Here is a 54,815-nt window from a genome sequence, read left to right as displayed (position 1 = left end):
ATCGGGCGCGTCATCGACTCGCGTCATCCGGATTTCGCAGTCGACGACGAGGTATTTGGAATGTTCGGGGTACAGCGTTACACGGTTTCCGACGGCGGCGGCGTGACATCGGTCGACACCACACTCGCGCCCGCTCCGGTGCACCTCGGCGCACTCGGCATCAGCGGGCTGACGGCCTACTTCGGCCTACTCGACGTGGGGCGCCCGGAGCCGGGGCAGACCGTCGTCGTCTCCGGTGCGGCCGGTTCAGTGGGGAGCATCGCCGGTCAGATTGCACGGATCAGCGGATGCCGGGTGGTCGGCATCGCCGGTGGCGAGGAGAAATGCCGCTGGCTGGTGCAAGATCTCGGTTTCGACGCGGCCATCGACTACAAAGCCGGCGATCTGCGCAAACAGCTAAAGTCCCACGCCCCCAACGGCATCGACGTCTTCTTCGACAATGTCGGGGGAGAGGTGCTGGAGGCTGCGCTGTCGCGGTTGGCGCGCGGCGCGCGCGTCGTGCTATGCGGGGCCGTTTCGCAGTACAACGCCGCCGGCGAGTTGCGCGGGCTGGGCAACTACATGCAGCTGCTGGTGGCACGGGCATCGATGACGGGCTTCGTGGTCTTCGACTACGCTGACCGATATGCCGAAGCCGTTGTGCAGCTGGCAGATTGGCTGCACAGTGGTGGGTTGCGTTCACGTGAGCAAGTCATCCACGGCGGCATCGGCGACTTTCCCGAGGCCTTGTTGGCATTGTTTCGCGGTGACAACACCGGCAAACTGGTTCTGGCGCTCGACAGCGATTCCTAACGCTCCGATTTCGCCAACGCATCCCAGATTCGTTGTGTCTCAAGGCCGACAAACCGGTGATGGGTCTGCTGGAAGTTGCGTCCGCCCCGATTGAACGTCGCCACGACGGCCGCGGGCACATTCGGTTCGAGGAGGGGCTCCAATAGCCAGTCGCAGGGCCGCACGTGAACCAGATCCACCGTCTCAGCGGCGCCATCGGAGTCATAGAAGTACGGTCCCGCGATCCGTCCCAGCCAAAACAGCCCGTCGGAGTCGCGGGTCCACACGAACGACCCGTCTGCCGCCTCGATGAAGCGGGCAACCCGGCGGTTCAGCCGATCCTCCTCGCCGGGTCCGCGGACCAGCCGGCCGAATCCGCACAGGCCGAGCCGGCGGGCGCGTTCGATGGTCGCCGCGGTGTCGATGTCGTCGCTGCGGGATCGCATCGGCGCGCGGTAGACGTCGGTCATGCTACGACGGCGTCCGTTTGTGGGTGGGCTCCAATCCGGTCTTCGTGTCGAGATACTGCAACAGGTCGTGGGCCGCCAGCTCGACGTCCTTGTGCCGCCACTCGGACGCCCGGTAGACACAGGCGATCAACCCGCTGCGGTGGACGCGTCGAAAGTCTCCGTACACAAAGGCATACCGACCCTTTGTCTCCTCCGCCGCACCCTCGGTCAGCCCGAGATGCCACTCGCTGTACTCGTGCCACGAGTGCGATTTGAGGTAGGTGTTTTGTGCGGCGGCACGCGGTTGTGCCGCGCCCCAGTCGCTGTCGAGGACGTATTGCCGGGCGTCTATGAGTTTGCGTGCCTTCGCCAGCGCGGCTTCGTTCGGCACGTAGTTGGCCATAGGGATGATTGTCCCGCCGCGGCCGCCGGTTCACACCGACGGGTGGTGGGTATCAGGTGTGGTGTGGATATCGTCGGTTCTATCGCGCATACCGGTCAGCGGCTGATCTCTATCTATCGGCGGACCGGAGCCGATATGCCGTTCGCGGATCCGCTGCCCTCGCACGGCACCGAGATGGAGGGCTGGTTCTGGCGGCTCTCCGACCCGCTCGAGGGGCGGGTGGTGGTCGCCCTATGCAGCGCGAACCGACACCCCGACGGCGACTGGTCGACTGCCGCGATTGCTCTGCATCCTGGCGGATTGGTGCGTTCGGCCGCAATCGACGGTGTCAGCGCTGATCGAGACCGCTTCTCGGTAAAGGCGCTCGCGGGGTCAGACCTGGTCGATGCCGACCGCGATCAGCTCAGGATGGTTCTCGGTGACATCGAGGTGAACCTCAAACTCACACATGAACGGCAGTGGCCCAAAGCCTTTGGCGGTGGCGGCGTGTTCTCGTCGGTACCATTCCTGAATCAATACTGGCATCCGTACCGCCTGGGCGGTAAGGCGTCTGGAACGGCGACCTTCAGCGACCAAACTTGGACATTCACCGACGCCACCTTGTACTGCGAACGCAACTGGGGCGCAGGGTTTCCGCTTCGCTGGTGGTGGGGTCAGGCCCACGACTTCGGCGGATCCGACGTGTGCGTGGCCTTCTCGGGGGGCCTGCTTGAGTTGGGGCCGCTGAAGCGGGACGTCGCCGGAGTTGTTGTGCGACTGGGAAATCGGGTGCTGCGGATCACCGCGCCCGCGTTGGTCTCGTCCACTTGCGACGGGCAGCGATGGCACATCGATGCGCGCAGTGCGCGTTATCGGGTCGAGCTGGACGGAAGCGGTGTCGGCGCCGGGCCGCACGTGCTTCCGGTACCGCTGCCGGCCGAGCGCCGCAACATCGACACCGACTACGAATACTTGGCCGGCACCCTGCGCTGCCGGATCCGTGAATGGGGCCGCACCATCTTCGACGGCACGTCGGAGCTGGCCGGTTTGGAGATCGGCAGTCGACCGGCCTAGATTTCGCCGTATAGTCGATCTATTCAGCCGCAGGCGCGAGCCGGCGATGTTGGCAAGGATGGAGCAGGATGCACACGGCACCCGCAGGTAGATCCCGCGTGATGCGTTGCAGCGCGGGTCTTCTCGTCGGAATGCTCACCTTCGGACTAGCCGCTTGCACAGAGCCGACCATGACGTCGACCGTGGCACCGTCTCCGGTAGCGACCACGCTTCCGAAGCAGCCGGCGCTGGCATCGGACCCGGCGTTGCTCGGCGCCGATCTGGCCGCTGACGAGCAGACGCTACGCGACCCAGCCGCGTCGGAAGGCGCACTGGTGTCGGCGGCGCTCCGCCAGCAGGCGGCGTACCGCGCAATCGGACGTCACCCCGATTGGGAGGCGACCGTACGAGGGAAAATCCCGGCGTCGCTCGTCGGAACCTACGACCACAATATCGATGCGCGTCGGCATCTCACCGCGCTCAACGGGGGAGAGGCGAAAGACACGCTGCCTGCCTGGCGCATCGACCCGCCGGCGGCGGCCGACGTGCTGTTGGGCCTCTACCACGAAGCGGAGGGGGCGACCGGTGTCGGCTGGAACTACCTGGCGGCGATCAACCTGGTCGAGACCGGCTTCGGCCGCATCCAGGGGCTGAGCACCGCCGGGGCGCAGGGTCCGATGCAATTCCTGCCCTCGACCTGGGCCGCCTACGGCAACGGTGGCGACATCAACTCGCCCCACGACAGCATCATGGCGGCCGGTCGCTTCCTGGTCGCCAACGGCTTCGCCAACGACCGCGACCACGCCATCTTCGGGTACAACCACTCGGGCCAGTACGTCGGCGCGATCAATGACTACGCCGCGGCGCTGGCAAACGATCCCGGGGCCTTCGCCGGCTACTACCGATGGGATATCTACTACCTCACGACGTCGGGTGACATCCTCTTGCCAGTCGGGTACGCCCAGTCCCAACGGATACCCGTAGCCGAGTACCTGGCGAGTCACCCGCAGTAAAGCCCTTGTCAACGCGAAGCCATCTGTGCACCATCGATCCGGCCAATAGGGTCGACAGCGGGTAGCCTCCAACGCGATGGTGGGGACGCGATGAGTGCGGGTCTGTTCGGCCTCCTGGACGATATTGCGGTTCTCGTGCGACTGGCCGCCGCCAGCGGTCGCGCGACCGCCAAGGCTGCGGGAGTTGTCATCGACGACACCGCGGTGACGCCGCAATACATCCATGGGATCGCGGCCGACCGCGAGTTGCCCATGATCAAGCGCATCGCGATGGGGTCGCTGCGCAACAAGATCGTGGTGATCCTGCCCGTCGCCATGCTGCTCAGTCAGTTGGCGCCGATGCTGCTGCACCCCATCCTGATGCTCGGCGCCACTTATCTGTGTTATGAAGCCGCAGAAAAGCTGTGGGACAGCATCCGCGGCCACGAGCACGAGGCGGCGCCGGTCAACGAGGACGCCATGGTGGCCGGGGCGATCCGGACCGACCTGATCCTGTCGGCCGAGATCATGGTGATCGCGCTCAACGAGGTGACCGGCCAGGCATTCCTGCCGCGGCTCATCATCCTCATCGTCGTTGCTTTGGTCCTCACCGCCGTGGTGTATGGCGTCGTTGCCATCGTCGTCAAGATGGATGACGTCGGCTTGAGCCTCACTCAGACCACGTCCCGAATCGGGCAGAAGGTTGGTCGGGTCCTGGTCGCCGGCATGCCGAGAGTGCTGACAACGCTTTCGGCGGTCGGCACGCTGGCCATGCTCTGGGTGGGCGGACACATATTGCTGACGGGGGCCAACCGCCTCGGCTGGCATACCCCGTACGGCTTGCTTCACCAGCTCGACCAACAGATTCACCACGCCATCCCAGCGGTAGGTGGCGTGGTGTCCTGGTTGGTCGACACCGGAGTGTCCGCCGTGATCGGATTGGTCGTCGGCGTCGTGGCGGTCGCACTCATGCATCTGGTGGTATTGGTGCGCCGACGTATTTCCTCCCGATAGGCGCAGCGGGGCAACGAAGGAGTACTGAATGAAACTCGCCTTCGCCCTGCCGCACACGGTGCGCCTCAAGGCGCTCACCCAGCCGTGGGAAGTCAACGTCACCGGAGCGGACCAGACCCGTCTGGTCAAGCAGGCCGAAGCAATGGGCTACGACATGATCGCGATTCCTGAGCATTTCGTGATCCCCGACGAACACGTCGAACTTTCCGGTCCGCACTACCTGCAGTCGACGATCGCCCAGGCCTACATCGCCGGGGCCACCGAGAAGATCCGGCTCAACTCGTGCGTCACCATCCTGCCGCTGCAGCATCCGATCGTGCTGGCAAAGACGCTGGCCACCGGCGATTGGATGAGCGGCGGACGCATGATGGTCACTTTCGGGGTCGGGTGGCTCAAGCGCGAGTTCAACCTTCTCGGGGTGCCCTTTGACCGGCGCGGCCGGATCGCCGACGAATACCTCGCGGCGATCATCGAACTGTGGACCAGCGAGTCACCTCGTTTCGAGGGCCGCTACGTGTCATTCCACGATGTGGCCTTCGAACCGAAACCGGTTCAGAAACCGCATCTTCCAGTCTGGATCGGAGGCGACGCAGACGCCGCACTCAAACGCGCCGCCAAATTCGCCTCCGGTTGGTGGCCGTTTCTCACTCCGCCGGACCAGATCGCCGAACGCCTCGAGTTCATTAAGAGCCAACCCGGCTACGACGGGCGCCCGTTCGAAGTCATGCACGGAATGGCCACCAGACGCGTCGGCGCGGGACATCGCGTCCAGGACAATCCCGACGCGCGTCCGAGCATGAGCGCGACGGAGATCGTCGATCACCTGAGCTGGCTCGCCGAGCAGGGGGTGACCTTCAGTTCGGTGCCCGTGCCCCCGGTGAGGGGGGTCGACGAGTACCTCGACTACGCCCAATGGGTGATCGAGGAGATCAAGCCCAAGGTGCCCTAGCGGCGGGCATCAGACGAAGTCCGAGCCGCCGTCGACGTTCACCGTTGCGCCGGTGACATAGCCGTTGCGGTGGGATGCCAGATATGCGGTGATGGAAGCGATCTCTTCGGGGAGCCCGGCCCGGCCGAGATCGCATGGCTGGTGGAAGTACTTGTCAATCCAGGTCATGACGTCAGTCGGGTTGGTGGCATCGAGGCCGTCGGCGGCGAGGACATCCTTGAGTTGTTCGGTGAAGCTGGCCGTCACGATGGTGCCCGGACACACGCAATTCACCAGAATGCCGTCCTTGGCAAGGCTTTTCGACAAGTTCTTGGTGACGCTGGACAGCGCCGCCTTCGATGCCGTATAGGCGACGATCCGCGGATTCTGACGCTGAATCGAGTGCGCGGAAAGAGTTACGATGCGGGCCCACTCAGCGGCGCGCAGCAGCGGCAACGCGGCGCGAATCGAGCGGACGCCCGACATGGTTCCGAGGGTGAACGTGGCATCCCAGTCCGCGTCGTCCATCTCCTCGAAATACCCATCGCCCGGGCCGATGGTGTGGACCAGGCTGTTGAGCTGTCCCCAGCGCTCGGAGACGGTGGCGAACGCGGCGGTGATGGATGCCGGATCGGTCATGTCCACGCTGATTCCCACGGCGTCCGGAGCACCGGCCTCCCGAAGTTTTGCTACTGCGGCGTCAAGCCCCGCCCGGTCTCGGGCCATCACGGCCACACCGGCTCCTTCAGCTGCCAGGGTTTCCGCGATAGCCAGTCCCATGCCCTTGCTGCCGCCGGTGACAACGGCTTTCGATCCGGCAAGTCCCAAGTCCATCGTGTCTCCTTGTGATCAGTGCTGCGCAACCAGTTGTGCGATCGCTTCGGGAGCCACGCCCAGTCCGCGCAGGCAGAAACGAAGCGTACGTCGACGAACGTCCGCGCGTTCGCAATCCCCTGTGGCCCAATGCCGTTCAGTGCCCGCCCACACCACACCTTGAATCGACTGTGCCTCAGCGACCGGATCGATGTCGTGAAATACCCCCTGCGCCACACCACGCCGAAGTTGTTCGACGAGGGGCTCGAGCATCTGGGCGTATGCGGGCGCAACCAGCTCGGGAGAGGCGAACATCTGCGACTGCGCCTCCAGCGACAGGTGCCGTAGACCGGATTTGGTGTTCTCGTCGAATGCCAGGTCGAGTCGTCCGTCGATCCAGGCGGCGACAGCCTCGACCGGATTCGATGCTCGTGCCATTCGTCTTCGCAGCCTTAGCATTTCACCGCGTGACATCTCCAGAAACACCGCGGCTACCAGCTCGTCTTTCGATTCGAAGTGGCGGTAGAAGGCCCGGGTGCTCAGCTGCGCGCGCTCCAGGACCGTAGCTATGCTGAGCCCTCGAACCCCCTGCTCTCGAACGGATTTCGCGGCGGCGGTCAGGATGGCGCGACGCACGTCGGGGTCAGCGGCAAGCTTGTTGCGTCGCCGTGTTGCCGGCCGCGTCACGCGCGCCACGCTCACGTTGCCTCCGGGGTACGGCAGTCAGGGAACGCATTATCTGAGAACAACGTTTTCATTTAACGCTGAATCACTATCGCTGCCAACTGTCTAGGTTGTCAAGCTGGATGTGTCAGTAGCCGCGTTGCGGGCAGTAGGACTTAATGGAGATGTTCAGGTAGTCATCGGCGTGGTTTGCCAGGTCGGGATTGGCCGCGCGAAACGCATCCGCTTCAGCCTGTCTGGTGACCCCTCGACTCAGGTCCAGGCAAACCTGCTTACCGTTGGCGACGGCGGCATCGGGATTACGGAACGTGATGCCCTTTTCGTTGAGCGCCTGGATGTATTTGTGGTCCTGATCGGGTGTGGATGTGATTGAGGTGGTAACGCCGCCCGCGGTTGCCGAAGCCGGCGGTTCGGATCCCGCAGGTGCGGTTGAAGTCGCACCTTGCGACGGCGCTGCCTTGGTAGGAGTATTCCCCGACGTCAACGCCCAGCGGCCCAGCACAATTGCCCCTGCCAGCACCAGACACGCCGCAACCAGCAAGCCGGCGATGCGTAACGTCGCGCTCCATGACTGGCCTTCAACCTTGCTCTGGGGTTGGTCGACCCGGACATCACCGCCGCCGCGGCCGCCGTCGTCGCCGAGGACATCCGGGCTCGACCAGGCGAGCTCGACCTTGTCGGTCGGTCTGGTGTTCGGCATGGCAGTGGTCTCGCCACCGCCGACCGGGGCGGCCCTCGTCTGACCACTATCTAAAGAGGCGGCGACCGTAGGGTCGGAAGGCCGCCGGTCCCGCTTGGCCATGCAGGCCATGCTAGCCGCCCCACCCCCAAGTCCGCGCCTACCGCGTCAAGTCAGGTAGCGGTTGCGCCATCGGGCGAAACGATTCGTCGGCAACTGAATCGCGGCCATCACCGAGCTCATCGACGACGCCACCGACTTCGCATGCGCCTTGGGCTCGGCGGTGGGAACCGCGGGGGCATCGCCCTCCCACCACGTCGGCTCCAACAACGCCGATGTCACCGGGATCGCCCTGTCGACGCTATTGCGCCCCCACTTGCACGCGCGGTCGATGGCCGCGACCGAGGGCGCCAGGTTGATCGGTGAGAGCGTCGGCTGGAACCGCACGAGGTGATCGGCGTAGGGCGCGTTGCGCAGCATCTGCAACTGGATCGCCTGCAGGATCGGGGCCAGCCACAGGTGCCGCGAGTCCCATTGCGGATGGAAGCAGTCGAACGCCAGATAGCACGCGTTGCGGGTGCCGAGCTTTCCTTCGCGCACTCGCTTCCACGCCAGCTCTACGGGGACGTTGCTCGCCGCGCCGCCGTCGACGAGAGCTGCGACGTCTTTTTCATCGCATAGCTCGTCGAGGATCGGGAGCATGTCGGGGTCGCTGGTCTCGTGGTGCAGCACGCCGGGGATAGCCGACGAAAACGACGCCGCGTCAATGACATTGAGGTCGCGGGCCGGGTCGTCTCCGCTAACGACGATCGGCTTGACGACCCGCAGGTCGATGAAGGCCGACACTTGCCACATGCGGGCTCCCACCCGCGGGCCGATTCCGATCGGGATGAAGGGCAGCGACCGTCCCTGCAGCGCCGCCAGTTCAGGATGCCGAAACTTGGACGGCAGCGCCGCATAAGGCTGCTTGCGCACTCCGGCGACAACGACGTCGAACGGGATCGCCAGGTCCGACATCCGCATCAGCTCGCCGTCCTCACGGCTGAGCAGGGCGCGGGCGAACTGGTCGAAGCGCAACGCGAAGAGACCGGCCAGACCGTGGCGGCGGCGCATCCGCTCAGGTCCGAGGATTGCGCGGTACGACACCGACTTGGCCCAGTCGACGTACTCCTCGATCGGCACCGGGAGGGTGCGAGCCACCAGGCTGCCCATGATCGACCCGAACGACGAGCCGATCATGTAATCGGGCAGCTCGCCGGCCTCGAGCAGGCGCTGCATGCCGCCGATGTAGACGAAACCCGCGCCCCCACCGCCGCCGAGCACCGTGACGAGCTTCTTGTAGCCGACCTCTGCGTCGAGTTCGGCGGGGGAGAAGTCACTGCCGTGGCGCTCGATGAGGACCTGCCGCTGGTCCTCCTGATCGTCGACCAAGCCGGCCAGCACCTCGCGTGCGGTCGTCAGGGCGGTGACCGGGTCAACTTCCTCGCGCAGCGGTCCATAGAGCGCGTCGGTGACTCTGGATCGCCACGGTGCCACTTCGGCGCCGACGGCGATGTCCCCTCGCCCGCGGCTCCCGCCCGGACCGGCGGCGCCCGGCTCGAAGTCGTCGAGTCTGACGAAGTTGAGGATGTAGCGCAGCTTGCGCAGCTCTTCGCTGCTCAACACATCCGGGTTGGACAGGTGCAGCCGGATGAGCCGGTTCTCCATCCGCTGCAGCAACAGGGCGGGCTCGGCATCCGGCAGGTCGACCGTCTCCAGCCCCGCATCGGTATCGGAGGCCTCGTCCTCGATTTCCTCGATCACGTCGAGCTCGGGACCGCGCCGGCTCAAACGGCTGCGCAGCGCGCCGACGAACGGGATCTCCATGAGGACCAACCCTCTCATGTCGGCGTAGCCTCAACGGATGGCCCAAGGCACGATGGCTCTGTTTCAGCGCGCGGTGAATCACCCGGTCAGCGTCGGTGCGCTGATCGAAGTGGGGATATGGCTCGCGATTCCGTACTTGTGCATCGGCGTGGCGTGGACTGTGGTGCACCCCGCGCAAACTCAACAGATTCAGACACGACTCGAACAGATATCGCCGGCAGGAGCTGACATCGGGGCGTTCGGGTTGATGACGGCATTCTGGCCGGCGTCGTTGCAGATCGCGAATGCGTGCCCGGCCCGCTGATTGGGCGGGCTAGGCTGCGCCCATGTCGATAGATCGTGCCGCGCTTCTGGCGGGCAGTATCCGGCTTGCGTCGGGCATCTCGTTTCTCGTCGACCCCGTTCGCGCCAACCGGCTCTGGGGCGCAGACTCCGAAGAGTCGTCACCGACGGCGCGACTGCTGCTGCGGTCGATGGGCTACCGCGACGCATTGATCGGCGCGCTGCTCGCGGGGGCGGGGCTGCGCGGCAGGAACACCCGCGGCTGGTTTCTGGCGTCCGCCGGCGCCGACGCGTCCGACCTGCTCGGCGGGATGAGCGTGCACGACGAGATGAAGCGCTCCCAACAGATCATCGGCCTGGGCGGCGCCGTCGTCGGCATCGGCGTCGGGCTCTGGGGAGCGGCTCGCCGGGGCACGCGGGCCGATCAGGTCGATACGAGCGCGCAGTAGCGGCGTTCGGTCTCGCATCTCGGTGCACAGTTGAGCCCTAGGGTTAGCGGCACGGACTTGCGCTGACGAGAGGAGCGAGCATGCGTTTCGGTGTTTTGACGTTTATCACCGACGAGGGCATTGGTCCGGTCGACCTGGGAGCGGCACTGGAGGAGCGCGGATTCGAGTCGCTGTTCGTCGCCGAGCACACCCACATCCCGGTCGATAGGAAGACGCCGTATCCGAGTGGTGGCCCGATTCCCCGGAAGTATTACCGACCGCTCGACCCGTTCGTGGCGTTGACCGCGGCGGCGGTTGCCACCGAGAAGCTGGTTCTTGGCACCGGTATAGCTCTGGTTCCGCAACGCGACCCGATCGTGACGGCCAAAGAGGTTGCGTCGTTGGATCTCGTGTCGCAGGGGCGATTTCGCTTCGGCGTCGGTGTGGGTTGGCTACGCGAAGAGATCGCCAACCACGGTGTCGATCCCGCGGTGCGCGGACGGGTGACCGATGAGCGGCTGGACGCGATGATCGCGATATGGACGCAAGAGGAGGCCGAATTCCATGGAAAATACCTGGATTTCGATCCGATCCACTGCTGGCCTAAGCCGGTGACAACACCATTTCCGCCGCTCTATGTCGGTGGGGGGCCGACCAGCTTCAAGCGCATCGCCCGGCTGAATGCAGGGTGGATCGCGATCACCCCGTTGCCAGAACTCCTGTCGGGTCCGCTCGAAGAGCTGCGTGCGATCGCAGGCGGCGACGTGCCCGTGACAGTGTGCCAGTGGGGTGAGGAGCAGACGGCGAAAGCCGTTGCGGGCTATCAAGATCTAGGAGTAGAGCGGGTCTTGTTGGACCTACCGACCGAGCCTCGTGACCAGACGCTTCGACGCCTGGATGAACTGGCCACCGACCTCGCGCAGCTGCGGTAGAGCCTTCAACGGCGCATCGCGTCTACCGTCCACCTGGGGAGAAAGGGTGCACGCGTGAGGAAGTGATCGCTCTGGCCGATCTTGCGCAACAGCATCTGTGTGCGCAGGATGCAGCATCCCATGCGCACCATGGCGAAGATCTCATACCAGCCGAGATCGGTGAGACTCCGCCCAATCATCTTCTCGTACCGTCGGATAACGCCCTCGCGAGTGTCAAAGCCGGGCAACTCGGGGTCCAGATCCAGGCCGTTGACCTCCAGCATCTGGCGGCGGGTCGCCAGCCACCAGCCAAAGTCGGTCTCGGCCGGACATACACAGGCCTGCTCCCAGTCCAGTGCTCCGACGAGCTGGCCGGAGTCGTCGAAGATCGCGTTCGACAGCCGCGCGTCGTTCCAGCAGACCGCCAAGGGGACGGCTGCTTCTGGTTGTTGACGGATCAGCCAGTTGAATGCCTCGGTCATCAGGTCGGGAACCTGATTGTCGGTTCCCCACTGCACATAATCGCGCCACCATGCCAATTCGGCCGCGACCCCCACCCCGCCCGGCCGTTCCAGCCAGGTGGCCTCGCCGACTGGAACGCGCTGCAGACCGGCCAGCGTTTCCAGGAACGAGTCGTGGGCGCGCCGCTGCACATCAGGACCCGCATCGTGCAACCACCCCCGCGACGCGTACGACGTGTCGGACGGCGTGTGACCGGGGATTCGTGGCATTACCAAAAACCTTGAGCCAATCCACGATTCGTCGGGTTCGTAGTGAATCGGCGATGGAGTCGCAATCCCGTGCTCGTGCAGCAGGTTCTGCGTTCGGGTCTGGGCGTCCAGGTCATAGCGCGGGAAGATTCCACCACCCGCGGGCGGGATCCGCACCACGCAGTCCCTGACGCCTTTGGCATCCTCATCCGTCTCGGCGATTTCGGCGGTGAATTTTAGGCTTTCGCTCGACCACCCTGCGGCCCGATTCGCCGCGCGCAGATCCGACACCACGGTCCTGCGCCCGAACTTGTGCTCGAACCACGACTCGAGTCGTGGTCGGGTGGCGGCCAGATCGCGTTGCACGAGGGCGATGCCAGCCATGCCAGGTAGATTTACATAGGCCACGTCAAATGTAAAGTGTTAGTTGTTTACGTCTGGCCAGCGCCATGTAATACGCTCCTTGGGTGAGCGGTCCCCTGACGTTTGGCGACATCGAGGACGCAAGTCTGCCATTGGCGGTTCTTGTCCACGGCTTCCCTGCCACGCCGAACACCTGGCGATACCTGGGGCCCGATCTCGCCTCCCGCGGCTACCGCGTCGTTGCGCCGTGGCTACCGGGGTACGACGCCCCCGTGCCAACACCCGTCAGCGTGGGCACCTACGTGCGCCACGTCCTCGACGTCCGTCGGACCTATCGGGCCGACGAGCGGGCAATACTTGTCGGGCACGATTGGGGGGCCAACGCCGGATACGGAGTCGTCGCCACCGACCCGACGGCTTTTCGCCGGTTCGTCGCACTGGCCGTTCCGCCGATCGCGGCGCTGAGCGCCGGCATGTTCACCTATGCCCAGCTCAAGCGCTCGTTCTATATCTGGTTCATCCAGCAAGTCGGCCTGGCCGAATCCGCACTCCTGGCGCCGGGCTTCTGGGAGCGGCTGTGGAGGGACTGGTCACCCGGCCACGATCCCCGCGATGACGTGGCTGACCTGCGTCGATATGTGACAGCGGACAATATCGCCAGCGTCGTCTGCCCCTACCGGGCGTCCTTCAACCCAGAGTTCGCCGATCCGGATGCGCAGGACGAGGCCGCGGCGACGACGCAGCCGTCACCGGTACCGACGCTGTACTTGCACGGCGCCGACGACGGAGCCATCGGTGCCGACGTGCTCGGTGATATCGTCGCTTACCTGCCCGCGGCCGGATCGGCTTTCGAAATCGTCGACGGCGCAGGGCATTTCCTGCATCTCGAGCAGCCCGATCTCGTCGCTGCCCGGATCGCGGCCTGGTTGGACGGCTAGACGGCGGTAGATGCGCGCAGGCGCCTGCGGGACGTGTCGAGACCGGCGGCGTGGCGCAGCTCGGCCAGGAACCGGTCGGCACTACCGCCACCAATCATGTAGTGGCAGAAGGCGATCCGTACCACCGCCCCGGCCGCAATGTCATTGGTGTCGGTGCCGATGATGCGGGCGATGCGCTCCTGCATGATCGGCAGCACCCGCTTCATCTGGAACAGGACGTGGTCGGGCTCGGTGTCGGCAAGCGAGCCCAGCGAATACCTGCTATGGAAATCGACGATGAACTGCAGGGCGGCGTCGAGCCGGTCGGCGCCGCTCAACCCGGCGATGGCGGCGGCGATGCCGGCGTCGAAATTGTCCTGCTCGTAGAGACCGAACGCCTCCAGCAGCCCTTCTTTCGAGCCGAAGTAGCGGTACAGCGTCGGACGCGAGACCTTGGCCTCGGCGGCTACGTCGGACAGTTGCAGCTTGCGGCGACCATTGCGGGCGAGCACGACGAACGTCGCGGCCAGGATCCGCCGCCTCGTCGATGATTCGGCCGTGACGACCGAACGAGAAGCCACATCGCGTACTTTACATCTAGACGGTCAAATGTCACACTTGCGCTACCGTGGGCTCGGCCCGCGACACGGCCGTCGCGAGAGGTAGTGACCGATGACCAACCTCGTGGTCCGCAAGATCCCCTGGGAATTCGACGGGGACGTACCGTTCCTGTGGCAGCCCGCCAACCCGTGCTTCAGCATGTTCTGCAATGTCTTTACGTTCGTCGCCGTCCCGTTCGAGCGGTACATCGTCAGCGCCGTTCGCCAGGCAGGCGATCTGCTGCGCGACGACCCGGAAGTCGCTTCGGAAGTCGAGGCGTTCCTACGGCAGGAGGCTCAGCATGCCGCAGCGCATCGCAAACACATGCTGGCCCTGGTCCAGCGGTATCCGGAGTTGGAGCGGTGTTACCAAGATGCCGTTCAGGCCTACGACGACCTCATCGACGAGCAGCCGATCGAGTTCCACGTGTCCTATATCGCCAACCTGGAGGCGACCTTCACGCCGCTGTTCAAAGTCATTCTGGATCACCGTGATTCGCTTTTCGGTGGGGCAGATCGCCGCGTTGCGTCACTGATGATGTGGCACTTATACCCAGCATCAGCGGTCCACTCCCCGACTTATGCTCCGCCGGTTGTCGAGGAGATCGAGCACCGCAGCTCCGGTTTGACCCTGAACCGGCACGTTGTTCCAGACCCTTGGTATCGCGTCAAGCAGATTCGCCGGACATTCCGGCACGTCGGCAAGCTGACGCAGTCGGTGGCCAAGACCATCGACGAGATCGTTCCGTTCGAAGACCGCGGCGTGTGCGCGCAGGAACTGATGTCCAACACACTGCTGCTCGGCGAGTTCGCGTACCGCTTGCCCGGCGGACGTCGTCGGCGGCGCGATCTCGGTCCGCCGACCTTGTTCCAGTCGGTACCCACGAGCCGGTTGGCCAAGATGATCTGGCGGCTGGTGCTCTCCCAGACCCCGCATCATGATCCGAAAACACAACCACTGCCGGAATGGGCGGATACCTGGATGCGCGAATACGATCGCGGAACCGACATGACCGAGTTCGCCGGAGCCTCCCCATCTGCAGAAAGGTAACCGCATTGCAGTCAACGAATTACGGCTCACTGGTTCCCGAGGACGAACTACTGACCCATCAGATCGTGGATACCTTTGCGACGGTGAGTCAATCGGATCCCTCGTGGACAGAAAAGATTTGGACGACGGCACACGCGCGGGACAACTCACTGCAGGTGGTACTGGGGATCGGCAAGTACACCAACCGCGGCGTATTCGACGGAGCGGCCGGCGTGTGTCGCGGAACAGAGCAATGGACCGTCCGGGCGGGGCGGCGGCTGTCGTCGGATCCGGCGGGCACCGACGCCGGGCCCATTCACTACCGCGTCGTCGAACCGCTGCGCGCAGTCCGGGTGAGCCTTGACGCGACCGAACACGCTCCGATCGCGTTCGACGTCGTGTTGCGCGGTAGCTTCGACGCCGCGCTGGAAGACCCGTGGCCGGACCGCAGCCCGGACGGATACCGAGTCACCCACAATGTGTTGCGCTACCACCAGATTGGCGTCGCATCAGGCTGGGTCCAGGTCGAAGGCGTACGGACCGCGATCGAGGACGACCAATGGATTTCGATCCGCGACCATTCGTGGGGGCTGCGGCCGGGTGTCGGCAAGCCCATCCCCGGCCTGCCGCGCAGCAGCCGGAAAATCAAGCAGATGTTCATGACGTGGCTGCCGATGACACTGACACGACCGGACGGGTCTGCCTATTCGCTGTTCGTCTTCTATCAAGAGGAACGTGGCGACGGGTTCGCCGAAATCCGTTGCCAGGCAGAACAACAGAACGCCGATGGCACTTCTGAACGGTTCGTGTCCGTCGAGCAGGACCTCTATTTCCGCGACGACAACCGCCGGTTCACCCACGGCACAATCACTCTGATCGATTCCGCCGGGTCGAAGCGTCCGCTGACCATCACCGCCGCCGGCCCGACCGGCTTCCACCTCGGCAGCGCCGGATACTACGGCTGGAACGACTGGGTTCTCGGCCAGTGGGTCGGCGAGTTGAAGGTGGAAGGCAACCACCTAACCGACTGCGACCACCCTGAGAATGCGCGAGAGTTGCACCAGCTCAGGGATCTTCTGGTTCGCGTGGAGGATCCAGTCGGGGGAGGCAGCGGGCTGGGCAATGCCGAAACCTTTGCCCTCGGAGCGTTTCCCGAGCGCGGTCTCACCCCGGAGAATTCGTTCCTGTAGTCGGATCAGGTGCCGCAGAAGGTTCGGTAGGTGCCGAAATCCTCCGGAGCAGGACTGGCGTACCGCTCCAGGTCCGGCCGCTCGTCGAAAGGCGCGGTGACGGCAGCGAGAAGCCCCTCAAGCGGATCGAGGTCCCCTGCCGTCGCAGCGGTCAACGCCTCCTCGACCAGATGGTTGCGCGGGATGTAGATCGGGTTGGTGCGGTCCATCAATTCGGGGTCCGGAGCCAGCGCTCGCCAGCGCGCCATCCAGTCGTCAAAACCGGCGATATCGATGAACAGTCCGCGCGAGGATTCGGCATGACCCCGCGCCGCTTGGCTGAGGTGGCGGAAAAACGAGGTGTAGTCAACGTGGCTGTCCTTCAGCAGGCCCAGTAACTCGTCGGCCAGCGGCGCGACGAATTCGGCGTCGACCTCGGCGGCCAAACCAAGTTTGGCGCGCATACCGGACACCCACACGGCGTCGTATCGGGCGCGGAAGACCCCGAACGACTCCTCTGCGAGTGCGATCGCTTCATCGACGTTGTCGGACAACAACGGAAGAAGCGTCTCAGCGAACCGAGCGAGGTTCCACCCAGCGATCACCGGCTGATTGCCGTAGGCGTAGCGCCCCCAATGGTCGATCGAACTGAAGACCGTGTCGGGGTCGTAGGCCTCAATGAAAGCGCAGGGCCCGTAATCGATGGTTTCGCCGGAGATAGTCATGTTGTCGGTGTTCATCACCCCATGGACGAACCCGTTCAGCATCCACTTCGCCACCAGCGATGCCTGGACGGCGACCACGGCTTCGAATAGCGAAAGGTAAGGGCGTTCGGCCTGCGCGGCAGCTGGGTGGTGGCGGGCGATGCAATGATCGGCCAGCCGTCGCAGCAGGTCGGCGTCGCCGGTAGAGGCGGCGTACTGAAAGCTTCCGACCCGCAGGTGACTGCTGGCGACCCGGACCAGCACGGCGCCGGGAAGCGGGGTCTCCCGCTCCACCGGGCGCCCGGTGCCCACTACGGCTAACGAGCGAGTCGTCGGCACACCGAGAGCGTGCATCGCCTCGCTGACGAGGTACTCGCGCAGCATCGGCCCCACTGCGGCGAAGCCGTCACCGCCGCGGGCGAACGGCGTGGCTCCGGAACCTTTGAGATGGATGTCCACCACCCGGCCGTCGGCGCCGGCGAGCTCGCCCAGCAGCAGTGCGCGCCCGTCGCCCAACCGCGGGACCCAGCCGCCGAACTGGTGCCCGGCATAGGCCTGCGCTACCGGAACTGCACCGTCGGGGACCAGGTTGCCCACCAGGAAACGCAGTCCGTCGGGGCTCCGCAACCAGGCACTGTCCAGGCCGAGCTCCGCGGCCAACGGCTCGTTGAGCGTGAGCAGCCGCGCTTCGGCAGTCGGTTCCGCTTGCCAGCGGACACCCAGCTCGGGCAATTCGCGGGAGAAGCGGTCCTGCAGCGCGATGGTTTGTTTCGAGGCCCTATCCGAAGTGACACTCACTTGACCCAGCCTACGTGGCCGAGGGAACCCTCGTTGGCTAGCCGATGGCTTGCTGGATCAGATCGCGGGCGCGGTCCAGCATCGACGCGAACGGTCCGACGACGAGATTCAACTTCGCCGATTCCACACCGGGATGCGGGCGGGTTGGCGCGATGGCCTCGGCTGCTCGCACTGCCGTTCCCAGCCGCTTGAGTTCGTCGGTGTCGAGTATCCGCTCCAGATAAGGAAATTCGTCACGCTCTTCTTGCTCGGCGTGCGCCAGCACCGCTTCACGCAGCCTGCCGAGCTCGTCGATGAATTCCTGTGTCGTGGTGTCGAGCTTCTCGATCTTCGACAGCTGCTCTTTCGCGCCGTGCTCTTCCTGAAGTCGCGCGTCGACGATCGCGTCGCCGGCATCGACCTCGCGGCGGACACGGGGATGCACCACCATTTCCTCGGCTGTCTCGTGCACAGCCAGCAGTTGGCGCAGTTCTACGAACGGCTTCTCACGCGCTTCGGGGTCGGACGCATGCAGTACTTCGTCGAACATGTCCTCGATGAGATTGTGCTGCGCCTTGAGGAACGCGATGACTTCGTCGGGTGATTCGATAATCATCTCGGCCACGCCGGGTACCTCCGGTGATTTGGGAATGCGGGCTGGGCTGTGCGCCGCTTGGTCAAGGCATACCCGGCAGACGAACAGCTAAACGCCCCGTGGCAGGGTCTTACACCCTGAGTCGCCGCAGCACTCGATGCGCCATACCGTTCGACGCGTCGACCGGCGGCTGTCGGTCCGCGTAGGGCCAAGGGCGGTGGCGTTCCGGAACCGACGCTGCCCGTTGTTGTTTGAGCTGCATGCGCAGATACTGGCGCAGCTCGTGCAATTCGGGGTCGGTCCACCGGTTTTCGGCCTCGGTGGGGTCGGCGGTGAGATCGTAGAGCTCCCACTGATCGTCGAGCGGATCGGTGCGGTAAGCCTCGCCGCCGATGCCGTTGGTGGCCAGGTGACGCACGCCTGGCTCGGTCCAGGTGGCCGGGTCGTCGAAGGTTCGCACCAGCTTCCACAAATGTCCGGCCCCGCCGGCAGCGTCGGTGTCGGCGACCGTGACCACCAGCCCCTCGAAGTTGGCGGCGACATGCGCGGGCACCTTGATCCGAAGTGGCGCAGGCGGATTCACGTCGCGGCCCAGTTGCCGCGCGAGTGCCGACGCGCCGGTGTCGCCTTCCAGCACGTTGTCGCGGGTCATCAGGTAGACGACCCGTGCCTCGTCGGCTGCCGCCCCATCCACCACGGGCATCAGGTCGCGACCGGGCAGCGGGTGAACCTCGGAGAACGACTCGGCGAGACTTGCGGCCACGACGTCTACCTCAATGCCGGCCGCACCGAGCAGCGTCGGCACCAGGTCGACATGCGACGTCGGCGCCGAGACCGTGCGTGCTTGCGTCGCGTTGGCGCCGGTACGGGCAATGACGAACGGCACCCGAGTGGCTTCGTCGTACAGGTTGAACCACTTCTGATGCAGCCCGCCGTGGGCCCCGAGCATCTCGCCATGATCGGAAGTGCGCACCAGCACGGCGCTCTCCGACCCGTCTTCGGTGACGGCCCGGCGTACCCGGTCGATCGGCCCGTCGACCTCCGCGTGCAGCCGGTAGTAGAGGTCGCGGTAGCGCTGCGCGTTGCGTCGGTAGGTGCGGCCGACCACCAGCGCCGGACCATATCCGGAGTAGTACGCCTCGCGGAAGGCGATCTGCGCGGCCGGTTTTGTCGACAGGTCTTCACCGGCGGTGGGCGCGGCAGGGACATGCGGCGGGTCCAGCGGGCTCGGCTGCAGCGGGTTGCGTCGCATCCACGCCGGGAAGAGCACGATGTCGTGCGGGTTCACGAAGCTGGCCACCAACAGAAATGGGCGCATCGCCGCGTCGTCACCGGCGCGACGCCGTGCATAGCGATCTTTCAGCCACGCGACAACACGGTCGGCGATCAGCGGGTCGCGCCGGAAACCGCTGTTGGCGTTGCCCGCACCGTGTGGTTCGGGGCCCACCCAACCCGAGAAGCCGTACGGGGCGAGGGGGTCGGCGTCGAGGTAGCGCTGTACGGCAGCCGGGTCGACGACACCGTCGTCGTCGTTGGTGGCCAGTGATCCACCCGTCGACGGGTCGTGCAGGTCGGCGTGCGAGATGTGCCACTTGCCGTCGTAGTGCGTGTCGTATCCTGCGGCGCGAAACCAGTTGCCCAACGTGGGCACCTCGCCGGCGCGCAGCCAGCGCAGCCGCGAATCGTCGAACCGCTTGCCGATGCCGTCGGTCTGGGTTACCCCATGCAGATCGGGATACTGGCCGGTGAAAATCGTTGGGCGGCTGGGTACGCACGCCAGCGAACCGGTGTAGTGCCGTTCGAAACGCACCCCGTGCTGGTCGAACCAGCGACGGCCGGTCAGGGTGCGCTGCCGCCAGGCCAGCACGTCGGCCGACTCGTAGGGCGGCACCGCCCGTTCCTCATCGGTCATCAGGATGACGATGTCGGGGCGGTCAGGCATGGGTGTTCTCCAATCGGTGTGCCAGTCCGTCGAGCAGCGCGTCGGATTGCTTGGCCATGGCGCATCCGACGATCCGTTCTGCCAGCCGGGCCAGTGGGCCGCCGCCGATCTCGATCGTGGTGGTCAAGGTCACCAGGGTGGTACTGGATGTCGGGCGCAACGTCCAGCGATTGCTGACCCTGCGCAACGCGGTGGGCAACCCCGTTATGGCGTAGGCCAGCGTCGAGGGCGGCTCGAATTGGGTGATGCGCTCCAGCAGCACGTTGCGGCGCACCTGCAGCCGCCGCGTCGTGCCCAGCGGTCCGCCGTCGGGGCCGTGGTTGGTCACGCACGAATGGTCGACATTGTCGGCCCAGGTACTCAGCGAACCGAAGTCGGCCAGGACATCCCAGATCGCCTGCGGCTGCGTCGCTATTGTCCGGCTGCGGCTGATGTCTGCCACTCCGTCATCCAACACCACGGCCCGGGGTCTTGCGTAGAGATTGCCGTCCTTGTATAGATCACCCAATGCATGAACAGGTCGACAGCAGCGCGGTGGATCCCGCCGACACAGGCTCACGCATCGATCCGGTCCTTGCCCGCAGTTGGTTGTTGGTCAACGGCGCGCATGCCGACCGGTTCGAATCGGCGGCGCACTCTCGCGCCGACATCGTGGTTCTGGACATCGAGGATGCCGTCGCGCCCAAAGGCAAGGACGGCGCGCGCGACAACGTCGTGCGTTGGCTGGGCGGCGACAACACCGACTGGGTTCGCATCAATGGCTTCGGTACTCCCTGGTGGGCGGACGATATCGCCGCGCTGGCCGCCAGCTCGGTCGGCGGGGTGATGCTGGCGATGGTCGAATCGGTGGACCATGTCACCGAGACGGCGAGACGACTGCCCAACGTGCCGATCGTGGCGTTGGTCGAAACGGCCCGCGGTCTGGAGCGCATCACCGAGATCGCCGCGGCCAAGGGCACCTTCCGGCTCGCCTTCGGAATCGGCGACTTCCGGCGGGACACCGGTTTGGGGGAAGACCCGGTGACGCTGGCTTATGCGCGGTCTCGCTTCACTATCGCCGCCAAGGCGGCCGGTCTGCCCAGCGCGATCGACGGGCCGACCATCGGCTCCAATGCACTGAAGCTCGTCGAGGCGACCGCTGTCTCCGTCGAGTTCGGCATGACCGGCAAGATCTGTCTGACGCCCGACCAGTGTTCGGTGGTCAATGAGGGTCTATCCCCTTCGCAGGACGAGATTGGTTGGGCTAAAGAGTTTTTCGCCGAGTTTGACCGCGACGGGGGAGAGATCCGCAATGGCTCCGACCTACCGCGCATTGCCCGGGCCACCAAGATCCTCGAGCTGGCCCGCGCCTATGGCATCGAAGCATCGGAGTTCGAGGACGAACCCGTTCACATGCCCGCGCCGTCGGACACGTATCACTACTGAACCGGCGGAGGCGCGCGTGCTGTCGGTGTTCTGGCCGAAGAACTAGCGGGACTATGATCCTCCGTAATAACGGAGGGCCAGGTCGGATGAGCACTGCGGCGGATTTTGAAGTCGACTTCCACTTCGACCCGATGTGCCCTTTCGCGTATCAAACGTCTTTGTGGATCCGCGACGTGCGTGAGCAACTTGGGATTGCAGTCAATTGGCGGTTTTTCAGTCTCGAGGAGATCAACCGCGAAGAGGGTAAGAAGCATCCGTGGGAGAGAGGGTGGTCCTACGGCTGGTCACTGATGCGAATCGGCGCGTTGTTGCGGCGCACCGACATGGCATTGCTGGACAAGTGGTATGCCGCGATCGGCCATGAGCTTCACGCGTTGGGCGGCAAGCCGCACGACCCTGTTGTGGCGCGGCGGCTGCTGAGCGACATCGGCGTCGATGAGGCGATTCTCGATGCGGCGCTAGGTGATCCGACGACGCATGACGAGATTCGCGCCGAGCACCAGCGAGTCGTCGACGCGGGCGGCTACGGTGTCCCGACGCTGTTTATGTCCGGACAATGCCTGTTCGGACCGGTATTGGTCGACCCGCCGACCGGTCCGGCTGCCCTGACGCTCTGGAATGTCGTCACGGGCATGGCCGAGCTGCCGCATGTCTACGAACTTCAGCGGCCGAAGTCTCCGGCCGACGCGGAGCTCATCGGCCGGCACCTGCGTCCATACCTCGATGGGCGCGATTGGGTCAGCATTAACCGCGGTGAGGTCGTCGACGTCGAACAGCTCACCGGCGGACGCGGTTCCGCACCGTCCTAGGCGGCGTGTCGGGCGATTGCGATGCCGACTCGGACTTCGAGGTCGCTGATGGTGATTGCCGGGCCCCGCGGCGGTGCCGCGGACTGGTACCGGTGATCGGTCGGAGTGGTGAATTCCGCTGTATGCGTGTGGTTTTCGTCGATGCTCGTATTGACTCGCCACCCGGCGGCTTCCTTGGCGTAGTTGCAGCGTTCGCACTTCCCGAGTCCGTTTTCCGCTGTGGTCTGTCCGCCTTTTGCCCAGGGCTGGGCGTGATCGCGGTGTCGGATCGGGGCATCGCAGTACGGAGTGCGGCAGCGCTGATCGCGCAGTCCGATGAACTCGGCGAGTCCGCGCGGAAACAGCCGCGCCCGCGACTCCATGGCCACCAGCGCCCCGCTGCGGGGATGGGCGTAGAGCCGGCGCAGCGTTGCCCGGGACCTTCGGTCGGCGCTGGCGGACGTCACCATTGTGCGGGCGACAGCCGCGGGTATCGGACCATAGCCGGGCAGGTCAGCCGGCGTGTTGTCCCCGCCCAACAGCGTCTCATCCGAGAAGACCAGGTTCACCGCAATCGGCACGGGTATGTCGGCGGGCACTCCGGAGATGCGCTCGATCAGGGTGTCGGCCATCACCTGTCCGCGCGAGCGCCCGTCGAACGTGGTGTCAGCGGCGCGACGCAGCGCGGCATAGACGCTCACGCCCTGAGCGACGGGAAGCAGGGCGGTCAGATAGGTCATGGTGTCGGGGGCGGGCCGGATGGTGACCGTGCGCTCGGTTTCGGCCTTGGCCGCCCGCTCGACCACGGCATGCGGGTCCAGTCGGTAGGCGATTGACTTGGCCGACGCGGCGATACGCGCATCACCCATCCCGTCCAGGTTCGCCGGGTCGCCACACAGCTCCGCGTCCAGGGTGCCGCGGTCTTCGACGTCCAAGCAGGCGCTCTCGCGGACGATCAGGGTGGCGCGCCACTCCGAGAGGACACCGGATTCCAGCGCACGCAGCGTGTGCGGCATCTCGTGCACCAACGCTTTGGCAAAGCCCAGATGCCGGCCTCCCCGGGCAGGGGAGTCGCGTCGCGCCAGCGCGATCTCACTGGCCACGCCGCGGCCGCGTCGGGCAGCGGGTACACCGGCGTCCGCCTCACGAGCTCGACGCGTGGTGTCCAGCAGGGCTGCAGCTCGAGCCTGGGTCGCGGCGGCCGCCGACTTGGCTTGCTCGAGCTCGGCGATGCGCTCGATCAACGCCGCTTCGTCAGCCGACGGGTCGATGTAAGTAAGTAGTTCGAACATATGTTCGACTATACACGAAATCGGCAACTTGGCGACTTGCGCAGTCAGCCCGCCTATGCAGAAGATTCATGAACTGAGCCCTCCCGCCAAGTGAGTATGGTTTTCCCTATGGCCGCGAAGCGCAAGATCCGAACCGCACGGATCTACGAGGACGTCAGTCCCGACGACGGTCAGCGCATCCTCGTCGATCGCATCTGGCCGCGCGGCATCCGCAAAGACGATCCGCGGGTGGGCATCTGGCTCAAAGACGTTGCGCCGTCGAAAGAACTGCGTGACTGGTACCACCACCAACCCGAACGGTTCGACGAGTTCGCGTCGCGCTACCAAGTGGAGCTGTCCGACAATCCCGCGTTCGAGGAACTGCGCAACCGCGCCAAGCGCGGCGTCGTCACCCTGGTCACTGCCACTCGCGACCTGGACGGCAGCCAAGCGGCGGTCTTGGCGAAACTCCTGAAAGGTCACTGACCGATGCGACTGGGATTGCACGCGTTGGGAATTGGCACCGGCGCCAACCGCGCGGTGATCGATGCCGTGGCGTCGGAGGCGGAGCGCCGCGGGTTCGCCACCCTGTGGGCAGGCGAACACGTCGTGATGGTAGACCAGTCCGAATCACGGCACCCCTACTCCGACGACGGCGTCATTGCTGTTCCAGCGCAAGCGGATTGGCTTGACCCGATGGTGGCACTGAGCTTTGCTGCTGCCGCCTCGTCCAGGATTGGCATCGCGACTGGCGTGCTCCTGCTGCCTGAGCACAACCCGGTCATAGCGGCCAAGCAGGCCGCGAGCCTGGACAAGTTGAGCGACGGGAGACTGACACTGGGCGTCGGGGTCGGTTGGTCTCGTGAGGAGTTCGAGGCGCTCGGCGTGCCGTTCGAGTATCGAGCGGCACGCACCGCCGAGTACGTTGCGGCGATGCGGACGTTGTGGCGCGACGACGTCGCTTCCTTCGACGGGAAGTTCGTCAAGTTCTCCTCGATTCGGGTAAACCCCAAGCCAATTCGTGATCGTCGCATCCCGATCGTGGTCGGCGGCAACAGTGATGCGGCGCTGCGGCGAGCAGCTGCGTGGGCCGATGGCTGGTACGGGTTCAATCTCGACGGCGTCGAAGCGGTGCGCGAGCGAGTGGGCAAGCTCGAGCAGCTGTGTGCCGAGTCCGGACGTGACCGCGCCGAGCTGCGGCTGTCCGTCGCGCTGCGCGATGCCCGAGTAGCTGACATAGGTGCTTTGGCCGAGTTGGGTGTGGACGAGTTGGTGGTGGTCGAGGCCCCGCCGGAGGACCCCGACGCGGTACCCGACTGGATTGCGGCCCTCGTCGAGAAGTGGCGCGCGGCGCTCTAAACGTCGCCCAGCGCGGACGTCGTATCCAGGTCGGCATACGCGTGCGAATACCGTTGCGCCAGAGCAATAGCGATGTCGTTTCGCTGCCACTCGCCGGCGCTGGCGGTAACCAGCCACAGCGTCAGGCCATGCGCCACCGAGGCGCGGTAGCGCAGCCAGATCTCGTCGGCGCTGGGCATCTCGTCGGCGGGCAGCCCGAGCGCGTCGCGGTACTCCTCGAGGAGTGCGCGCTCGCTGCGACGACGATCGTCGACGGTCAGCGCGCCCTGCAGGAAGTAGCCCAGATCCAGAGACCAGTTACCGCGGCGGGCGACTTGCCAATCCAGGAAGCCGACCTCACCATGGGCGCCGGTGGGCACTAGATATGTGTTGCCGATATGCGGATCACCGTGCAGCAAGGTTGGCGGCGATCCAGATGACCCCGTCAGCGTTCTGATGTAGGGCTTCCAGATCGATTCGATGAGACGGTCGATGGTCAGCGACATCACTTCGGCGGGCGCGTCGTCGCCGAGTCGTTCCAGCGCGGCCGGCAGCGGCGCGGCCCCCATGCCCTCCCACGGCTGGAACGGTTCCAGCCAGCCTAGGGCGGGCTCGCGCAAGACTCGGTCGCCCCAATACTTTCCGTGCATCCGTCCCAGGCCCCGAACGCCGGTGGCGACCTGCTCGACCGTCATCGGCCTGGTGGCGTCGCGAGGGTCGGCGCCGCGAGCGGTGAGATCTTCCATGATCATCACGAAGTCGTAGTCGGCCTCATCGATTGCGGCGGTGTAGACAACCGGGTGTTCCAGGGGCAGTTCCACTCCGCAGATGAATAGTCGCGGCTCATGAAACATGCCGCTGGTCAAGCGAATCATCGCTTTGTGCGCTGGGTCAGCGGCCTTGGCGAACACCGTGGCCGGTCCGCTGCCGGACGAGTAGGTCAAACCCAGGCGGGCCCGTCGATTGGTCCCGTCGTCACGACCCACAACGGTGACCGCCTTGACCGTGGCACCGGGGTAGTGAGCAGCGAGTGCCGCCGACATCCACTCGGGCGTAATCTCATCCCAGTTCTTCGGCACTGACGGGGCGGTAGTGGTCAATGCTGGGCACCTCGCTCCAGTTAAGAAACGACACGTATCGTTTCCTAAGTGAGAGTAACGCAACCGGGTGAAAGCCTTAAGCCCACCTCTGCTCATTGCATGCCCGACGACCGCGGCGGCCGGCCGCGCGATGCTCGACTGGATCACGCAATTCTGACGGCCACCCGCGAACTCCTGGGCGCAGGCAGTTACGCAGAACTGTCCATGGAAAGCGTCGCGGGACGGGCTGGAGTAGGGAAGAAGACCCTCTATCGGCGATGGTCATCGAAAGCGCCGCTTGTCGCCGAAGCGGTCCTACAGGCTTACGGAGGATCAGGATCGTTCCCCGTCGCTGAGACCGGTGACATCCGCACCGACCTACAGTCGTGGCTCGACGAGCATGCCAACTTCCTGGCCGAGTCACCCAATGCGGCGTTGGTGCGGGCGCTCGTCGCTGCGGCAGTAGCCAATTCGGTCGACGGCGCGGTGCTCTATCAGCAGTTGAGCGCACCCCAGCACGCCGGGTTGACGACACGACTTCGCCAAGCCGTCGAAGATGGGCAGATCAACGCCGACGCCGACCTCGACGCCGTCGCTTATGCGCTGATCGGTACGTTGCTCCTGCACGCGTTGGCGCCGCCGAGTCCCACAGTGCGATACGACGGCCTGCTCGACGCCATGCTCAACGGCGTCGGCAATGGGCGGTGAGCAGACGCAAAAGCGCTCAGAAAGCGCTGGTTTCAGGTGCTTTTGCGTCTGCTCGCCGAGTTAGTAGTCGTACTCCGCCAGGCTGGTATCTCCGAGGCGCTGTGCGCCGTCGAGCGAAAGTGCAGCCGGCACCATCTCACTGGTCACCAGGCCGTGTCGGCTCGTGAGCTTGTCGACGACGTCGAAGCTGCGCGCGATCGAATCCGGCGTGTCAACGATGATCGTGGTCACCGGCACCGTGCGCGCTAGTTGAAATAGCTTGTCCCCGTGTGGTTTATGGTCACCGTGGAACCCCCAGATACCGCGCAGGACCGTTGCGCCCCGCGCCGTATTGGATCGCAGCAGCTGCTGGACGATCGCACGGTGGATAGGCAGCCCGTCGTGTCGGGTTGCTTCGGCGGTGTAGACCATCAGCTTTTGCCATAGCGTGCGTCCCTGGTCATCGGTCGACGGCAGCTCCTGGGGACGCGCGAAGAGTTCGCCGTCGCGCTTGCACACCCGCACCCGTTCGACGGTCAGCAGCGGGTTGGGCATCGCGGCGGTGAGTTCCGTTGCGGCGGACCGGACTTGAGCGGCTGATCCGATGGCGATGATCATCAGCGGGACATTGACGTTGCGGCTGAAGAAGTGGGCCCGACAGCGCTCTCCGTGTGCGGTGCCGTCGACGCCGAGAAGCACTATGGCACCGGCGAATCCGTGTCGATGCAACAGCTCGCATATTGCGTAGTAAGCCAGTTTTCCGCCGATCCGCTCCTGCCGGCCCACGTACACGGTGAGTTTGGCCCCGTCGCCGCTTTGGCCGTCGTTGTAGCTATCCAGGTCGCCAAGCCCCCCTCCGAGTTGCGTGACCAGTCGCGCGCGTTCCAGCGTCATCAGTCCTCTGCCGGTCATCGCGGTCACCTCGCTGACCAACGAGCGGATCTTCGGCTCGACATCGACGGCGGCGACGGTCACCGCCGGATCCTCGGAAAGGCTGAGCGATGTGTCATTGCGTAGGTCGTGATTCGGGCCGAAACTTGCTATGCCACGCAGCATTACGCTGGTCGCGACCCCGCTGTTGCCGAATAGTTCCAGCATTGCGTCGGCCAGGAACCCGCCCCTGTCGCCCGCCGCTCGTTGCCGTTCGGCGAAGTACGTCGTCAACTTCAAGCACGGCTGGTTCACAGTTGCTCCGCGACCCATTGTCCGAGTAGCGCCGCACCCAGGCCGAGGATGACGCTGACGACGATATTGGCGGCCGCCGGGCGCGTCTGGCGCTCCTCGGCGAGCCGCTGGGTTTCCAGCATCCAGGTGGAAAACGTGGTGTAGGCGCCGACGAACGCGGTGCCGGCGAGCAGGGCCGCGTCCCTGCTCAGTGCCAGCCCGCCCAGCAACCCCAGCAGCGCGGCGCCGCTGATGTTCACCGTCAGTGTGCCGAACGGAAAGGACCTGGCCACCCGGCGCGCGACGGCGCGGTCCACCAGGAAGCGCGCCACCGACCCCGCCCCGCCGATGGCCATGACGCCAGTCCAGACCAAGGTCGTCATGAGCGGACCCGTACCCGGCGAGTCAAAGCCGTGGCCAGGTGTGCGGCCAGCAATCCCAGCGTGATGCTGACGATGGTGTAGCTCGTGGCCAGGACCCAATGGTGGTGTTCGATCATCTTCACCGTCTCGACCTGCATCGTCGAGAAAGTGGTCAGCCCCCCACACAATCCGGTGCCGAGCAGGGGGCGCCGATAGCTGGACAACGGCAACCGCTCCAGCAGCCGGGTGGTGAAATAACCGACCAGGAAGGCGCCGACGATGTTCACGGCGAACGTCGGCCAGGGCCAGCGGGCCGGGTCGGGGACTGCCAGCGTGGCGAGGGCCGCTCGGGCTAGCGCGCCCAACGCTCCGCCGGCGAAAATCGCGGCCAACTCCCGATAGTCGTGGTTTGCCACAGGTCGAATCCCTCCGATGTGCCGGTGGTGCGCTTCGCAGCGTAGCGGGACCTGCGAGTGGCGCACGGGCAGAATGGGAGCCATGGTGGCCAATCCGCGTGCCGGTCAACCGGCCCAGCCCGAGGACCTCGTCGATCTGCCCCATCTGGTGACCGCGTATTACGCGATTGCGCCCGACCCCGACGACGTCGCTCAGCAGGTATCGTTCGGCACCTCGGGCCATCGCGGCTCGGCGCTCGACGGCGCGTTCAACGAGGCCCATATCCTGGCCATCACTCAGGCCATCGTCGAGCACCGCGCGGCCCACAGCATCACCGGGCCACTGTTCATCGGCCGTGACACGCATGGTCTTTCGGAGCCGGCATGGGTGACGGCCCTCGAGGTGCTCGCCGCCAACGACGTCATGGTCACCATCGACTCAAGAGACCGCTACACCCCGACGCCGGCGATCAGCCACGCCATCCTCACGTACAACCGCGGCCGTACCGAAGCGCTGGCCGACGGGATCGTCGTGACGCCGTCGCACAACCCGCCTGCGGACGGCGGTTTCAAGTACAACCCACCCAGCGGCGGTCCGGCGGACACCGACGTGACCGATGCAATCGCCAAGCGCGCCAACGAGATTCTGCGTGACTGGTCGGCGGTGAAGCGCGTGCCGTTTGTCCGCGCGCGGCGGGCTGTCCGGCGCCACGACTATCTCGGCCACTATGTAGACGACCTGCCCAACGTGGTCGACATCGCCGCGATCCGCGACGCCGGCGTACGGATTGGCGCGGACCCGCTGGGCGGGGCCAGCGTGGACTACTGGGGTGAGATCGCCGAACGGCACGATCTGGACCTGACCGTCGTCAATCCACTGGTGGACGCGACGTGGCGGTTCATGACCCTCGACACCGACGGCAAGATCCGGATGGACTGCAGCTCGCCGGACGCGATGGCTGGGCTGATCGCAAATCGGGAGCACTATCAGATCGCCACCGGCAACGACGCCGATGCCGACCGGCATGGCATTGTCACCCCCGATGGCGGACTGCTGAATCCCAACCACTATCTGGCGGTGGCCATCGACTATCTGTATACGCACCGGCCGTCCTGGCCCGCGGGCATCGCGGTGGGCAAGACCGTGGTTAGCTCCTCGATCATCGACCGGGTGGTGGCCGGTATCGGCCGTCAGCTCGTCGAGGTGCCAGTCGGTTTCAAGTGGTTCGTTGACGGGTTGATCAACGGCACCATCGGCTTCGGCGGCGAAGAGTCAGCGGGGGCGTCGTTTCTGCGCCGCGACGGGTCGGTGTGGGCCAGCGATAAGGACGGCATCATCATGGCGTTGTTGGCCGCCGAGGTCCTGGCTGTCACCGGCGAAACGCCGTCGCAGCGGTATCGGGCGTTGGCTTCTGAGTATGGTGCGCCGACGTACGCCCGCATCAATGCGCCGGCTGATCGGGAGCAAAAGGCCCGGCTGGCCAAGCTGTCGGCCGACCAGGTGAGCGCCACCGAGCTGGCGGGGGAGCCGATTTTGGCGAAGCTGACCGCCGCGCCCGGCAACGGCGCACCGCTGGGCGGGCTGAAGGTGACCACGGCCAACGCGTGGTTTGCCGCCCGGCCGTCGGGCACCGAGGACGTCTACAAGATCTACGCCGAGTCTTTCAACGGGCCGGAGCACCTTGCTCAGGTGCAGAAGTCTGCTCAGGAAGTCGTCGACCAGGTCATCGGATAGGGTCTCGCTGGTTTCGCCACAACAGTCACATCAGTCCCTGCCGGGAAGGTATATACGACCTTCGAACATGACATCGCGGGCGATAGCACTTTTAAAGCTGGCCACCCGCGCCCCGAGGGCTAAGACCCAGCGTCGGTGTTCTTCACCAGCGACTTTGAAGGCTTCCTGACAGTGGTGTAGCTTCGATGGGCACAACTTCTCGGGGCTATGGCGCAGCTGGTAGCGCACCACACTGGCAGTGTGGGGGTCAGGGGTTCGAGTCCCCTTAGCTCCACTCAGGGAAAAGAAACGCGAGGCCTTCCTACCGGCCCGCCTTGCTGGCCAGTTCGATGGCGTACTGATTCACGAAGGTGCCCGCCGGCGGGTCACCTTTGCCACATGTTCCGTCGGATTCACCGGGTCGTTTGATCCACAAGTAGGCGTCGGCGTGCGCACCCGCGGTAGCCGCGGTAGGCGCAGCGCCCAGTGCTCGGCCGCTGGGGTTGCACCAGTTGAGCCCAGAGTCGGGCGCGGGCCCGGCGCCGTTGCGCGATGTGTCGATCACGTAGTGGGAACCATTCGTGAGCGCCGAAATTGCCTCGCCGTAACCGATTTCGTCCTCGGTGGTGAAGAAGTTCGCAGTGTTGAGGCTGAAACCGCGCGCCCGATCGACACCGGCCTGTTTGAGCCTGGCGGCCATGTCCTCGGCGCTATGCCAGCGCAAGTGACCAGCATCCACGTACACCGCCGCGTTCGGATCCCGAGTCAGCGTCTCGACGGCGTAGCGAACCAAGTCGAAGCGTTCTTGGCGCTGATCACCCGACAGGCAATCAGCCATGGCGAGCGCATCGGGTTCGACGATGATCGCCACCCGCGAGGCGCCCAGGCCGGCAGCGATGCCGTCGATCCACGCACGGTAGTCGCCGGCCGACGCCAACCCACCCGCGGCGAAACTGCCGCAGTCGCGGTGGGGGATTCCATAAAGCGTCAGAACGGGGATCGCGCCAGCAGCAGCCGCGTCGCCGGTGTACTTCCCGACCGTGCCTGCCGAAGAGCCCGGGACGATCCAATACGCCTGCGGCGTGTTGGCAATGGCGGTCAACTCGGGACTAGGTGGATTCGCTTGCTGCGCGGCGCGCATAGCCGCTGAGGTGGGATTGACGTAGAAGGGCATGTCCGCCAACGGGTTGACGTCACCGGCCAAGCGCACCGCCGGGGCACGACCGACCTGCACCGGGTCGCCAAGAAAACCTACGGCGGCTACGGCCGCAATTGTTAGGAAGGGGGAGATCCACCGCGCGACTGCACCAGCAGCTGAGAACATCACCCCAGGAAATTAGCGTTCCACAGCATTGAGCGCCAAACCGCGCTCAACGGCCAAACACGCTGCCCGGGCTAGCAGAGCAAACCGCAGGTAGCGGGCGGGACCGAAGTGCAACGGCGCTTCGACGGCCGCTCGGCATATTTGCTGTTGTTAGCTATGCCTTCACTCCAAAGTGGCGGCCACGGGTCGACGACGCGAAAAGTCGAGTCCTGATTGGCGAATCCGAAGACCTCAATGAGCGAATGCATTACCTTTTGATATTGCTGGCACTATCGCCAGCAAGCGCTTGGGGTCGGCGCTGTTGGGGGATCGATAGGACGAACACCATGCACAGATGCAGAACCACTGCAAAGTTTCTCGCGTCGGGCGCTGCCTGCGGCGTCCTGGCCTGCGCGCCGACCGCGAGCGCCGACCCGTCGACAGATCCCACCCCGACGTCGGAGGAGCAACCCCAGGCCAGTCCTGCGCCTAAGCTTCCCGACCTCAAACCTCCCACCGGCCGCCAGCCCGGCAGGGGTCCTGGGACGGCGGGCTACGTCTGCGTCGACGGCGTTCGGACCTACGTTCCGCCGGAAGGGCTAACGCTGCCTGGGCAGCATGACATCAAGCCCGACCTGGGACAGTGTTAGCGCGGGCATAGTCGCCCTTAAGGCGTGCCGACGGTTTACACCCCGACGGCGCGTTCCAGATCCTTGAGCGACGTTTCCAAGTGAGCCAGCATTCGCGGCAGATGCGGCACACTTCGGCGGCACGCCAGCAGGCCGAAATCGAGGTTGTCCGCGTTGTTGATGAAGGTGATGTTGAAGGCCTGCCCATTAGTGAGGTGGGACATCGGGTAGCTGCCCTCCAGGCGGGCACCGCCGCTATACATCTGCTCGACTGGTCCCGGCACATTCGAAATGACGAGGTTGAAGGGTGGCGGCGTCGTCGACACGAAACCCGGAACATCGCCCAGCCCGAGCGGAACGATGCTCATCGCCGACAACGCCACCACCTGCGCTCGCGGCAGGTCGGCGAGTACGTTCTTATTGCCCCGCATGGCCGCGGCAATGATCTCAATCCGTCGCGCGGGGTCCTCCTCGTCCGTGGCCAAATTGCACAGGATGGCGCCAACCTTGTTGCCGCTGCTGCCGTCGTCTGCCGCCGGACGCAGATTCACCGGAACTAACGCGATCAAAGGTGTGTCCGGCAGCGCGTTTTGCTCGAGTAGGTAGTAGCGCAACGCGCCGGCACACATCGCCAGCACCGCGTCGTTAAAGCTCACCCCGGCGGCCTTCTTCACCCGCAGCACCCGGTCCATCGACCACGACTGAGCGGCGAACCGGCGGGCGTCCCCGATCTTGACGTTGAACATAGAGCGCGGTGCCGCGAACGGCAGGGTCAACTGCTGCTCGAGCAGTGCTCCACGAGCCAGCTTCAACGTCGACGACGGAAGTCCCGCAACAGATCCCGCGACCTTGCTCAGCGAGCCCAATAGGGAAGACCGATCCGTGGTCGAGGGACGCTCGAGTTGAGGCACGCTCCACATCGCCCGCACCTCAGTCTCGAACGGGTCAACCGAGAGCGCGCGCTCCAATAGCCTCGCTGCCGCGGCGCCGTCGATCAGCGAGTGGTGCACCCTGATGTACAGGCCGAACCGGCCATCGTTCAGCCCCTCCACCACGTACGCCTCCCACAGCGGACGGCGACGATCAAGCATGCTGCTATGCAGCTTGGAGGTCAGCTCGAGCATTTCACGCATGCGTCCCGGCGACGGGAGCGCCACCCGTTGCACGTGGTAGTTGACGTCGATCTCGTCGTCGTAGGTCCACGCCAGAATGTCGAGCCCGCCCACCATCCTGGCCGGGCGCTTACGGAAGGTGGGCTGGATTGGGTCGTTGGCAACCAGGGCACCAGTGAAATTCCGGACGAACTCCGGACCAGCCCCCTCCGGTGGCTTGAACAACGACAAGGCGCCCACGTGCAGGGGGTGCTCACGTGATTCGGCGATCAGATACAGCGAGTCAGTGGGCACCATCAGTTCCATCCACCCATTAGACCCCGCCGGCGACCAACTACCAGCAAATTCGTCGCCATAGTTTTGGATGACCGAAATTTCGGCTGCTCAGGCACAGAAGCCCGAGGTTAAGTTTCACCGCACGCTTGCAATGTCCGAAGACGAGGTGGTCGCCGCCGGTCGCACCCAACATCCAGCGCTACATCGACGCAGATCTTTCGGCGCCCTCCACTCCGGACATGGGGGCGTAAGACGTCAGGTCGATAGCGGAACCCTTCGCGGCCCAGGGTAAAAATGTCGATAGGTTGCCGTTAACCGGGGATCTGATAAGCGCACCTGCCGGGTGAGTGCTCGGTGAGCGAGACGGCCTTGCCGTCCACCGTGATCACGCAGTCGTGGGTGCCACTGTGGTCGGTCCAGTTCAACGCCAGGTATGGGCTTCCGTTCACCGACACCGTTTGCGACCAAGGCAGCGGAACCCAGGTGTTGGTGTTCGCGGGATATACCGGAGTTCCGGGGTCGGGAATTATGGAGAAAGCGTCACCGGCGCCGGTGAGCTGATAGGTGACGGTGTGAGTGGTGTCGGCCGCAGCGCTGGGCAACATACTTTGCGGCGCGGCGAACGCCGCTATCGCAACTGCTGATAGCAAACCAGCCAGCGCGCGAGGCCGCGGGGCCCATGACGGTAGCCAAGCCGCGCGGGCGGCGACGATTGCAACAGGCTCGTTCATTGTTAGCTCCTTTCCGCGGCGTGAGCCGCTGACGAGCGGGTTTGTGACCGACTCGGCTGCGTGTGAGGTTACAGAGCAAACTAAAACATGGGAACAGTTCGGTAAAACTGCAAATTCGCCCGCGCACAGGGGCCGTTGCTGTCGGCCTATGTAGGTCTTGGATCCGGGCGGTGCCGGCGAACCCATTCCCGCTCTATGGCCGGTAGGCCTCGTCGGATCAGCGCTGGTGGCCGGACGGCTGCCCGTCGTGGTCGGCGACGGTCATTTGATCGCCGCTGCTGGCCCACGACCGGACGAAAATATCGATGGGTATCTGCTCATCTCGGCCGGTGACGCTGCCGCTGTCGTTGACATGCACGATGCCGGCGATCGTGTCAATGCCCGTCACCACCACGGCGTGATTCGCTTCGGGCATGCCGCCCGGGGTCTTGTCCGTGACGGGCCTACGCCAGATGAGTTGGGCGTTGACTCCCACGATCACTTTGCGGCCCTTCGCCAGAGCCTGCTCGAGAACATCCATACCTGTTGGGGCGCCCCCCTTTGGGCCGTCGTCCATGTAGGAGGTCACCGCGTGCACGCCATAGCGGGCGAGCAGTGCCGGTTCATCGGCAAAGGAGGTGCCTTGGCCCGGCCGGTGAATTTCCGTTTTGGCGTAGATCGGTCCTTTGTGGATGGTGCTTGGGGTCAATTGTGCGACGGCGACAATGGCTTCTTCGCTTGGCTGGTCGCCGGTAAGTTCACCGATCACGTCGGCGACCGCCATCGGCACGCAGTCGTCGTCGTATACCTGGTGACGCCAGAACCGGGCAGCCGCCGTGGGATCGCCGTAGAGCGTGCCCCTGGCTTCCGGAGGGCTGGGCGCGTAGGGACCCGCCTGCGCTGTGCCCGTCGCCGGACCCAGTGCCAGCCCCAGCACCGCCGCACCGGTCAGCACCGCGACGCCCGCGGTCCTGATGCCGGTGCCGACGATCATGCGGTGTCCTTTTGAAGCCTGCGGGTGCGGAGTGGCTGCGGGAAGGGGTTTGCGACCCGATCTCGGTGAAATTTGGGACGAGTGTACGAAATCTCCGTGCCGTATTTGGGGATTTCGGGAGCTTTATTGTTGTGTTGTGATTAAAAGTCTCAATCCATACCTCGCCCGCTATGCGCCGGCTGTGCTGAGCCTGTTCCGGTTGGTCTACGGCCTGATGTTCGCCGGTTACGGCTCGAACATCTTGTTCGGTTGGCCCGTCCCACCTCCCTACGCCGTCGAAGTCGGAGCCTGGCCCGGCTGGTACGCCGGCCTGATCGAATTGGTTGCCGGGCTTTTGATCGCGACCGGCCTGTTCACCCGGGCGGCGGCGTTCATCGCCTCGGGAGAAATGGCAGTCGCCTACTTCTGGATTCATCAGCCACGCGCACTATGGCCGATCGGTGACCCACCGGGCGGGAACGGCGGGGCACTGGCGATACTTTTCTGCTTCGCCTTCTTCCTGCTGGTCTTCGCCGGCGCGGGGACCTACTCGATCGATGCGGTACGTACCCGGAAATCGTTGCGAGCCTAGGGGACCCCACCGTCTGTAATAAGTCAGCGAAGCTCTTCCGTTGACAGGCTGTCCGTTGTTACCTTTTCGTGATGCGCCGGTTCGGGTGTGTCTTCGCAGTCCTGCTTGTCTTCGCCGCAGCGCTGGTCGGTATGGGAGGCGCGCGTGCCGATACAGGCGACGAACCGCGGTACGCCGAGTTCTACACGCCACCGGATCCGCTGCCATCCGGTAAGCCGGGCGACCTGATCCGCACCGAGCCGTCGCGGCTGGTCCTGGAGCCGTCCGGCCAGCTGGGCGCGATCGTCGCTACCGGCACCCGAATCATGTACCGCAGCACCGACACCCGTGGTAATCCGATCGCCGTCACCGGCACCTACTTCGAGCCCGACAACCCGTGGCCGGGTAACGGGCCGCGGCCATTGATCAGCTACGCACCCGGTACGCAAGGCCAGGGCAACCAGTGCGCTCCATCACGAATGTTCAACCAGGGCATCCACTATTCGGGTGGCTGGGACATCATGTTCAATTACGAAGAGCTTTTCGTCGCCACGATGGTCGCCCGTGGTTTCGCCATCGTGATGACCGATTACGAGGGTCTGGGCACCCCGCCGATGCACACCTATGTGGGCCGCGTGGCCGAAGGGCAGGCCGTGCTCGATGCCGCCCGCGCCGCCATGCAGCTACCGGGGACATCGTTGGATCCGCATGGGCCCGTGGCGTTCTGGGGATACTCGCAGGGCGGCGGTGCGACGGCGTCGGCGGCCGAGCTGGCTTCGTCCTATGCTCCGGAACTGCACATCGTCGGCACCTACGCGGGGGCGCCGCCGGCCAACTTGAAGGAACTGTTTCCCTACGCCGACGGCAGTGTCCTCGTCGGCGCGGTCGGGTATGCGCTCAACAGCGTCATGGCCGCCTATCCGGAGTTCGCCGACGCCATTCGCTCCAAGATGACCCCCCGCGGCCTGGCGATGCTCGAATCGGTGTCGCGCCAGTGCGTGGGCCAGACCCTGCTGGACTTCATGTTTCGTCACCTGCAGCCCTACTTCACCGAAGACATCTACAAATTGGTCAACGAGGAACCGTTCAACACCCTGTTCGAGGCGCAGCGGATCGGACGCTACAAACCCAACGCGCCCGTCATGATCGACAGCAACCGCTACGACCCGCTAGTGCCGTGGACGGCCGCCAACCAACTCGGTCGCGACTGGTGCGGCCAGGGCGCCGACGTCGAATTCCGTACCAACGAGGAACCACCTTTCCTCAACAAGCTGATCATCAACCACGCACTGCCGATGTTGGTGGACGGCGAGCCCGCTATGCAATGGATCGCGGCCCGCTTCAACGGCGAACCCACCGCACCGAACTGCGGCCAGTTCTGAAGCCATAATCCCTTGGCGGCCAAGGGATAGAGGAGCCGAGCCCATTGTTCCAACCAGCTGGCGCGGAGGCGGAGGAGGTCGAACGATGAGTGATCATCGGTGTGACGGGAAGGTGGCGCTCGTCACCGGAAGCAGCCGTGGACTGGGCAAGGCGATCGCGGCGCGGCTTGCGGCGCAGGGAGCCACGGTGGCGCTGACCGCCCGCACCCTGGACCCCGATCCCAAATACCACGGCTCGCTGAACCAGACTCTCGACGAGATCACGGCCGCTGGGGGTCGGGCCGTCGCGATCCAGGCGGATCTTTCGAAGGCCGAAGAGCGGGAACGACTTTTCGCCGAGGTGGTGGGCGCCGTCGGCCCCCCCGACATCCTGGTCAACAACGCCGCAGTGACCTTCCTGCGTCCCCTCGACGAGTTTCCGGATCGGCGGGTCCGGCTGATGATGGAGATGCATCTGTTCGGGCCGCTGCATTTGACCCAGTTGGCGATTCCCGCAATGCGCGACCGCGGGCGGGGCTGGATTCTGAATGTGACCTCCGTCGGTGGGGACCTGCCGCCGGGGCCGCCGTTCTCCGATTTCGACCGCGCCGCCGGATTCGGCATTTACGGAACGGCCAAAGCCGCACTCAATCGGCTGACGAAAAGCTTTGCCGCCGAACTCTACGACGACGGCATCGCCGTCAACGCCGCCGCGCCGTCGAATCCGGTGGCCACACCCGGGGCAGGCACCCTCGACCTGGCCAAGACCGATACCGAGGACATCGCCCTAATCGCCGAGACCGCGTTGCTGTTGTGCACGGGTGATCCCAAGACCATGACGGGGCGCATCGCGCACACCCAGCCCTTCCTCGCCGAAGTGGGCTGGCCGAAACCGAATGGTTGAGATCGACCTGGACGAGCTGCGGCTGCGGCTCGCCGGCGTCGGCATCACCGACGTCACCGCACTCGCAGGCGGCGCTTCCAGCCTTGCTTTTCGCGGCGAGTGGGACGGCCGGAAAGTGGTGATCAAAATTGCCCCGCCCGGCGTCGAGCCGGTAGCCCACCGCGATGTGCTGCGCCAGGCCCGCATCATCAAACTGCTTTCTGCACAGGGGTTTCCGGTTCCCGAGGTGCTGTGGGAGGACACGGGGCAGCCTCCGGATATCCCGCCGCTGTTCGTGATGTCTCATGTCGAGGGCGAATGCGTGGAGCCATTCTTCGACGGTTGGGCGCCCGATAACGGCCGGGGACTTGAGCTTTCCGAGCGTTACCGCAACGCGTGTCGGGTGATGGCGGCCTTGCACCGGTTGCCGCCGGCCAGACTCGGTCTGAGCGGTGAACCGGTAGTGGATCCCGTCGCGGAAGTCGATCGGTGGTCTGGCACGCTGCAGACTGTCGATGCCGCGCTGGTGCCCGGCTGGCAGGATGTGCGTGATGCGCTGCTGCACTGCGCACCAACAGCTATCGGGCCCAGCGTCGTGCACGGTGACTTCCGGTTGGGCAACCTGCTGTCCGCCGGCGCTCAGATCAGCGCGGTGATCGATTGGGAGATCTGGACGGTTGGTGACCCGCGCATCGATGCCGGCTGGTTCTTGATCAACTGCGACCCGGAAACGTATCAACGCGTACCGGCCTCTGCCGGCATGGCGCCGTCGACCGCCGAACTCGTGCGGATCTATCGGGAGGGCCTCGGTGTCGAGGTCGGCGAGCTGGACTGGTTCGTCGCGCTGGCCTGCTTCAAGTCAGCGGCCACGTGGGCCCTGATCGTCAAGCACAACCGGCGCCGACGTTTCCCGCGAGCCGAATTGGAGGCGATGGCGCCTACGCTGCCGAGGTTGTTGGCGCGTGCCCGATCGGTAGTGGACTAACCCGCCTGGCTACCGGCAGCGGACAAAGAGGTTCTGGCAGTACATTCCGACGCCGTCCCAGTCCGTCCCCGGACCGCCTTCATCTTGGGTGTCCACCAGTAGTGCCGGAGTTTCCGTGACCAATTGCTCGATTGGATCGGGACCGGGCATCGGATCGATGTCCGGATCGGCTTGCGCTATGCCGTTGCCACCTAAGAGGGTCATCAGACAGATGGCACCGGCAACCAGTCCTCGGGCGCACGCACGAGCCTTCATCGTCGCCTTCTTTGTCGTCGGCTGTGCTTAATGCCACAATTCTACCGCTCCGGAAAACGGAGTAGCCACAAGATTGCTGGTCACGTCGAGGAGCGCCAGCGTTGCGCAGGCACATCGCATATCTATTACGAACGCACAACAACTTCAGTTTGCTGGCCAGCAAATTTCGTGGCGCTGATCCGACCATGCATACGGTGTCGCCGTGGGGCCGATTCGCGTGGTGGTTCGTCGTGCCGTAGTTGTCACTGTTTGCCTCGTCATGTCGGTGGCCACGGCCCCTTGCACCGGTGCTGACCCCAACTCTGTGCCCGCAGCCCCCGATGCGGCGATACCGGCCGACGCGCGGGTGCCCTCCAGCCCGCCCGCAACCGTCAACACGCCCGACGGGTGGACCTTGGCGCTCGGAGCAAAGGACGAAATGCAGGTTCCCGTTGCGCCGCTGACCACGGCGGTATCTTCGCGCGAGTACCTGTCCAGCGGAATATTCGTGGCTTCGCTGAGGGGACCGGAATTGCCACGAGGCGCACTTGAGGTGGGTTTCCAGATCGGCTGTGGAATCGACATGAGCACCTCCAACGGCGTCACCATGGGTGGGAACGCCGGCGTCGCCCCGGGGATTACCCCCACATTCGACGTCACTGGTACGTTGCCGCCTTTGCTGCCGTTCGTCACCACGCCGGTCAACGGGGTGATGACCGTGGGTATGAAGCCCGGCCTCGTGATCGCGGTGCCGGTGGTCAAGAAACAGTTCAAGGGCCCAGATCCCTGGGTCATGATCTCCAACTTCCACATCAAGATCGACGGATGTGTGGGCCAGTCGTTCATCCGCTCCTACGCGACGCTGACCCGAGTGACCGATCAATCCGACGTCGTGCTGTCCTATGTGGGCGTCACCAAGGCGGTCTGAGTCTCGACCTACCGTCGGGCAATGCCGGCCAGCTTGTCGGCGAACTTCGCTTCGGCGGCCGCACGCAGTCGTAAGAGGTGTTCGGAGGGAAAGAGATCCGGCGAAGGGGCACGGTCTTTGAGTAACTGGCGGGCCAACGTCACCTTGTGCACTTCGGTCGGGCCGTCGGCCAGGCCGAGCACGAATGATTCCACCAGATATTGCACAAACGGCATTTCGTGCGTGGTGCCCAACGATCCGTGCAGCTGCAGTGCCCGTGACGACACGTCGTGCAGCACCTTCTGCATCATCGCCTTCACCGCCGAGATGTCAGCCCGCACCGCCTTGTAGTCGTTGAATTGGTCTATCTTCCAGGCAGTTTGAAGGGTCAGCAGCCGGAAGGCCTCGATCTCCATCCAGGAGTCGGCGACCATCTCCTGCACCATTTGCTTTTTGGCCAGGACCTCGCCCTGGGTGTAGCGCGACACCGCCCGCTCACAGAGCATGTCGAAGATGCGGCGAACCAGTCCTACCGTGCGCATGGCGTGGTGGATACGCCCACCGCCCAGGCGGGTTTGGGCGACGACGAACGCTCCACCGCGCGGGCCGAGCATATGATCGGCGGGCACCCGGACGTTCTCGTAGCGGACGTAGCCCTCACGGCCACCACCACCCAGTGGTTGATACCCCAGCCCGACATTGCGTAACACGTTGATGCCCGGCGTGTCGCCAGGAACGACAAACATCGAGTACCGCTGATAGGGCGGTGCATCCGGGTCGGTCATGGCCATCACGATGATGAACGACGCCATCGAGGCGAACGACGAAAACCACTTCTCCCCGTTGATGACCCAGTGATCGCCATCTTGAACAGCACTGGTGCGAAACACTTTCGGGTCGGCGCCGCCTTGCGGTTCGGTCATCGAGAAGCAGGATACGATGCGGTTGTCCAGCAGCGGCTCGAGGTAGCGCTCCTTGAGTTCAGGTGTGCCGTAGTGGGCAAGGATCTCGCTGTTGCCGGAATCGGGTGCCTGCGAGCCGAAGACGATGGGCGCGCACTCCGAGCGACCGAGAATCTCGTTGAGCAGCGCCAGCTTCACCTGCCCGTAGCCCGGACCGCCCAGATGCGGCCCAAGGTGGGTGGCCCACAAGCCGCGCTGTTTGACGATCTCCTGCAGCGGCGGGATCAGGGCCTGGCGTACCGGGTCGTTCAGGTCGTGGGACTCCTTGACAATCAGGTCGATCGGCTCGCATTCGGTGCGCACGAAGTCTTCGACCCATTCGAGCTGTTGCGCCCACTGTGGATCAGTGGAGAAATCCCACGGCATCTGTCGTCCTCTCGGGGTTGCTTTTACTGCGACCACTTTTCGCGGCGTGCGGCTGACTCGTCGGTGGCATGGGAGATCACTTGGTTGCGATTCTCCAGTTCCAGCGCCGACGACAGGCTCGCAGCGTCGGTGTTGACTTGCAGGGCACGTTTGGTCAGCTGCACGCCCAGCGGCGCGAGACCCGCGATCAGCGACGCCAACTCCACCGCGCGGTCGGTCAACCGGTCGCTTTCGACGATCTCGCTGACCAGCCCGCGGCGATCGGCTTCTTCGGCCGATATCATACGGCCGGTGAGCATCCAATCGGCGGCCACGCTGGTGCCGACGATACGAGGCAGGTGGTAGCTCATGCCCATCTCGGCGCCCGAGAGCCCAAGCTGGATGGCCGCATTACCGAAAGATGCTGTCGCCGAGCACATCCGGATGTCGGATGCAAGGCACAGTGCGAATCCCGCACCGACGCAGGGACCGTTGACCGCGGCGACGACGGGCTGCGGCAGTTGACGGACCGCCTCGGTAAGAGCCGCCATCTTCTCCTGAAACAGCATCCGGTCCAGGGCGGGCGCGGTAGCCTCCGGCGCGCTGGGTCCGAAGTCGCGCAAATCGATTCCGGCGCAGAATCCGCGGCCGGCACCGGTGAGGACGACGGCACGCACGGAGCGATCGGCGGCCAGATTACCCAGGGCTTGCAGCAATTCGTTCTGCATAGCCTCGTTGATAGCGTTGAGCCGCTCGGGTCGGTTGAGCACAACAATGGCGATGCCGTCGTGCGTCCGGTCGAGTTCCAGCGTTTCCGACGAGCTCATCGGTCAATCTTCTCCTAGCGTCGTCAGGCGTCGAAATTGGTTCCGGCAGAAAGGTATTCCCACGTCGCGATGCTAGCCGTGCGACGGTCCGAGATGTAGCGGTAGGCGGCCAGCGCGTCGGGTCCGAGCAGTAGGAACGGCGGCGGATCGGTTGCCTCGACGGCGGCGATGATCGCGGCAGCGGCCTTGGCGGGGTCGCCGGCCTGGTTGCCGTGCATGGTGTCGTTCTCCTTGCGGCGTTTACCGGCGGTTTCCGCGTAGTCGTCGATCCGCATCGGCGACTGGACGAGGGAGCGTCCAGCGAAATCGGTCCGGAATGCGCCTGGCTCAACGATTGTCACCGAAATGCCCAGCGGTTCGAGCTCGCCGTGCAGGGCTCCGCTGAGGCCTTCGATGGCGGCTTTGGCCGCCGCGTAGTAACCGGATCCCACCGGCGTCAACTGCGCGCCGATCGAGGAGATGTTCACGATGGCGCCCTTGCGGCGGGCCCGCATGTCCGGCAGTACGGCCTTGATCATCGTGACGGTGCCGAAGAAGTGCGTCTCGAACAACTCGCGGACCTGCGCGTCGTCGCCTTCCTCGACGGCCGCGCGGTAGCCGTATCCGGCATTGTTGACCAGGACGTCCACGCTGCCGAACCGCTCCTGGGCCTGCTGTACTGCCGCGGCGACCTGTTCCGGTTCGGTGACGTCCAACGCGACGGCGAGCACCCGCTCGGGTGCGGTGTCGGCCAGGTCGGAGACTCTGGTGACGTCACGTGCGGTGACGACGGCGTTGTGGCCCGCGTCGATAACGGCTTCGGCGAGCGCGCGGCCGAGTCCGGTCGAGCAGCCGGTGATAAGCCAGGTGGACATAGAAGTGCATCCTTCCAGTCGAGGTGCAGCAGGGAGCCGCGGTCGTTGTGTTCGCAGCACAACCAGATTAGATTCTGCCGACATGGAGCCGCGCTGGCCACCCCTTCAAGAGCCGATCGCCCATAAGGCATGGATCGAGGTCCTGAAGCCGGTCGCCGCTCAGTTGCAAACGTGCGCACCGCAATTGGCTGCCCGCATAGTTGAGCATCTACAGGCCGACCTGCCGAAGATAGTTCCTGACGCCACGGCTGTGGCCGAACAGCTTGCCAGCGTCGAAGCCATTCTCCGCCAAATCGCTCAGTGCATCGAAATCGGCGACGATCCGCGCCTATTCGACATTGCGCCGCCAACCGCCGTCATTGCTCGCTCTGGCGTGCAACGAAACATTCCGCTCAACGAGCTTCTCCGTTCCGTGCGTCTGGGGCAGCAGCAAACCTGGCAGTGGTTGTTCGAGCGGGTAACAGCCTCGCGGGCGGGCGAACACGACAGGGCACTCGACCTCGCGACCAACCTGCTGTTTGCCTATTGCGATGCACTTCTGGTCCAGGCCGAACATCTCTACGAAATCGAACGAGAGGCGTGGCTGCGGGGTGCTGCTGCCGCACGCGCAGCGGCCGTTGACGACATCCTCGCCGAACGTGAGGAGGACCCGCAGCGGGCGTCGAAACGGATGCGCTACGACATAAATCGCCATCATGTCGGCATCAGCGCTTGGCTGGACGCGACGGGTGAGGCGGCCGAGGCACAAACGGCCCTCACTGAGGCGCTGAGGCAGCTCGCCGGTGCCGTGTCAGCGCAAAGCTCCATGGTCCACCCAGCCGGTTCTATGGCTATCGCGGCCTGGCTCAGCCGGCCGCAGCCGTTTAACGCCGCCGAGTTCGAGGTAACGCACATTTGCGGCAACACCCAGTTGCCGGACGGGGTTCGGGTGGCGATGGGCGAGCCGGGGTGGGGGATTGGCGGTTTCCGCCGTACTCACATCGAGGCGTCGCACGCTCGTCGAGTCGCGTTGTTGCTCGGGGATCGCGCATCCATTGTGACGCGCTATCACCAGGTAGCAGTCTCGGCGCTCGCCAGCACAGACGGCGAGCACGCCGTGGCATTCGTCAAGCGCATCCTGGGTCCCTTGGCCGCCAATGACGAAGGGACATACCGCATTGCCACCACCCTCGCGGTCTATCTCGAGGAAAACCGGAGTCCCGCCAAAGCCGCCCTGCGGCTTACGGTGCACCCCAACACCGTCAGCTATCGGGTCCACCAAGCCGAAGAACTTCTCGGCCGCCCGATCGACACCAACACCCTAGACCTGTCGGTCGCGCTTGCGCTGTTGCCCGCGATGCGTGGGCTGACCGACCGAAGGGGGAGGGAACTGTGATGCCGCCACAAACGCTCGGCCTAATCCTGTTGCCGCGCCCCGAGCGGATGTGCGACCGAGTCTCCTAGCGTCTGGGTTCAGCCCTTACGTGGACCACACCGAGACGAGGAGCAGTCGTGAAAACTTTGCAAGAACTCGACGTCAACTACATCAACGGTGCAGATAACCCATGGGTACAGTTCACGCCACTCAGTGACAAAGTGTTCTTGAAGTACTGGAAGGTCGATCCGGTCCGCGCTGAGATCATCGTCTCGATGAAGATACCCGCCGGCATCGACCTGGGAACCCACTACCACACCGGCATCGTGGTGGCGCACACTGTCAGCGGAGCCTGGCGCTATAAGGAGAGTGACTGGGTCTCGCGCGCCGGCGACACCCTCTACGAGGTTGCCGGGTCGTCACACACTCCCGAAAGCTTCGAGGACACAGAGATTTTCTTTTACATGACCGGTGAATTGCTGTTCCTGGATCAGGACAACAAGATCCTCTGGCAGGAAAACCACAAGACGTCCATCGATCGCTATTCCCGCTACTGCGTCGACAACGGCATCCCCGCCCGCGACCTCACCAGTTGGGACGTCTGACCCTCAGTCGGCCAAGGCGCGACCCACGATCTGCGGATCTGGCTCGCCTATCACGTCGTGGTCCTTCTCGGCATAGTCCGATTTAGCGAGCACGTAACGCATCGCGTTGATGCGAGCGCGCTTCTTGTCGTTGCTTTTGACCACAATCCAGGGCGCGAGGTCGGTATTGGTCGCTTCGAACATGGCTTCCTTCGCCGCGGTGTAGTCGTCCCACCGGTTCACGGACTCGATATCCATTTCCGAGAACTTCCATTGCCGAACCGGGTCGACCAATCGGACGGCGAACCGAGTGCGTTGTTCGGAGGGGGAAATCGAGAACCAAAACTTGGTGAGGTTGATGCCGTTGTCGACCAGCATCCGTTCGAATTGCGGTGCCTGCTGCATGAATTCGCGGTATTGATCGTCGGTGCAGAATCCCATCACCTTCTCGACACCCGCGCGGTTGTACCAAGACCGGTCGAACAATACGATTTCGCCGCCGGCAGGTAGATGAGTTATGTAGCGCTGGAAATACCACTGGGTTTGTTCGCGCTCGCTGGGCTTCTCCAGCGCCACCACCCGGGCATGGCGTGGGTTGAGATGCTCCATGAACCGCTGAATGGTGCCGCCCTTGCCCGCTGCGTCACGACCCTCGAACACAATCACGTGCCGGGTGCCGGTGCGTTTAGTGTCCTTCTGCAGCTTCAGCAACTCGATTTGCAGCCGCCGCTTCACGTGTTCGTATTCGTCGCGCTGCATCTTGTGGTCGTAGGGATATCCCTCCTGCCACGTGTCGATATTGTTGCCGTCCTGGTCGCACAAGACCGGGTCGTCTTCGTCCTCGTCGATGACGGTGTAGCCGTGTTCCGGGGTCGAAAGGGCTTCCAGATCTATCTCTCTCATGATCCGACGCTATCCCAATCGCGGTCAGATGCCAGCCGACCTCAGCTTTCAAATGCGGCGCCGTCGAACCTTTCGCGGGTGACGAACTGGCCGACCGGCTGGCGGCGCAACTTGGTCAGCTGCCGGGCAGGCCTGCCGAGCGGTACGAGGGCGGCGACCGCATGCGCGTCAGGGATACCCAGCAGTTGACGGACTTGCGGCTCCTCGGCGATGGCCATCGTCGTGATGGTGCCGCCGTAGCCCTCGTTGCGAGCGGCCAACAGGATGTTCCACACCAGGGGGTACACCGACGCGCCGCCGGCCAGCCCGACTCGGTCCAGCTGCTGATCGATAGCCGCGACAACGCCCAGGTCGACGGAGACGACGAGCACCACCGGCGCTTGCAAGAACGGCGCAACGAACGCTTCAGGGATTTCCGTCGTATCGATGACGTCCTGCGAAACGGAGCTGGAATGTATTGAATTCCAGGGGTTTTCACCCGCGGTCAGCTGGGCGAAGTAGCGACGAGCAGCGCCGGTGCCCAACTCGGCAAGCCGGCGACGGGCATCGGCGTCACGCACCACGGTGATGTGGGCGCCTTGCCGGTTGCCGCCGCTGGGGGCGAACCGGGCGTTGTCGAAAATCCGCCACAATACGTCGTCGGGCAGATCCTCGTGAGTGAATTCGCGCGCCGCAAAGGTTGTGCGCATGACGTCGTAGAGCTCCATCGCCGAAGTCATCCAGCCGCGGCGCGCCGCTCCAGGCGGAACGTGCGCTCGAAGCCGGCCGGCTGCGTCGTGAGGGTCACTTCGACCGCACCGCTGGGGGCAACGACATAACGCTCTTCGACGTCCGGGCCGTCGTTCCACCGCCCGACGGGCTGGTGTCCGAGATCGTCTCGGTCGTGCAGTGCTGGGTCGAACGGGAAGAGGACAGGATCGTAGGGCGTGACGTCGCCATCGGGACGGCCGTTGACCAGGCGGCTGCACTCCACGAATCGGAAGTGTCCGATATTGTGCGCGGCACGGTACCTCCGCCGGACGACCAGTGGGCTACGCCCGTCTGCGGGAAGGGACGCGTCCTTCGGCACGATGGGGTCGAAGACCACGTCGGCGCCGGCTTGCGCTTCGCGGAACACGCCGAGATGGCGCGAAAAGCGTTCGGACAACTCGAAACCGGCTTCGTTGTCGAGGAAGACCGCCAGACCGATGGCCGTCGCGGCGAACGGGTACGGCGAGCGCTTCACCCGCTTGTCGCCGAATGTCGAGCGGAGCATTCGAGAAACAAGCGGGAAGCCGCCCGCACCGCCCACCACGTAGATGCCGGCCACTTCTGACAACGCCACGGACCCTGCCGCGTCGTGGCCGCCTCTGGCCGGGGCGTGCAGGACGCGATCCAGAAGCTCGATCGTCTGGTCGACGAGCGGTGCACAGACCGAGTACACGTCGTCGATACCGCAGGAGAACGGCGGCCGGTCTGCTGCGGTCAGGTCGACCAGGAAGCGGCGCGTCTGCGGCCCGACCGCCTCCTTGCGAACCGCACACTCCTCGCTGAGCAGGTCTCGCGTCGCAGCATCGGTGTCAAGCTTCGACCTGGCGAGCACGAGCCGCACGATCGCGTCGTCGAAATCGTCACCGCCGAGGCGCTGGATGCCCTCGCTGACGACGACCTCGTTGACCTGACCGGTCATCTTCAGCAGTGATGCGTCGAAGGTTCCGCCGCCGAGGTCATAGATAAGGACGTACTCGCGTTTGGCGGTGATGGTGGAGCGGTACCGATGCGCGTATTCGAGGCCCGCCGCGGAGGGCTCGTTCAGCATCGCGATGACCTGGAACCCCGCCGCCACGAAAGCATCCAGCGTCAGCAGACGCTGGGCGCTGGACGCATTGGCCGGCACGCCGATAGCGGCCTCGATGGTTTCGCCCGGCTCTAGGCAGGTGTTCGAGCGATCGTGCAGGTCGGTTTTGAGCGCTGCCAGGAAGCCGGTGAGCAGGTCGGCCAGTCGGTAGTTGCGGCCGGCCAGGTTCACCTCGGTTTGCGGCCCGGCGTCGTTGAGAAGACGTTTGAACGATCGCAGCACCGACCACCCCGGCTCGTGCCGGACGGCGGCGGCGTCGGCGCCGAAGCGCAACTGCCCGGCTGTGTTGGCGGCGATCAGCGAGGGCCAGGTATCGGCGCCGTCAAACGAGACGACCGGGTAATTGCCACGGTCGACGGACGCGACGACAGTGTGGGTGGTGCCGAAGTCGATACCGACTCTCATCCCGCCCGAGTTTAGTCGAGAACCCCCGACGACCGGTCAGTACAGAGCGCGCACGTCGTCAATCGTGTCGGCCTCGGCCGGGCTCTTGTCGTCGCGGTAGCGCACCACCCGCGCAAACCGCAGCGCCAGCCCGCCCGGGTACCGCGACGACGCTTGCACGCCATCCAACGCCACCTCGACCACCTGCTCGGGGCGCAGTTGGACGACATAGGAGTCGGTCCCCCCTACGGCGAGTTCACTGAACCGGGTGGTCTGCCAGTCCAGCATGGCGTCCGTCATGCCCTTGAAAGTCTTTCCCACCATGACGAATTCGCCGGCGCCGGGATCACGTGCGCCCAAGTGGATGTTGGAGAGTTTGCCGCGACGGCGCCCGGAGCCCCACTCCACGGCGAGCACCACCAGGTCCAGGGTGTGCACCGGCTTGACCTTCAGCCAGCCCGCGCCCCGCCGGCCCGCCTGGTACGGAGCGGCCGGCGTCTTGGCCATCACTCCCTCGTGTCCGGCGTCCAGCGTCGCTTTCAAGAATTCGGCGGCGGCGGACGCGTCGGACGTGGCCAGCCGGTCGACCAGGTGACGCGACGGCACCAGAGCATCCAGGGCGGCCAGCCGGTCGGTGGTCGGCGCGTCGAGTAGGTCGACGCCGTCGATGTGCAAGACGTCGAAGAAGAACACCGAAAGCGGTTGGGCCGCAAGGGCCCCGGCCACATCGACCGATCGGCCGAACCGCGATGCGGTGACCTGGAAGCGGTGCGGCCGGTTGTCTGGCCGCAGCGCGATCGCCTCACCGTCGGCGACGAGGCTGTGCACCGGCAGCGCCAGCGTCGCCTCCACAACTTCCGGTAGCCGGGCGGTGACGTCGTCGAGGCTTCGGGTGTAGACGGTGACATCGTCACCCGACCGGTGAATCTGTACCCGGGCGCCGTCCAGCTTTGCTTCGAAAATGGTTGTGCCGCCATGACGTTCGAGTGCGTCTTCGACGCTGGTGGCGGTCTGCGCCAGCATCGGTCCGATCGGCCGGCCCACCTGCAGGGCATAGGCGTCCAGCGCGGAGACTCCGCCGGTCGGACCGGCCTTCAGGCTGGCTACAGCCACGGCCGGCAGATTCCCGCCCAGCATTGCCGCCCGTTGTACCGCCGCAGCGGGGATCTCGGCGGCCTTGGCCACCGCGTCGGCCATGATCCCGGCCAGCGCACCCTGGCGCAGCTCGCCGCCGAGCAGCCGGAGCAGAAAAGTCTGTTCGGTTTCGGTCGCGGCGGCGAACAATCCGGTGACAAGTTCGGCGCGCCGCGCCTGGGAGCCCTTGCCCGCTACCGCGCCGATCTCGGAGAAGGTGGCGTCGACGCCGGTCACGGTCAACGTCGGCTGCAGGGCCGCGGGCGGCCGCGAACGTAACGCCGCCCAGCCGACGCCGATGGTCCGTTGCGGCAGCTCCCCGGACAGCCACGAAACGACGATCGCGACCAGCGCGGCGTCCGGCGCGGCGCGCCGCAACAGGTCGGCGATGCGCGCGATTTTGGACAGCCGCGACGAGGTACCGCCGACTTCGACGGATGTGGCCGCGACGTCGAGAAGGAGCACGTTTGGAAGCTTGGCATGGCTCGGTGACAATCCTTCAGGGCGGACACGCTAGCGTGCCTACGTAACGTTACAAATCGCCAGGAATCTGACAAGCCACAAAGGGAGGTCCGGATGGAGATCAGCGGGAAGAAGGTCGTCGTGATCGGCGGCGCTTCGGGGATGGGGCGCGCCAGCGCCGAACTCCTGCACGAGCGCGGCGCCCAGGTCGCGGTGTTCGACCGGGAGAATTCGGACGGCAAGACCGTCGCCGAAGGCATCGACGGGAAGTTCTACCCCGTCGACGTCACCGACTTCACCGGCACCGAGGAGACGCTGGGGAACGCGGTCGACGACCTGGGAGGCCTGCACGTGGTGGTGACGACCGCCGGCGGCGGCATCGCCAAGCGGACGATGACCAAATCCGGTCCCCATGACCTCGAATCCTTCCGTTCCGTAGTGGATCTCAACCTCATCGCCACCTTCAACATCAGCCGACTGGCGGCCGCGCACATGAGCAAGAACGAGCCCGAGGATGAAGAGCGCGGCGTCATCATCAACACCGCGTCGATCGCGGCTTTCGAGGGCCAGATCGGGCAGGTCGCCTACACCGCCGCCAAGGCCGGAATCGCCGGCATGTGTCTGACGATGGCGCGCGACCTGGGCTCGCTGGGAATCCGCGTGCTCGCCATCGCGCCGAGCCTGTTCCTGACGGGGTTGACGCAGATGGTTCCCGAGGAGATGGCGGCCACGCTGACCCGCGACGCTGCCTTCCCCAAGCGGATGGGCCGGCCCATCGAGTACGCCAAGCTGGTGGCGGCCATCGTGGACAACCCGATGCTCAACGGCCAGTGCCTGCGGCTGGACGCGGGACAAAGGTTCGCACCCAAGTAGAACCGGCGGTCGCCGGGCCCGGGCTTGGAGGGATTAAGTACACTCTTTCCAACGCCCGGCGACGATGCGGGCCGTGCAGCGGCCCGAGGAGGAGCAGGGCACTCAACCGAGCCCGGCGACGATGCGGGCTGCGTATTGCCTCGAGGAGGCCCCGATGGGTATCGCACTGACCGACGACCATCGCGAGCTCGCGGAGGTAGCTCGCGGCTTCTTGACCTCGCAAAAGGCACGCTGGGCAGCGCGATCGCTGCTCGATGCGGCCGAAGAATCCCGGCCCGGCTTCTGGCATGACCTGGTCGAGCTCGGCTGGCTGGGTCTGCACGTCGACGACGAGTACGGCGGCTCGGGCTACGGGCTGCCCGAACTTGTGGTGGCGATCGAGGAGCTCGGTCGGGCGGTGGCGCCGGGACCGTTCGTGCCGACGGTGATCGCGTCGGCGGTGATCGCCAAAGACGGCACTGCCGAGCAGAAGTCGCGACTACTGCCCGGCCTGGTCGACGGAACGGTGACGGCGGGCATCGGTCTGGACGGCGACGTGCAGGTTGCCGACGGCCCGGAAAACGGCATCGCCAACGGCGAGGCCGGGATCGTGCTGGGTGCCGGGCTGGCCGAGCTGTTGCTGGTTGCTGCCGGTGACGACGTGCTGGTGCTGGAACGCGACCGCGACGGCGTGTCGGTCGAGGTGCCGGACAATTTCGATCCGACCCGGCGCTCCGGACGGGTGCGGCTGGACCACGTCAGCGTGACCGCAGACGACATCCTGCCGGGGGCGCGGGAATCGGCCCTGGCCCGCGCGCGGACGTTGCTGGCCGCCGAGGCGGTGGGCGGAGCGGCCGACTGCGTCGGCTCCGCCGTGGACTACGCCAAGGTGCGCCAGCAATTCGGGCGCACCATCGCCACTTTCCAGGCGATAAAGCATCATTGCGCGAACATGCTGGTTGCCGCCGAATCCGCGATCGCGGCGGTATGGGACGCCGCCCGGGCGGCGGGGGAGGACGAACAGCAGTTCCGGTTAGCCGCCGCGGTGGCCGCGGCGCTGGCATTCCCCGCCTACGCGCGCAACGCTGAACTCAACATCCAAGTGCACGGCGGTATCGGCTTCACCTGGGAGCACGACGCGCATCTGCATCTGCGGCGGGCGCTGGTGATCGCGGGATTGTTCGGCGGTGACGGCCCGGCCGGGGACGTCTTCGATCGCACCGCGGCCGGTGTCACCCGGGAAAACAGCCTGGACCTGCCGCCGGAGGCCGAAGAACTGCGCACCCGCATCCACGCCGATGCCGCCGAGATCGCCGCTCTGGAGAAGACGGCCCAGCGCGACAAGCTGATCGAAACGGGCTACGTGATGCCGCACTGGCCCAAGCCGTGGGGTCGCGCGGCCGACGCGGTGGAGCAACTGGTCACCGAGGAGGAATTCCGTGCCGCGGGCATCAAGCGTCCCGACTACGGGATAACCAGCTGGGTGATCCTCACGCTGATCCAGCACGGAACTCCTTGGCAAATCGAAAGATTCGTCGAGAAGGCGTTACGCAAAGACGAAATCTGGTGCCAGCTGTTCTCCGAGCCCGAAGCCGGTTCGGATGCCGCGTCGGTCAAGACCCGCGCCACCCGGGTGGACGGCGGCTGGAAGATCAACGGCCAGAAGGTGTGGACCAGCGGGGCGCAGTACTGCGCACGCGGCCTGGCCACCGTGCGCACCGACCCGGATGCCCCCAAACACGCCGGTATCACCACGGTGATCGTCGACATGAAGGCACCCGAAGTCGAGGTGCGGCCATTGCGGCAGATCACCGGCAGCGCGGAATTCAACGAGGTGTTCTTCAACGACCTGTTCGTTCCGGACGAGGACGTCGTCGGCGCGCCCAACTCGGGCTGGACGGTGGCGCGGGCGACCTTGGGCAACGAGCGGGTCAGCATCGGCGGCAGCGGGTCGTTCTACGAGGGTTTGGCCGGGCAACTGGTGCAGCTGGCCAAGCAGCGGTCCGATCGTCTGGAGGGCGCGCGGATCCGCGTCGGGTTCTACCTTGCCGAGGAGAACGCGCTGCGGCTGCTGAACCTGCGCCGCGTCGCGCGCAGCGTAGAAGGAACCGGCCCCGGACCGGAAGGCAATGTCACGAAACTGAAGCTGGCCGACCACATGATCGAAGGCGCCGCGATATCGGCGGCGCTGCTAGGCCCGGATCTTGCGCTGACCGAAGGGCCTGGCGCACTGGCCGGCCGGATGATCATGGGTGCCCGCGGCATGGCCATCGCCGGAGGTACCTCGGAGGTGTCTCGCAACCAGATCGCCGAGCGGATTCTGGGCATGCCCCGCGACCCGCTGATCAACTAGGTGCGACGTGTCGCGAGCAGACGCAAAAGCGCCCCAAAACCGTTGATTTTGGGGGCTTTTGCGTCTGCTCGCGCCTCTCTAGGCGGGGCGCGGGACCGCCGCCAACGTTGATTGGCCGAGCCAGCGCGGTATCGCCCGGCGGGCGTCCGTCGCTCCGTGGACGGTCACGCTGCCGTTGAGCATCGCGCGCGACCACGAGACGTCGCCGCGCCACAGCTGCGTCAGCGTGCGCAGGCTGGTCTCGACCGTCGCGGCCACCTCGTAACCGGGGTCGAAATCGCAGACGTCGGCCGCGCCCTCGGACACCATCAGCCACCAACCGGAGGCCCTGGGGGCAACTCCGGTCAGGCGGAATGCCACCACGGTGCGCGCCCTTGGCCACGCTTCGACGGGCACGGTGCGGCGAATGTCCCACATCAGCAGGTGGGGATCCAGGTCGTCGTCCCCGATCTCGGGGATCCAGCGAACCCCCCATTCGCCCAGCGCGTTCACCACAGTCGCGAGTTCCTGGCCGCAGGGAGTCAGCGAATACGACGTACGGCCGTTGGACTCGGTGCGTTCGACGACACCGGATCGACTCAGCGCCTTCAGACGCTTGGACAGCAGCGCCGGTGACATCTTGGGCACTCCGCGCCGGAGGTCGTTGAAATGCATACTGCCCTTGAGCAACTCCCGCACGACGAGCAGCGTCCACCGTTCGTCGAGCAACTCCATCGCCTTGGCCACTGGGCAGAACTGGCTGTATGTCGACATTTCACCACCTCTTACTTCGGCTGTGTCCAGTAGACGCTGTGGCAACGCAATTGACTAGTACAGATCTTGAACTTCCGCTGGTTCAGATTTGGCAGTGCAATTGATTCATTGGCGAGCCCGACGATCGTGGCCACCACCGGAAGGGGATCTCGAAATGACCGCTGCGACAGGAACCGGCCCCGCGACCGCCGATCGCGGATACGAAAGCAAGCATCGGGCGCTCTGGGCGCTGGGTGACTATGCGAGCGTGGCGACCGAAGTGGTGGCACCGCTCGGCACGGTATTGGTAGAGGCCAGCGGAATCGGCACGGGAGATCGCGTGCTCGACGTTGCCGCCGGGTCCGGCAATGCGTCCATACCCGCGGCGCTGACCGGCGCCGACGTGATTGCCAGCGACCTGTGCCCGGACCTGATAGAGCGGGGCCGGGCGATCGCCGAAGCCCGCGGCGTCGGCCTGACCTGGCAAGAGGCCAACGCCGAGGCACTGCCGTTCGAAAGTGACCAGTTCGACGCGGTTTTGTCCTGCATCGGCGTGATGTTCGCCCCACACCATCAGGACGCCGCCGACGAAATGGTTCGGGTTTGCCGGCCGGGCGGGCTCATCGGGCTGATCAGCTGGACGCCGGAAGGCTTTATCGGCCACATGTTTGCCACGATGAAGCCGTTCATGGCCGCGCCGCCGCCCGGCGCACAGCCGGCGCCCCTGTGGGGCAGTGAAGACCACGTGCGTGGTCTGCTGGGTGACCGGGTCACCGACTTCACCACAGAACGCCGCACGTTGCGGGTGGACCTGTTCGCCGATGGCGCGAGGTTCCGCGACTACTTCAAGGCGAATTACGGGCCGACCATCGCGGCCTATCGCGGCCTTGCGGAGGAGCCGGAGCGGGTGGACGCGCTTGACGCGGGGCTGGCCGAACTCGGAGACCGATACCTGGCCGGGACATCGACGATGGAGTGGGAGTACCTGCTGGTCACCGCCCGCAAGC

The 54,815-nt window shown here is 65.1% G+C and carries 57 protein-coding genes and 1 tRNA gene (1 of these 58 running past the window's edge); 28 read left to right on the top strand and 30 right to left on the bottom strand.

Annotated elements, in window-relative coordinates:
• Positions 1–792, top strand: the 3' portion of a protein-coding gene (locus AC5Y21_RS21215) for an NADP-dependent oxidoreductase (protein ID WP_499915167.1). 222 nt of this gene lie to the left of the window's left edge; only the last 792 of its 1,014 coding nucleotides appear in the window; its start codon lies beyond the left edge, outside the window; the stop codon is at positions 790–792.
• Here AC5Y21_RS21215 and AC5Y21_RS21210 read toward each other — a convergent pair.
• Positions 789–1,241 (bottom strand): GAF domain-containing protein, encoded by a 453-nt coding sequence (locus tag AC5Y21_RS21210; RefSeq protein WP_499915166.1) that lies wholly within the window; start codon positions 1,239–1,241, stop codon positions 789–791. The two genes, AC5Y21_RS21215 and AC5Y21_RS21210, sit on opposite strands and share 4 nt — an antisense overlap.
• 1 nt (position 1,242) lies before the next feature.
• Positions 1,243–1,623 carry a hypothetical protein gene (locus AC5Y21_RS21205; RefSeq protein WP_499915165.1) on the bottom strand — a complete coding sequence of 127 codons (381 nt, stop codon included), beginning with the start codon at positions 1,621–1,623 and terminating at the stop codon, positions 1,243–1,245.
• A gap of 135 nt (positions 1,624–1,758) precedes the next feature.
• On the opposite strand from AC5Y21_RS21205, the gene AC5Y21_RS21200 reads away from it, so the two are divergent.
• From AC5Y21_RS21200 to AC5Y21_RS21185, 4 genes are all read left to right on the top strand, one after another.
• Positions 1,759–2,676, top strand: a complete 918-nt coding sequence (locus AC5Y21_RS21200) for a tocopherol cyclase family protein (RefSeq protein ID WP_499915182.1) — start codon at positions 1,759–1,761, stop codon at positions 2,674–2,676.
• 101 nt (positions 2,677–2,777) lie between these two features.
• Positions 2,778–3,668, top strand: coding sequence for a lytic transglycosylase domain-containing protein (locus AC5Y21_RS21195; RefSeq protein WP_499915181.1), 891 nt, complete (start codon positions 2,778–2,780; stop codon positions 3,666–3,668).
• Between the two features lie 90 nt (positions 3,669–3,758).
• A complete protein-coding gene (locus tag AC5Y21_RS21190) occupies positions 3,759–4,661 on the top strand; it encodes a DUF808 domain-containing protein (protein WP_499915164.1) in 903 nt (300 codons plus the stop codon).
• A 28-nt stretch (positions 4,662–4,689) separates the two neighbouring features.
• Positions 4,690–5,610, top strand: a complete 921-nt coding sequence (locus AC5Y21_RS21185; protein ID WP_499915163.1) for a TIGR03619 family F420-dependent LLM class oxidoreductase — start codon at positions 4,690–4,692, stop codon at positions 5,608–5,610.
• Between the two features lie 9 nt (positions 5,611–5,619).
• On the opposite strand, the gene AC5Y21_RS21180 is transcribed toward AC5Y21_RS21185, so the two are convergent.
• The 4 genes from AC5Y21_RS21180 to AC5Y21_RS21165 all read right to left on the bottom strand — a co-directional run bounded on the left by AC5Y21_RS21180 (position 5,620) and on the right by AC5Y21_RS21165 (position 9,631).
• Positions 5,620–6,423, bottom strand: coding sequence for an SDR family NAD(P)-dependent oxidoreductase (locus AC5Y21_RS21180; protein ID WP_499915162.1), 804 nt, complete (start codon positions 6,421–6,423; stop codon positions 5,620–5,622).
• A 15-nt stretch (positions 6,424–6,438) separates the two neighbouring features.
• A complete protein-coding gene (locus AC5Y21_RS21175) occupies positions 6,439–7,104 on the bottom strand; it encodes a TetR/AcrR family transcriptional regulator (protein ID WP_499915161.1) in 666 nt (221 codons plus the stop codon).
• Positions 7,105–7,213: 109 nt separating this feature from the next.
• A complete protein-coding gene (locus AC5Y21_RS21170) occupies positions 7,214–7,786 on the bottom strand; it encodes a DUF732 domain-containing protein (protein WP_499915160.1) in 573 nt (190 codons plus the stop codon).
• A 147-nt stretch (positions 7,787–7,933) separates the two neighbouring features.
• Positions 7,934–9,631 (bottom strand): patatin-like phospholipase family protein, encoded by a 1,698-nt coding sequence (locus AC5Y21_RS21165; protein ID WP_499915180.1) that lies wholly within the window; start codon positions 9,629–9,631, stop codon positions 7,934–7,936.
• A gap of 37 nt (positions 9,632–9,668) precedes the next feature.
• Between AC5Y21_RS21165 and AC5Y21_RS21160 the strand changes: the two genes are divergently transcribed.
• The 3 genes from AC5Y21_RS21160 to AC5Y21_RS21150 all read left to right on the top strand — a co-directional run bounded on the left by AC5Y21_RS21160 (position 9,669) and on the right by AC5Y21_RS21150 (position 11,273).
• Positions 9,669–9,935, top strand: coding sequence for a hypothetical protein (locus AC5Y21_RS21160; RefSeq protein WP_499915159.1), 267 nt, complete (start codon positions 9,669–9,671; stop codon positions 9,933–9,935).
• A 22-nt stretch (positions 9,936–9,957) separates the two neighbouring features.
• Entirely contained in the window at positions 9,958–10,362 is a 405-nt protein-coding gene (locus AC5Y21_RS21155) for a DUF4267 domain-containing protein (RefSeq protein WP_499915158.1), read from the top strand.
• An 80-nt stretch (positions 10,363–10,442) separates the two neighbouring features.
• The gene (locus tag AC5Y21_RS21150; RefSeq protein ID WP_499915157.1) at positions 10,443–11,273 is read left to right on the top strand and encodes an LLM class F420-dependent oxidoreductase; all 831 of its coding nucleotides are present in this window, start codon (positions 10,443–10,445) and stop codon (positions 11,271–11,273) included.
• A 5-nt stretch (positions 11,274–11,278) separates the two neighbouring features.
• Here the strand turns inward: AC5Y21_RS21150 and AC5Y21_RS21145 are convergent, their stop codons facing one another.
• Positions 11,279–12,346 carry a phosphotransferase family protein gene (locus AC5Y21_RS21145; RefSeq protein WP_499915156.1) on the bottom strand — a complete coding sequence of 356 codons (1,068 nt, stop codon included), beginning with the start codon at positions 12,344–12,346 and terminating at the stop codon, positions 11,279–11,281.
• A gap of 83 nt (positions 12,347–12,429) precedes the next feature.
• On the opposite strand from AC5Y21_RS21145, the gene AC5Y21_RS21140 reads away from it, so the two are divergent.
• A complete protein-coding gene (locus tag AC5Y21_RS21140) occupies positions 12,430–13,263 on the top strand; it encodes an alpha/beta fold hydrolase (RefSeq protein WP_499915155.1) in 834 nt (277 codons plus the stop codon).
• Here the strand turns inward: AC5Y21_RS21140 and AC5Y21_RS21135 are convergent.
• On the bottom strand, positions 13,260–13,823 hold the full coding sequence (locus tag AC5Y21_RS21135; protein ID WP_499915154.1) for a TetR/AcrR family transcriptional regulator: 564 nt from the start codon (positions 13,821–13,823) through the stop codon (positions 13,260–13,262). The genes AC5Y21_RS21140 and AC5Y21_RS21135 overlap by 4 nt on opposite strands.
• A 91-nt stretch (positions 13,824–13,914) precedes the next feature.
• Between AC5Y21_RS21135 and AC5Y21_RS21130 the strand changes: the two genes are divergently transcribed.
• Together AC5Y21_RS21130 and AC5Y21_RS21125 are read left to right on the top strand one after the other, a co-directional pair.
• Positions 13,915–14,892: a metal-dependent hydrolase gene (locus AC5Y21_RS21130; RefSeq protein ID WP_499915153.1), complete on the top strand. Its 978-nt coding sequence runs from the start codon at positions 13,915–13,917 to the stop codon at positions 14,890–14,892.
• 5 nt (positions 14,893–14,897) lie between these two features.
• Positions 14,898–16,061, top strand: a complete 1,164-nt coding sequence (locus AC5Y21_RS21125; RefSeq protein ID WP_499915152.1) for an Rv3169 family protein — start codon at positions 14,898–14,900, stop codon at positions 16,059–16,061.
• Between the two features lie 5 nt (positions 16,062–16,066).
• Here the strand turns inward: AC5Y21_RS21125 and AC5Y21_RS21120 are convergent, their stop codons facing one another.
• From AC5Y21_RS21120 to AC5Y21_RS21105, 4 genes are all read right to left on the bottom strand, one after another.
• Positions 16,067–17,542: a protein adenylyltransferase SelO gene (locus AC5Y21_RS21120; protein ID WP_499915151.1), complete on the bottom strand. Its 1,476-nt coding sequence runs from the start codon at positions 17,540–17,542 to the stop codon at positions 16,067–16,069.
• Positions 17,543–17,579: 37 nt separating this feature from the next.
• Complete coding sequence (locus AC5Y21_RS21115) at positions 17,580–18,146, bottom strand: hemerythrin domain-containing protein (protein WP_499915150.1); 567 nt, start codon at positions 18,144–18,146, stop codon at positions 17,580–17,582.
• A 100-nt stretch (positions 18,147–18,246) separates the two neighbouring features.
• Positions 18,247–20,058, bottom strand: coding sequence for a sulfatase-like hydrolase/transferase (locus tag AC5Y21_RS21110; protein ID WP_499915149.1), 1,812 nt, complete (start codon positions 20,056–20,058; stop codon positions 18,247–18,249).
• Entirely contained in the window at positions 20,051–20,518 is a 468-nt protein-coding gene (locus AC5Y21_RS21105; RefSeq protein ID WP_499915179.1) for an SRPBCC family protein, read from the bottom strand. Before AC5Y21_RS21105 ends, AC5Y21_RS21110 begins: the two co-directional genes overlap by 8 nt.
• Positions 20,519–20,565: 47 nt before the next feature.
• Between AC5Y21_RS21105 and AC5Y21_RS21100 the strand changes: the two genes are divergently transcribed.
• Both AC5Y21_RS21100 and AC5Y21_RS21095 read left to right on the top strand, forming a co-directional pair.
• Entirely contained in the window at positions 20,566–21,483 is a 918-nt protein-coding gene (locus AC5Y21_RS21100; protein ID WP_499915148.1) for an HpcH/HpaI aldolase/citrate lyase family protein, read from the top strand.
• An 86-nt stretch (positions 21,484–21,569) separates the two neighbouring features.
• Positions 21,570–22,292 (top strand): mycothiol-dependent nitroreductase Rv2466c family protein, encoded by a 723-nt coding sequence (locus AC5Y21_RS21095; protein WP_499915147.1) that lies wholly within the window; start codon positions 21,570–21,572, stop codon positions 22,290–22,292.
• Here the strand turns inward: AC5Y21_RS21095 and AC5Y21_RS21090 are convergent.
• Complete coding sequence (locus tag AC5Y21_RS21090) at positions 22,289–23,563, bottom strand: HNH endonuclease (RefSeq protein WP_499915146.1); 1,275 nt, start codon at positions 23,561–23,563, stop codon at positions 22,289–22,291. The two genes, AC5Y21_RS21095 and AC5Y21_RS21090, sit on opposite strands and share 4 nt — an antisense overlap.
• A 108-nt stretch (positions 23,564–23,671) precedes the next feature.
• Between AC5Y21_RS21090 and AC5Y21_RS21085 the strand changes: the two genes are divergently transcribed.
• Positions 23,672–24,028: a DUF488 domain-containing protein gene (locus tag AC5Y21_RS21085; protein WP_499915145.1), complete on the top strand. Its 357-nt coding sequence runs from the start codon at positions 23,672–23,674 to the stop codon at positions 24,026–24,028.
• 3 nt (positions 24,029–24,031) lie between these two features.
• A complete protein-coding gene (locus AC5Y21_RS21080) occupies positions 24,032–24,901 on the top strand; it encodes a TIGR03619 family F420-dependent LLM class oxidoreductase (RefSeq protein WP_499915144.1) in 870 nt (289 codons plus the stop codon).
• On the opposite strand, the gene AC5Y21_RS21075 is transcribed toward AC5Y21_RS21080, so the two are convergent.
• Positions 24,898–25,923: a phosphotransferase gene (locus tag AC5Y21_RS21075; protein WP_499915178.1), complete on the bottom strand. Its 1,026-nt coding sequence runs from the start codon at positions 25,921–25,923 to the stop codon at positions 24,898–24,900. The two genes, AC5Y21_RS21080 and AC5Y21_RS21075, sit on opposite strands and share 4 nt — an antisense overlap.
• Positions 25,924–26,079: 156 nt before the next feature.
• Here AC5Y21_RS21075 and AC5Y21_RS21070 point away from each other — a divergent pair, with 156 nt between their 5' ends.
• Entirely contained in the window at positions 26,080–26,667 is a 588-nt protein-coding gene (locus AC5Y21_RS21070) for a TetR/AcrR family transcriptional regulator (RefSeq protein WP_499915143.1), read from the top strand.
• Positions 26,668–26,727: 60 nt separating this feature from the next.
• On the opposite strand, the gene AC5Y21_RS21065 is transcribed toward AC5Y21_RS21070, so the two are convergent.
• Genes AC5Y21_RS21065 through crcB (AC5Y21_RS21055) form a run of 3 tightly spaced genes read right to left on the bottom strand, consistent with a single transcriptional unit; the run spans position 26,728 to position 28,588 of the window.
• A complete protein-coding gene (locus AC5Y21_RS21065) occupies positions 26,728–27,831 on the bottom strand; it encodes a DUF190 domain-containing protein (protein WP_499915142.1) in 1,104 nt (367 codons plus the stop codon).
• Entirely contained in the window at positions 27,828–28,193 is a 366-nt protein-coding gene (gene crcB, locus AC5Y21_RS21060) for a fluoride efflux transporter CrcB (RefSeq protein WP_499915141.1), read from the bottom strand. Before crcB (AC5Y21_RS21060) ends, AC5Y21_RS21065 begins: the two co-directional genes overlap by 4 nt.
• Positions 28,190–28,588, bottom strand: a complete 399-nt coding sequence (crcB, locus tag AC5Y21_RS21055; RefSeq protein WP_499915140.1) for a fluoride efflux transporter CrcB — start codon at positions 28,586–28,588, stop codon at positions 28,190–28,192. The genes crcB (AC5Y21_RS21060) and crcB (AC5Y21_RS21055) overlap by 4 nt, the downstream gene beginning before the upstream one ends.
• Positions 28,589–28,670: 82 nt before the next feature.
• Here crcB (AC5Y21_RS21055) and pgm point away from each other — a divergent pair, with 82 nt between their 5' ends.
• Positions 28,671–30,302, top strand: coding sequence for a phosphoglucomutase (alpha-D-glucose-1,6-bisphosphate-dependent) (pgm, locus tag AC5Y21_RS21050; RefSeq protein WP_499915139.1), 1,632 nt, complete (start codon positions 28,671–28,673; stop codon positions 30,300–30,302).
• Between the two features lie 201 nt (positions 30,303–30,503).
• Positions 30,504–30,576, top strand: a tRNA-Ala gene (locus tag AC5Y21_RS21045).
• Positions 30,577–30,603: 27 nt separating this feature from the next.
• On the opposite strand, the gene AC5Y21_RS21040 is transcribed toward AC5Y21_RS21045, so the two are convergent.
• The 4 genes from AC5Y21_RS21040 to AC5Y21_RS21025 all read right to left on the bottom strand — a co-directional run bounded on the left by AC5Y21_RS21040 (position 30,604) and on the right by AC5Y21_RS21025 (position 35,305).
• Positions 30,604–31,608, bottom strand: a complete 1,005-nt coding sequence (locus AC5Y21_RS21040) for a glycoside hydrolase family 6 protein (protein WP_499915138.1) — start codon at positions 31,606–31,608, stop codon at positions 30,604–30,606.
• A gap of 661 nt (positions 31,609–32,269) precedes the next feature.
• Entirely contained in the window at positions 32,270–33,631 is a 1,362-nt protein-coding gene (locus AC5Y21_RS21035) for a WS/DGAT/MGAT family O-acyltransferase (RefSeq protein ID WP_499915137.1), read from the bottom strand.
• Between the two features lie 281 nt (positions 33,632–33,912).
• Positions 33,913–34,332, bottom strand: a complete 420-nt coding sequence (locus AC5Y21_RS21030; protein WP_499915136.1) for a hypothetical protein — start codon at positions 34,330–34,332, stop codon at positions 33,913–33,915.
• Between the two features lie 217 nt (positions 34,333–34,549).
• Entirely contained in the window at positions 34,550–35,305 is a 756-nt protein-coding gene (locus tag AC5Y21_RS21025; protein WP_499915135.1) for a C39 family peptidase, read from the bottom strand.
• 136 nt (positions 35,306–35,441) lie between these two features.
• Here AC5Y21_RS21025 and AC5Y21_RS21020 point away from each other — a divergent pair, with 136 nt between their 5' ends.
• The 4 genes from AC5Y21_RS21020 (at position 35,442) to AC5Y21_RS21005 (ending at position 39,084) form a co-directional block, all read left to right on the top strand.
• Positions 35,442–35,876: a DoxX family protein gene (locus tag AC5Y21_RS21020; RefSeq protein WP_499915134.1), complete on the top strand. Its 435-nt coding sequence runs from the start codon at positions 35,442–35,444 to the stop codon at positions 35,874–35,876.
• Positions 35,877–35,947: 71 nt separating this feature from the next.
• The gene (locus AC5Y21_RS21015; protein ID WP_499915133.1) at positions 35,948–37,237 is read left to right on the top strand and encodes a lipase family protein; all 1,290 of its coding nucleotides are present in this window, start codon (positions 35,948–35,950) and stop codon (positions 37,235–37,237) included.
• An 85-nt stretch (positions 37,238–37,322) separates the two neighbouring features.
• Positions 37,323–38,120 carry an SDR family NAD(P)-dependent oxidoreductase gene (locus tag AC5Y21_RS21010; protein WP_499915132.1) on the top strand — a complete coding sequence of 266 codons (798 nt, stop codon included), beginning with the start codon at positions 37,323–37,325 and terminating at the stop codon, positions 38,118–38,120.
• Complete coding sequence (locus AC5Y21_RS21005) at positions 38,113–39,084, top strand: phosphotransferase family protein (protein WP_499915131.1); 972 nt, start codon at positions 38,113–38,115, stop codon at positions 39,082–39,084. The genes AC5Y21_RS21010 and AC5Y21_RS21005 overlap by 8 nt, the downstream gene beginning before the upstream one ends.
• A 9-nt stretch (positions 39,085–39,093) precedes the next feature.
• Here AC5Y21_RS21005 and AC5Y21_RS21000 read toward each other — a convergent pair whose 3' ends face one another.
• Positions 39,094–39,288: a hypothetical protein gene (locus tag AC5Y21_RS21000; RefSeq protein WP_499915130.1), complete on the bottom strand. Its 195-nt coding sequence runs from the start codon at positions 39,286–39,288 to the stop codon at positions 39,094–39,096.
• Positions 39,289–39,598: 310 nt separating this feature from the next.
• Here AC5Y21_RS21000 and AC5Y21_RS20995 point away from each other — a divergent pair, with 310 nt between their 5' ends.
• Entirely contained in the window at positions 39,599–40,246 is a 648-nt protein-coding gene (locus tag AC5Y21_RS20995) for an MspA family porin (RefSeq protein ID WP_499915177.1), read from the top strand.
• Between the two features lie 8 nt (positions 40,247–40,254).
• Here AC5Y21_RS20995 and AC5Y21_RS20990 read toward each other — a convergent pair whose 3' ends face one another.
• The 3 genes from AC5Y21_RS20990 to AC5Y21_RS20980 are packed head-to-tail and all read right to left on the bottom strand — an operon-like array spanning position 40,255 to position 43,213.
• Complete coding sequence (locus AC5Y21_RS20990; protein ID WP_499915129.1) at positions 40,255–41,553, bottom strand: acyl-CoA dehydrogenase family protein; 1,299 nt, start codon at positions 41,551–41,553, stop codon at positions 40,255–40,257.
• A gap of 23 nt (positions 41,554–41,576) precedes the next feature.
• Positions 41,577–42,359 (bottom strand): enoyl-CoA hydratase/isomerase family protein, encoded by a 783-nt coding sequence (locus tag AC5Y21_RS20985; RefSeq protein WP_499915128.1) that lies wholly within the window; start codon positions 42,357–42,359, stop codon positions 41,577–41,579.
• Positions 42,360–42,382: 23 nt separating this feature from the next.
• Positions 42,383–43,213, bottom strand: a complete 831-nt coding sequence (locus AC5Y21_RS20980) for an oxidoreductase (RefSeq protein WP_499915127.1) — start codon at positions 43,211–43,213, stop codon at positions 42,383–42,385.
• Positions 43,214–43,295: 82 nt separating this feature from the next.
• On the opposite strand from AC5Y21_RS20980, the gene AC5Y21_RS20975 reads away from it, so the two are divergent.
• Positions 43,296–44,588, top strand: a complete 1,293-nt coding sequence (locus AC5Y21_RS20975; protein WP_499915126.1) for a PucR family transcriptional regulator — start codon at positions 43,296–43,298, stop codon at positions 44,586–44,588.
• A 116-nt stretch (positions 44,589–44,704) separates the two neighbouring features.
• A complete protein-coding gene (locus AC5Y21_RS20970; RefSeq protein WP_499915125.1) occupies positions 44,705–45,172 on the top strand; it encodes a 2,4'-dihydroxyacetophenone dioxygenase family protein in 468 nt (155 codons plus the stop codon).
• A 3-nt stretch (positions 45,173–45,175) separates the two neighbouring features.
• Here AC5Y21_RS20970 and ppk2 read toward each other — a convergent pair whose 3' ends face one another.
• Genes ppk2 through AC5Y21_RS20950 form a run of 4 tightly spaced genes read right to left on the bottom strand, consistent with a single transcriptional unit; the run spans position 45,176 to position 49,874 of the window.
• Positions 45,176–46,054, bottom strand: a complete 879-nt coding sequence (gene ppk2, locus AC5Y21_RS20965) for a polyphosphate kinase 2 (protein ID WP_499915124.1) — start codon at positions 46,052–46,054, stop codon at positions 45,176–45,178.
• 41 nt (positions 46,055–46,095) lie between these two features.
• The gene (locus AC5Y21_RS20960; protein ID WP_499915123.1) at positions 46,096–46,761 is read right to left on the bottom strand and encodes a nitroreductase family protein; all 666 of its coding nucleotides are present in this window, start codon (positions 46,759–46,761) and stop codon (positions 46,096–46,098) included.
• 8 nt (positions 46,762–46,769) lie between these two features.
• Positions 46,770–48,296 carry an Hsp70 family protein gene (locus AC5Y21_RS20955; protein ID WP_499915122.1) on the bottom strand — a complete coding sequence of 509 codons (1,527 nt, stop codon included), beginning with the start codon at positions 48,294–48,296 and terminating at the stop codon, positions 46,770–46,772.
• A gap of 36 nt (positions 48,297–48,332) precedes the next feature.
• Positions 48,333–49,874, bottom strand: a complete 1,542-nt coding sequence (locus tag AC5Y21_RS20950) for an ATP-dependent DNA ligase (protein ID WP_499915121.1) — start codon at positions 49,872–49,874, stop codon at positions 48,333–48,335.
• Between the two features lie 111 nt (positions 49,875–49,985).
• Between AC5Y21_RS20950 and AC5Y21_RS20945 the strand changes: the two genes are divergently transcribed.
• Entirely contained in the window at positions 49,986–50,744 is a 759-nt protein-coding gene (locus AC5Y21_RS20945; RefSeq protein ID WP_499915120.1) for an SDR family NAD(P)-dependent oxidoreductase, read from the top strand.
• Positions 50,745–50,898: 154 nt separating this feature from the next.
• The gene (locus AC5Y21_RS20940) at positions 50,899–53,076 is read left to right on the top strand and encodes an acyl-CoA dehydrogenase family protein (protein WP_499915176.1); all 2,178 of its coding nucleotides are present in this window, start codon (positions 50,899–50,901) and stop codon (positions 53,074–53,076) included.
• 78 nt (positions 53,077–53,154) lie between these two features.
• On the opposite strand, the gene AC5Y21_RS20935 is transcribed toward AC5Y21_RS20940, so the two are convergent.
• The gene (locus tag AC5Y21_RS20935; protein WP_499915119.1) at positions 53,155–53,829 is read right to left on the bottom strand and encodes a winged helix-turn-helix transcriptional regulator; all 675 of its coding nucleotides are present in this window, start codon (positions 53,827–53,829) and stop codon (positions 53,155–53,157) included.
• A 154-nt stretch (positions 53,830–53,983) separates the two neighbouring features.
• On the opposite strand from AC5Y21_RS20935, the gene AC5Y21_RS20930 reads away from it, so the two are divergent.
• Positions 53,984–54,815, top strand: an 832-nt coding sequence (locus AC5Y21_RS20930; RefSeq protein WP_499915118.1) for a class I SAM-dependent methyltransferase, incomplete at its 3' end; no start/stop codon positions are given.

Source organism: Mycobacterium sp. NGS41 (assembly GCF_059812725.1).
Note: the sequence above shows the minus strand (reverse complement) of the source record. Positions and strands in the feature narration are given on the sequence as shown.

What these genes read in the sequence shown, in the direction of transcription:
- AC5Y21_RS21210 (WP_499915166.1), bottom strand. Translation starts at nt 1,241, where the DNA reads ATGACCGACGTCTACCGCGCGCCGATGCGATCCCGCAGCGACGACATC.
- AC5Y21_RS21205 (WP_499915165.1), bottom strand. Translation starts at nt 1,623, where the DNA reads ATGGCCAACTACGTGCCGAACGAAGCCGCGCTGGCGAAGGCACGCAAA.
- AC5Y21_RS21200 (WP_499915182.1), top strand. Translation starts at nt 1,759, where the DNA reads ATGCCGTTCGCGGATCCGCTGCCCTCGCACGGCACCGAGATGGAGGGC.
- AC5Y21_RS21195 (WP_499915181.1), top strand. Translation starts at nt 2,778, where the DNA reads ATGCGTTGCAGCGCGGGTCTTCTCGTCGGAATGCTCACCTTCGGACTA.
- AC5Y21_RS21190 (WP_499915164.1), top strand. Translation starts at nt 3,759, where the DNA reads ATGAGTGCGGGTCTGTTCGGCCTCCTGGACGATATTGCGGTTCTCGTG.
- AC5Y21_RS21185 (WP_499915163.1), top strand. Translation starts at nt 4,690, where the DNA reads ATGAAACTCGCCTTCGCCCTGCCGCACACGGTGCGCCTCAAGGCGCTC.
- AC5Y21_RS21180 (WP_499915162.1), bottom strand. Translation starts at nt 6,423, where the DNA reads ATGGACTTGGGACTTGCCGGATCGAAAGCCGTTGTCACCGGCGGCAGC.
- AC5Y21_RS21170 (WP_499915160.1), bottom strand. Translation starts at nt 7,786, where the DNA reads ATGCCGAACACCAGACCGACCGACAAGGTCGAGCTCGCCTGGTCGAGC.
- AC5Y21_RS21165 (WP_499915180.1), bottom strand. Translation starts at nt 9,631, where the DNA reads ATGGAGATCCCGTTCGTCGGCGCGCTGCGCAGCCGTTTGAGCCGGCGC.
- AC5Y21_RS21160 (WP_499915159.1), top strand. Translation starts at nt 9,669, where the DNA reads ATGGCCCAAGGCACGATGGCTCTGTTTCAGCGCGCGGTGAATCACCCG.
- AC5Y21_RS21155 (WP_499915158.1), top strand. Translation starts at nt 9,958, where the DNA reads ATGTCGATAGATCGTGCCGCGCTTCTGGCGGGCAGTATCCGGCTTGCG.
- AC5Y21_RS21150 (WP_499915157.1), top strand. Translation starts at nt 10,443, where the DNA reads ATGCGTTTCGGTGTTTTGACGTTTATCACCGACGAGGGCATTGGTCCG.
- AC5Y21_RS21145 (WP_499915156.1), bottom strand. Translation starts at nt 12,346, where the DNA reads ATGGCTGGCATCGCCCTCGTGCAACGCGATCTGGCCGCCACCCGACCA.
- AC5Y21_RS21130 (WP_499915153.1), top strand. Translation starts at nt 13,915, where the DNA reads ATGACCAACCTCGTGGTCCGCAAGATCCCCTGGGAATTCGACGGGGAC.
- AC5Y21_RS21110 (WP_499915149.1), bottom strand. Translation starts at nt 20,058, where the DNA reads ATGCCTGACCGCCCCGACATCGTCATCCTGATGACCGATGAGGAACGG.
- AC5Y21_RS21100 (WP_499915148.1), top strand. Translation starts at nt 20,566, where the DNA reads ATGCATGAACAGGTCGACAGCAGCGCGGTGGATCCCGCCGACACAGGC.
- AC5Y21_RS21095 (WP_499915147.1), top strand. Translation starts at nt 21,570, where the DNA reads ATGAGCACTGCGGCGGATTTTGAAGTCGACTTCCACTTCGACCCGATG.
- AC5Y21_RS21090 (WP_499915146.1), bottom strand. Translation starts at nt 23,563, where the DNA reads ATGTTCGAACTACTTACTTACATCGACCCGTCGGCTGACGAAGCGGCG.
- AC5Y21_RS21085 (WP_499915145.1), top strand. Translation starts at nt 23,672, where the DNA reads ATGGCCGCGAAGCGCAAGATCCGAACCGCACGGATCTACGAGGACGTC.
- AC5Y21_RS21080 (WP_499915144.1), top strand. Translation starts at nt 24,032, where the DNA reads ATGCGACTGGGATTGCACGCGTTGGGAATTGGCACCGGCGCCAACCGC.
- AC5Y21_RS21075 (WP_499915178.1), bottom strand. Translation starts at nt 25,923, where the DNA reads ATGTCGGCGGCACTCGCTGCTCACTACCCCGGTGCCACGGTCAAGGCG.
- AC5Y21_RS21070 (WP_499915143.1), top strand. Translation starts at nt 26,080, where the DNA reads ATGCCCGACGACCGCGGCGGCCGGCCGCGCGATGCTCGACTGGATCAC.
- crcB (WP_499915141.1), bottom strand. Translation starts at nt 28,193, where the DNA reads ATGACGACCTTGGTCTGGACTGGCGTCATGGCCATCGGCGGGGCGGGG.
- pgm (WP_499915139.1), top strand. Translation starts at nt 28,671, where the DNA reads ATGGTGGCCAATCCGCGTGCCGGTCAACCGGCCCAGCCCGAGGACCTC.
- AC5Y21_RS21035 (WP_499915137.1), bottom strand. Translation starts at nt 33,631, where the DNA reads ATGGAACTGATGGTGCCCACTGACTCGCTGTATCTGATCGCCGAATCA.
- AC5Y21_RS21030 (WP_499915136.1), bottom strand. Translation starts at nt 34,332, where the DNA reads ATGAACGAGCCTGTTGCAATCGTCGCCGCCCGCGCGGCTTGGCTACCG.
- AC5Y21_RS21025 (WP_499915135.1), bottom strand. Translation starts at nt 35,305, where the DNA reads ATGATCGTCGGCACCGGCATCAGGACCGCGGGCGTCGCGGTGCTGACC.
- AC5Y21_RS21015 (WP_499915133.1), top strand. Translation starts at nt 35,948, where the DNA reads ATGCGCCGGTTCGGGTGTGTCTTCGCAGTCCTGCTTGTCTTCGCCGCA.
- AC5Y21_RS21010 (WP_499915132.1), top strand. Translation starts at nt 37,323, where the DNA reads ATGAGTGATCATCGGTGTGACGGGAAGGTGGCGCTCGTCACCGGAAGC.
- AC5Y21_RS21005 (WP_499915131.1), top strand. Translation starts at nt 38,113, where the DNA reads ATGGTTGAGATCGACCTGGACGAGCTGCGGCTGCGGCTCGCCGGCGTC.
- AC5Y21_RS21000 (WP_499915130.1), bottom strand. Translation starts at nt 39,288, where the DNA reads ATGACCCTCTTAGGTGGCAACGGCATAGCGCAAGCCGATCCGGACATC.
- AC5Y21_RS20995 (WP_499915177.1), top strand. Translation starts at nt 39,599, where the DNA reads ATGTCGGTGGCCACGGCCCCTTGCACCGGTGCTGACCCCAACTCTGTG.
- AC5Y21_RS20990 (WP_499915129.1), bottom strand. Translation starts at nt 41,553, where the DNA reads ATGCCGTGGGATTTCTCCACTGATCCACAGTGGGCGCAACAGCTCGAA.
- AC5Y21_RS20985 (WP_499915128.1), bottom strand. Translation starts at nt 42,359, where the DNA reads ATGAGCTCGTCGGAAACGCTGGAACTCGACCGGACGCACGACGGCATC.
- AC5Y21_RS20980 (WP_499915127.1), bottom strand. Translation starts at nt 43,213, where the DNA reads ATGTCCACCTGGCTTATCACCGGCTGCTCGACCGGACTCGGCCGCGCG.
- AC5Y21_RS20975 (WP_499915126.1), top strand. Translation starts at nt 43,296, where the DNA reads ATGGAGCCGCGCTGGCCACCCCTTCAAGAGCCGATCGCCCATAAGGCA.
- ppk2 (WP_499915124.1), bottom strand. Translation starts at nt 46,054, where the DNA reads ATGAGAGAGATAGATCTGGAAGCCCTTTCGACCCCGGAACACGGCTAC.
- AC5Y21_RS20960 (WP_499915123.1), bottom strand. Translation starts at nt 46,761, where the DNA reads ATGGAGCTCTACGACGTCATGCGCACAACCTTTGCGGCGCGCGAATTC.
- AC5Y21_RS20955 (WP_499915122.1), bottom strand. Translation starts at nt 48,296, where the DNA reads ATGAGAGTCGGTATCGACTTCGGCACCACCCACACTGTCGTCGCGTCC.
- AC5Y21_RS20945 (WP_499915120.1), top strand. Translation starts at nt 49,986, where the DNA reads ATGGAGATCAGCGGGAAGAAGGTCGTCGTGATCGGCGGCGCTTCGGGG.
- AC5Y21_RS20940 (WP_499915176.1), top strand. Translation starts at nt 50,899, where the DNA reads ATGGGTATCGCACTGACCGACGACCATCGCGAGCTCGCGGAGGTAGCT.
- AC5Y21_RS20935 (WP_499915119.1), bottom strand. Translation starts at nt 53,829, where the DNA reads ATGTCGACATACAGCCAGTTCTGCCCAGTGGCCAAGGCGATGGAGTTG.